Here is a 55,221-nt window from a genome sequence, read left to right on the forward strand (position 1 = left end):
TGGTCATGCGCCGGCGGTTGGCCGACAGCGCGGCGACGTTGCCCTGGGCTTCGTTCCAGCTTTTGAGCTCGGACTGCTTACGCCCGATGTAGTCGGTGAGCAGGCGCACCTTGCTCAGGCGCACTTCTTCGTCGTCATGCAGGAAGCGCACGCCGCTGGCGTCGATGTACAGGCTGCGCTTGATCCGCCGGCCGCCGGACTGCTGCATGCCGCGCCAGTTCTTGAACGATTCGCTCATCAACCGCCAGGTGGGGATGGAGACAATGGTCTTGTCGAAGTTCTGCACCTTGACCGTGTGCAGGGTGATGTCCACCACGTCGCCGTCAGCGCCGACCTGGGGCATTTCGATCCAGTCGCCGACCCGCAGCATGTCGTTGCTGGTCAACTGTACGCTGGCCACGAAGGACAGCAGGGTGTCCTTGTAGACCAACAGGATCACCGCCGACATGGCGCCCAGGCCCGACAGCAGCAACAGCGGCGAGCGGTCGATCAGGGTGGCGACGATAATGATCGCGCCAAACACGTACAACACCATTTTCGCCAACTGCACATAGCCCTTGATCGAGCGGGTGCGGGCGTGTTCGGTGCGCGCGTAAATGTCCAGCAGGGCATTGAGCAGGGCGCTCAGGGCCAGGAGCTGGAACAGGATGGTGAAGGCCATGGCCAGGTTGCCGAGGAACAGCAGGCTGGTCTTGCTCAGCTCCGGTACCAGGTGCAGGCCGAACTGGATCACCAGGGATGGAGTCATCTGTGCCAGGCGGTGGAATACCTTGTTGTGGCGCAGGTCGTTGAGCCAGTGCAGGGCCGGCTGGCGGCCCAGCAGCTTGACCGCGTGCAGCACCAGGTAGCGTGCCACTCGTCCGACCAGCAGGGCGACCACCAGTAACAGGGCCAGGCCGATGCCGGCGTGCAGGAGAGGGTGTTGGTCGAGTGCTCCCCAGAGATCCTGGGTATTGAGCCAGAGCTGTTTGAAATCCATGGGCTAAAACGATTCTTCTATAAGGCACAGGAGGGGGATTAGAGCATTTAACCCTGGGAAAGTTACGGTTAAGGACAAATCGGTTAACAAAAAACCAACTCTTTGCCACCGTTTGCACAAAGAAACTCGGCCTTCGCGCTCGAAACCGGTACCCTATGCAGCTGTTTTTTTGCATATCTTCGAGGTAGCACCCGTGTTTTCCCAATTCGCCCTGCACGAACGCCTGCTCAAAGCCGTGGCCGAGCTTAAATTTGTCGAGCCGACGCCGGTGCAAGCAGCGGCTATTCCGCTCGCGCTGCAAGGGCGTGACCTGCGGGTGACGGCACAAACCGGTAGCGGCAAGACCGCGGCTTTTGTCCTGCCGATCCTCAATCGCCTGATCGGCCCGGCGAAGATCCGCGTCAGCATCAAGACCCTGATCCTGCTGCCGACCCGGGAACTGGCCCAGCAGACCCTCAAGGAAGTCGAGCGTTTCTCCCAGTTCACCTTCATCAAGTCGGGCCTGATCACCGGTGGTGAAGACTTCAAGGTCCAGGCTGCCATGCTGCGCAAGGTGCCGGACATCCTCATCGGCACTCCGGGGCGCATGCTGGAGCAACTCAACGCCGGCAACCTGGACTTGAAGGAAGTCGAAGTGCTGGTGCTCGACGAAGCCGACCGCATGCTCGACATGGGCTTTGCCGAAGACGTACAGCGCCTGGTGGACGAATGCCCGAACCGCCAGCAGACCATGCTGTTCTCCGCCACCACTGGCGGCTCCGGCCTGCGGGAAATGGTCGCCAAGGTCCTCAACAACCCTGAGCACCTGCAACTCAACAGCGTCAGCCAGCTGAACGAAACCACCCGTCAGCAGATCATCACCGCCGACCACAACCAGCACAAAGAACAGATCGTCAACTGGCTGCTGGCCAACGAGACCTACCAGAAGGCCATTGTCTTCACCAACACCCGGGCCATGGCCGACCGCATCTACGGCCGCCTGGTGGCCCAGGACTACAAGGCTTTCGTCTTGCACGGTGAAAAGGACCAGAAGGACCGCAAGCTGGCCATCGACCGCCTGAAGCAGGGCGGGGTGAAGATCCTCGTGGCCACTGACGTCGCTGCCCGCGGCCTGGACGTTGACGGCCTGGACCTGGTGATCAACTTCGACATGCCGCGCAGCGGCGACGAATACGTGCACCGCATCGGCCGCACCGGCCGTGCCGGCAACGATGGCCTGGCCATCTCGCTGATCTGCCACGGCGACTGGAACCTGATGTCGAGCATCGAGCGCTACCTCAAGCAGAGCTTCGAGCGCCGCACCATCAAGGAAGTCAAAGGCACCTACAGCGGGCCGAAGAAGGTCAAGGCCTCCGGCAAGGCGGTGGGCGTGAAGAAGAAAAAGACCGACGCCAAGGGCGACAAGAAAAAGGCTGTGGCCAAGGCCCCGACCAAGCGCAAGACCGCCAACCGGCCCAAGAGCGACAGCCTGGTCAGCCAGGATGGCCTGGCGCCGCTCAAGCGCCGCAAGCCACAGGCCCCCGCCGCTGAATAAGCCTGGCGCCTGATGCAGATGAAAAGCCCGGACCTGGTCCGGGCTTTTTGCTTTGCGGGTGTCAGCTCTCGGCCTTTTTCTCGGCAGTGGCCAGTTCCTTGAGCCGCTGGTCGATCAACTGGCAATTGTCCGGCAGGTCCTTGCTGGAGGTGCTCAGGTCCATCTTCTGCAGCTCGGCGTTGATCTCCTTGGCCTTGGCCGGGTTCTGCTCGGTGATCTTGCTGACTTCCTGGGCCAGCTGTTCGCGCTTGGCGGTGGCTTCGTCCGGGGTGCAGGCCCAGGTGGGCAGGGCGAACAGCAGGCTGCTGGCGAGGGTAAGAATGCTCAGGTTCTTCATGGCGTAGGCCTCGTGATTCGGAACGGGCAGTCATCCGGTTGAGGCAGCGGAGGCAGGGAAAGTTCAGTTGGATTGAGCCGGTGGCCGCGGCTTTGATTGCCGTGCCTGATCAGGAATTCTTACTCGGCAATTCAGATGGATCTGATTTGCCAGCGCCGCCGATAGCTCTAGCATCTGGCCTTGTAGCAGGGCGCGTGCCCCGCAAAACCAGCCATTCATCGACGATGCTAGCGCTTAATTGACGTCAGAATAGTGGCACATTAACATCGCGCCCTTTCTCTACCCTTGCTGCCGTTTCGAAGGACCGAATATGTCTCTCTCCACCCTCGGGATGAGGTTGTGCTGTGCCTTGTCCTGCTTGCTGCTGGTCACTGCGCTGCCCAGCGCCACTGCCGCGCCGTTGCCGGGCCCGGCTTTCAACCCCGGCGACCAGGACCTGATCCGCGACCGCCAGAACCGCCTGCTGGAAGAACAGCAGCGGCGCCTCGAAGAACTCAAGGACCTGCCCGGCAAGAGCGCCGCGCCTGTAGCGCCCACTGCGCCGGCCGACAGCCGCTGCTTCCCGATCAAGGACATCCAGCTCAAGGGTGCCGACTCGCTATCGGCTGCCGAGCGCGAGCGCCTGCTCCAGCCCTATATCGGCCAGTGCCTGGGGGTAGCGCAGCTCAATGAACTGCTCAAGGTCATCACCGACCGCTATATCGAAAAAGGCCTGGTCACCAGCCGTGCCTACCTGCCGCAGCAAGACCTCTCCAGCGGCCACCTGCAAGTGCTGGTGGTGGAAGGCAAGCTCGAAGGGCTCAAGGCCGCGGAAGACAGCAAACTCAGTGCCCGTGAGCTGAACATGGCCTTCCCCGGCAGTAGCGGTGAGCTGCTCAACTTGCGGCAGATCGAACAGATGGTGGACCAGCTCAACCGCCTGCCGTCGAACCAGGCGCAGATGGAACTGGCCCCGGGCCAGGCCGTGGGCGGCAGCGAGGTCTTGGTCAAGAACAACGCGCAAAAGCCCTGGCGCGTTGGTCTATCACGCAGCAACGAGGGCCAGAAGAGCACCGGCGAGCAGCAGTGGGGCAGCTCCTTCGAATGGGACAGCCCCCTGGGGCTGGCCGACCAACTGGTGCTGCGCGGCGGCCACGACGCCATCAGCGACCACCAGAAGACCTCGCGCAACGCCATGCTCTACTACAACCTGCCGTTTGGCTGGTGGAACCTCAGCTACAGCTACAGCCAGAGCGAATACCGTTCCCTGGCCCAGGGCCAGGGCTTCAACTTCAAGCAGACCGGCGACAGCCAGAACCACCAGCTGCGCCTGGAGCGGGTGATCCATCGCGACGCCCTCAGCAAAACCTCGCTCAATACCGGCCTGAGCTACCTGCGCACCAACAACTACATCGAAGACAGCAAACTGAGCAACAGCAGTAACCGCCTCAGCGAGGCGCAGTTCGGCATCAACCATGGCCGGCGCATCGGCAGCGGCTTTCTCAACCTCGACCTGGGGCTGCAGGACGGCATCGGCGCCTTCGATGCCCAGCGTGAAAATCAGCGCGACCGTTTCGGCAACCGCCAGGCCAACGCCCGTTATCGCAAGTACAGCGCCACCGCCAGCTACCTGCAGCCGTTCAAGCTGGGGGAAGAATCCCTGGTGTTCAGCAGCCTGGTCACCGGCCAGCGCAGCGAGGACGTGCTGTTCAGTTCGCAACGCATGAGCCTGGGCAGCCAGTCCTCGATCCGCGGCTACAAGGACCAGAGTCTGAACGGCGACAGCGGCTACTACTGGCGCAACGACCTGCGCTGGACTCGTCCGGTGGGCTGGGACTGGCTGCGCCCGGTGTTCGCCGAATACGGCACGGGGCTGGGCTATGACTTCGGCGCGATCCGCAACGACCGCTACAACGCCGAGCAGCATGGCCGGGTCTCCAGCGACTCCATCGAATTCTTCGCCCGGGGCAAGCACCTTGCCGCCAGCGTGACCTTTGCCCATTCCCTCGAACGCCCCGAAGCCCTGAGTGAACGGGAAGCCCCGATCTATTTCCGCCTGGACCTGTTCCTTTAACTCCGCTCTTTGCCCGAGATATACGACATGGACGCTCGTCAGTTCGCCTTTCTGGCCCGCCAGCCTTCCGCCACCCTGCAAGCGCGGGATACGTTCTGGGGGCTGTCCAAACGCGGTCTGGCGTTCATCCTGGCCAACATGATGTTCTGGCAGCCCGTGGTGGCGATGGCCGACGGCATCGTGGTCAATGGCAGCGGCACCAGCCTCGGCCAGGCGGGCAATGGCGTGCCCATCGTCAACATTGCCACGCCCAATGGCAGCGGCCTGTCGCACAACAAGTTCAGCGACTACAACGTCGGCCAGCAGGGCGTGATCCTTAACAACGCCACTGGCCGTACCCAGGAAACCCAGCTCGGCGGAATCATCCTCGGCAACTCCAACCTGGGCGGCCGCGCGGCCAATGTGATCCTCAACGAGGTCAACGGCGGTAGCCCCAGCCAGCTCAAGGGCTACACCGAAGTGGCCGGGCAAGCGGCCCATGTCATCGTCGCCAACCCCTACGGCCTGAGCTGCAACGGCTGCGGCTTTATCAACACCCCGAAAGCCACCCTGACCACCGGCAAGCCGGTGATCGAGAACGGCCAGGTCCAGCGTTACCAGGTGGACCAGGGCAGCGTCGCCATCGAAGGCGCGGGCCTCAACGCGAGCAATATCGACCAGTTCGAAATCATCACCCGCAGCGCCAAGATCAACGCCGAGATTCAGGCCAGGCACCTGGCGGTGATCGCCGGGGCCAACGACGTCGACGCCAAGACCTTGAACGCCACGGCCCGCACCGCCAACCCGGCGGATGCACCGCAACTGGCCATCGACTCATCAGCCCTGGGCGGCATGTACGCCGGGGCGATCAAATTGGTGGGCACTGAAGCCGGCGTCGGGGTGAAGCTCGACGGCAAACTGATCGCCAGTGGCGGTGATATTCAGCTGGATGCCAATGGCCAGTTGCGCATGGCGGAGGCCACTGCCGAGAAGGGCGCGGTGGCGATCAAGGCGCAAAGCCTGGAGGCCCAGGGCGCGGTCTACGCCGGCACCGAGCTCAAGGTGCAAACCCAAGACGACCTGAACAACCACAGCACCCTGGCGGCGGCCAACAGCATCAACCTGGGCAGCGGCGGGCAACTGAACAACCACGGCATCATCGAAGCCGGGGTCAATGCCGACAACAGCCGTAACGTAAACGGCGATGTCACGCTGACGGCGCAAAACCTGAACAACACTGGCAAGAGCGTGGTGGCCGGCCGTGATCTGACGGTCACGACCAAGCAGACCCTGAACAACCAGAGCGGCACCCTGAGTGGGCAGCGCCAGGTAACGGTCAGCGCTGGGACTCTGGATAACAGCCGTCAGGGCAAGCTGCTGAGCGCCGAGCGCCTGCAACTCGATGCCGAGCAAGTGCGCAACGGCCAGGGCGGCCTGATCAAGAGCCAGCAGTCCCTCAATGCCACCCTGGGCCACCTGGGCAACAGCGGTGGCGAGCTGTCGAGCCAGGGCAGCAGCACCCTGGTACTGGCCGGCATGGACAACCTCACCGGCGTGGTACTGGCGCAACAGACCCTGACCATCACCGGCAGCGCTGAACTGGACAACCAGGGCGGGCTGCTGTCGGGCTGGCAGGGCCTGACCCTCAATGGCACGGGCTTGAACAATAGCAATAAGGGCACCGTCTCCAGTCTCAAGGGCGGTGTCGACATCACCCTCAGCGACGCCTTGAACAACAGCCAGGGCGGTGGCCTGGTCAGCCAGCAGGCCCTGGACGTCAAGGCCGCCAGCCTCAACAACAGCCTCAAGGGCGTGATCTCCAGCGCGGGTGCACAGAGCCTCAAACTCAGCGAGCGGCTGGACAACAGCCAGGGCGGCTCCATCGACAGCGCCGCGACCCTGACCCTGCGGGCCATGACCCTGGGCAACCAGGGCGGCACCGTCAACGCCGCCGGCGACCTGGAGTTCATCGGCAGCGACCTGGACAACAGCCACGGCACCTTCACCGGCAAGCAGGGCGTCACCCTCGAACTGCTGGGACACTTGATCAACAACCAGGGCACCCTGTCCGCCGCGGGCCCTTTGCTGCTCAAGCGCAGCACGGCGGTTGAAAACCAGGGCGGTGAGCTCTCCAGCCAGCAGTGGCTGCGGCTGTTCACCGAACACTTGGACAACCGGCAGAAGGGCCGGGTCGCGGCCAATGATTCAGTGTTGATCAGCGCCAGTGGCGAAGTGCAGAACAGCGATGGCGGCGAGATCCTCAGCCGCGAAGCCGACCTGCAACTCAATGCCGAGCGTCTGGACAGCGCCAAGGGCCTGCTGCAGGCCAAGACCCGCCTGGGCCTTGAAGTTGCCTCCGCTGTCGGCAACCAGGGCGGGCAGATCATTGCCCAGCAGGGCGACCTGACGCTCAAGGCGGGCCACCTCGACAACCGCGCGGGCAAGGTCTCGGCCCTCAGCGGCGGCGCCACCCTGGAAACCGCCGCCGATGGCCGCCTCGACAACCGCGACGGCGCGCTCTTCGCCCAGCAGGCGCTGCATATCAGCGCCAAGGACCTGGACAACAGTGCTGGCCAGATCAGCGCCCGGCAGATCGAGCTGGAACTGGCTGGCGCCCTGGACAACCGTCAGGGCCTGATCGAAAGCCGCAGCACCCTGGCCACCACCGCCGCCAGCCTGGACAACCAGCGCGGGCAACTACGGGCCCTGGGCCTGGCGAGCAAGACCCGCTTCGATATCGGCGGCACTTTCGACAACCGCGACGGCTTCCTGGAAACCGCCAACCACGACCTGGCCTTCGACGCCGGCGGCTTCAACAACCGCGGCGGCAGCCTGCTGCACAGCGGCAGCGGGGTGTTCGGCATCTCCATGGCCAACCTCGAAGACGTCGGCGGCCGCCTGAAGACCGCCGGCCAACTGACCCTGGAGGCCGAGCGCTGGACCAACAGCAGTGCAATCCAGGCCGATCAGTTGCTGGTCAAGGTCGACCACCTGACCCAGACCGCCGATGGCCAGCTCCTGGCGGGCACCGGCCTGACCGGCAGCGGCAGCCACTGGAGCAACGACGGCCTGATTGGCAGTGACGCCACGCTCAACCTCGACCTGAACGGCAACTACAGCGGCAAGGGGCGCCTGAGCAGCATTGGACAACTGGACCTGCATGCCGCCCAACTGGACCTGGCGGACAGCGCCAGCATCGCCGGTGGCGCCAACGGCACCCTGACGATCGACGGTGCGCTGAACAGCGCCGGGCGTATCACGGCCAGCCAGAAGCTGCTGCTCAATGCCGCCAGCATCCACAACCTCGGCACCCTGGGCAGCGGCGAAGACCTGAGCCTCAACGCCGCCACCCTGGTCAACGACCATGGCCTGATCTCCAGTGGCGGCAATATGCAGTTGCTGACCAACAGTTTCACCAACCGCTATGCCCAGGTGTACAGCCTGGGCACCGCGCTGATCGCCAAGGACGACCAGCAAGCCAGGGCCGACCTGCTGGACAACCGCTCCGGGGATATCGAAAGCGTGGGCAAGCTGACCATCGCCGCCAGCACCCTCAACAACGTCATGGACGTGCTGCAGTACACCGAGCACGAAAAGAGTGCCGCCAGCATCACCCGCCTGTCCTGCACCCTGATTCCCGTCGCCGGCTGCGACGACCGCGGCGGTGGCCGCATCAACGGCTTGTGGGAAGTGGCCGAGACCGACCGTCTGCGGGTGACCAACAGCAGCGCCGCCGCCAGCCTCAACAGCGGCGCCGACCTGCAGATCGACACCCAGGTACTGACCAACACCAGCAGCCTGATCACCGCGGCCGGCGACCTCAACATCAAGGCCGAGACCGTCCACAACCAGGGCCTGCAACCCCAGGAAATCACCACCCTGCGGCGCTACTGGAGCTTCGTCAACGAAACCGGCACCGCCGCAGCCCTAGCCGCCGCGTTCAACGCCCGCAACAACCCGACGCCTTCGAGCAGCTTCGCCTCCGACCTCAGCGCCTTTATCGGCTGGACCGGGGTGATGCTGTCCTCCAGCAGCAAGGTGGTGGACGGCGACCAATCCTTCGCCGCCACCATCCAGGCCGGTGGCAAGGTCAACCTCAAGGCTGACCAGACCCTCGACAACAGCGTGATCCGCTCCTTCTACGAGTACGTCGGCGCCGGCAAGACCCTGACCGACACCGGCGTTGGCAACGGCTACTCGACGCCGATCCGGATCAACCCGCAACTGCCCCCGGAACTGGCCCAGCAACAGGTCAACCCCCTGGAGCTGCCGGGCTTCACCCTGCCCACCGGCGGCAACGGCCTGTTCCGCCTCAGCGGCCAGGGCAGCACTTTGGCCCAGGCCCCGACGCCTGCGCAGATCGCCGGCCTGCCGGACGCCGCGAGCCTGTCCCGGCCGCACAAGTACCTGATCGAAACCAACCCGGCGCTGACCAACCTCAAGCAGTTCATGAGCTCGGACTACCTGCTGTCCAACCTCGGCTACAACCCGGACGAAAGCGCCAAACGCCTTGGGGACGGTTTCTACGAACAGAAACTCATCCAGCAAGCCATGGTGGCCCGCACCGGCCAGCGCTTTATCGACGGCCAGGACAGCAACGAAAAGCTTTTCAAGCACCTGATGGACAACGCCCTCCAGAGCAAGCAACAGCTTGACCTGTCGGTGGGCGTGACCCTGACCGGCGAACAAGTCGCCGCCCTGACCCACGACATCGTCTGGCTGGAAAGCCATGAAGTGAACGGCGAACAGGTGCTGGTGCCAGTGCTGTACCTGGCCCAGGCCAACAACCGCCTGGCGCCCAACGGCGCCCTGATCGCCGGCAAGGACGTGAGCCTGATTGCCGGCAAGGACTTGAACAACGTCGGCACCCTGCGCGCGGCCAATGATCTGTCGGCGGTGGCGGGGGAGAACCTGGTCAATAGTGGGTTGGTGGAGGCGGGCAAGGGCCTGAATCTGACGGCGGGCAAGGATCTGCTGAACAAGGCCGGTGGTGTTGTCGCAGGGCGCGATGTGGCCTTGACGGCAACTGATGGGGATGTGGTTAACGAGCGCACTTTGACCTCGCACCAAAGCAATAAGGATTCGTTCGCGCAGCAGCGGGATTTTGTCGACAGTGCTGCACGGGTTGAGGCCGCGAATAATCTCACCATCAATGCGGGACGCGATTTCAATAACAGCGCCGGAGTCCTAAAGAGCGCCGCAGATACCCGCATCACCGCTGGCCGCGATGTCAGCCTGACGGCTGTGGAGCAGGTGGTCGGCAACCAGTTGAACGCCAACTACCGTGACCAGAACGTCACTCAGCATGGTTCGACTCTGGAGGCGGGCCGCGATCTGTCCATCAGTGCTGGTCGCGATATCACGGCGATTGCCAGCCAGATTGAGGCCAAGCGTGATGTATCGATGTCGGCCAAAGAAAACCTGACATTGGCTTCTGCTGCGAATGAGCAGCACTGGTTCAGCCAGACCAAGAGCTTCAAGGGGCAGGAGGATCATGTTCAGCAGGTAGCTACCACCTTGGTGGCGGGCGGCAATGTCGCGCTCAAGGCCGGTGAGGATCTTCAACTGACGGCCAGCCGGGTGACGGCGGGGGATGAGGCGTATCTCTATGCGGGCGGTGACGTGAATCTCAGCGCCGCGCAAAACAGTGACTACAGCTATTACCGCAAGACCAAGACCAGCAGCTCCGGGCTGTCCAGCAGCCAGAAAACACGGATCGACAGCAGCAGCTCCACCACCCAACAGGGCTCCTCCGTCAGTGGCGATACGGTGGTCATACGGGCCGGCCAAGATATTGGCGCAACCGCCAGCGATATTGTCTCCACCCACTCCATCAGCCTGGTCGCGGGACGTAATGTCGAGATCGACAGCGCTACCGAAACCAGCGAAGAAAGCCATTCGACATCGAAGAAAAAGTCCGGCCTGTTGAGCAGTGGCGGGATTGGTTTCACCCTGGGCTCCACCAGTGCGAAGAACACATCTTCCAGCACCACCGAAAACGCCAAGGCCAGCACCATTGGCAGTGTGCTCGGCAACGTCGATATCCAGGCCGGCAAGGACCTGACTCTGAAAGGCTCCGACGTCATTGCCGGCAAGGACATCAGCCTCGTCGGACAGAACGTCAACATCCTCGCGGCGGAAAATCACAACAAGAGCGAGCAAACCTCCAAAACCAAGACCAGCGGCCTGACCTTGGCCTTGTCTGGAACCGTCGGCAGTGCCGTCGACGCCGCGTACCAGACCACCAAGCAGGCCAAGGAGGAGGACGATAGCCGCCTCTCTGCCCTGCAAGGCATCAAGGCCGGCCTGACCGGTGTCCAGGCCTGGCAAGCGGCCCAACAGGGCGGCGGGATGAACGGCGATAACATCGGCCAGTTCGTCGGCATCAGCATTTCCCTGGGCTCGCAACAGTCCAGTTCCAAGCAGACTCAGGAACAGGTGGTCAGTCAGGGCAGTAGCCTGACCAGCGGCAACAACCTCTCCATCGTGGCGGCCGGCAGTGGCACCGCTGCGACGGATGGCGACATCCGCGTGCAAGGCAGCCAACTCAAGGCAGGCAATAACGTACTGCTTGCCGCTGAGCGTGACATCCAGCTTGAGGCCGCAGCCAACCGGCAAAAGCTCGATGGCAAGAACAGCAGCAGCGGTGGTGCCATTGGCGTCAGTTTGGGCGTTGGCCCCAACGGCGCAGGCCTGAGTATCTTCGCCAACGGCAACAAAGGCGTGGGCAAGGAAAAAGGCACAGGCACCACCTGGACCGAGACCACCCTGGACGCCGGTAACCAAGCGAGCCTGATCAGTGGGCGGGACGCCACGCTCAAAGGCGCGCAGGTCAATGCGGACAAGATCACGGCCAAGGTCGGGCGTGATCTCACGCTGCAAAGCCTGCAGGACACCGACGACTACAAGTCCAAGCAGAGCAATGTCAGCGGCGGTGCCAGCTTCACGTTCGGCACGATGACGGGCAGCGCTTCGGTCAGCGTCAGCCAGAGCAAGATCGACTCCAAGTATCAGAGTGTGCAGGAACAAACCGGCTTGTTCGCCGGTAAGGGTGGCTATCAGGTTGAAGTAGGCAAGCACACCCAACTGGATGGCAGCGTCATCGCCAGTACCGCAGAAGCCGACAAAAACCGCCTGAGCACCGGCACCCTGGGCTGGAGCGATCTCAAGAACGAGGCCGAATACAAAAGCCAGATGCAGAGCGCCAGCGTCAGCAGCGGTAACGGCGGTGCTGACGGCTTCACCAGCAACATGCCCAGCGGCATGTTGATCGCCTACAACCACGGCGGCAGCGCCAGCGGCACCACCTCATCGGCAATCTCCAACGGCACCTTGGACATTCGTGATCCAGGCCAGCAAAAGCAGGACGTTGCCACCCTCAGCCGCGACGTCGAACACGCCAACGGCAGCATCAGCCCAATATTCGATAAAGAGAAGGAACAGAAGCGCCTGCGGGAGGTGCAGCTGATTGGCGAGATTGGCACTCAGGTGACGGATATTGTTCGGACCGAGGGGCAGTTGAAGGCCGATCAAGAGGCGAGCAAGGAACTTGAAGAGAAGAAGGGTATTCGTCGGCCTGGAAAAAATGCCAGCAAAGAGGAGGTTGAGAACTATCAGAAGCAGCTGATTGCCACTGACGCCTACAAGCAAGTTATGGGCAAGTACGGTACGGGTGGTGATTACCAGCGAGTAGCCCAGGCCGTCACCGCCGCCCTGCAAGGATTGGCCGGTGGAGATATCGGCTCTGCTCTGGCTGGCGCCTCGGCGCCGTACCTGGCGCAGTTGATCAAGAAAACCACGGGTGACAATGCTGCGCTCAACACCATGGCCCACGCGGTGCTGGGCGCAGCTGTTGCCCAGGCACAAGGTAACTCGGCGATTGCAGGCGCAGCGGGAGCCGCAGGTGGAGAGCTGGCTGCTCGATTGATCACTCAGCAGCTGTATGGCACCAGCGATACAAACACCCTCAGCGAAGAGCAAAAACAGACGGTGTCAGCGCTAGCAACGTTGGCTGCCGGGCTTGCAGGGGGAATTGCGAAAGGTGATAGCGCGGGTGCAATTGCGGGTGCGGGTGCAGGGAAGAATGCTGCGGAAAATAATCATTTAGGAACAGGGGTCAATGTTTTTGGCCATCAATTGGGTAAGGACCAAGTAGCTGAGTTTGGCAATGAACTCAAAGCATCCTGTGGTGATGCCGGTGGTTTGCAAGCTTGTCTGAAAACTTACGAAACTTGGAAAGAAACTTCTTACCGGCAGGGCGGGCTGGAGACAAAAGAGGCTCAGGCGGGCTGGGAAGAGTTCGTACAGGCAGTTTACACAGAGAAAGTGCTGCCTCTATGTAAAGGGAACGCTGCTTGTGAACGCAATGTTGCTACCCATATGGCCGTCACGACGGTGACGTATGCGGGCGACAGCGTAGGTATAGGTCAGGCAATCGGGGAGGCTACCCGGGCAGTCAATTTGGCTAATGGAAACTGGGTCCGCGCTGGGTTGCAAGTTTTAGAGGATGCGAGTTTACTGGCTACGCTTGGCAGCATGGTGGGGGTGCTGGCAAAAGCTGGAAGTGCTGGTGCTGCAAAAGGAACTGGTACTTCTGTAGTTCCCCGAAAAGGAAGTGTTTCCTTCGAGAACGGAAAGACATTTGAGAGTCTGAGTGCTTCGGAGCAACAAGGACTGAAAGCTATTCAAAATCTTGGCTATGACGTCCATGTACCCTTGGAGGCAAGCAAAAAAGGCATATCTGGCTTGCCTACTGCTGAATTCAACGTTCAAGGGTTTGGGAAGGTTGATGTTTATGCGCCAAATAATTTGAACCCTAAGACTATTTCTCGAGAGATTGAGAAGAAAGTTGTTCAGGGACAGGCAAATTCGGTGGTGGTGGTCGTTCCTGAGAGTTTTAGCAAAGTAGATATGTATAAGTCTGCTGCTGCAGCTTTTGGGAAAAATAAAGGGGGGGAACCAATTCCTCTGAAACAAGTGATTTTCTCTCAGGGAGAAAAAACTATTCAGTTAGATAGGCAAGCTATTAATAGCCTTTTAGGGAGGTAAAAGTGTCTAAATTTCTATGTAGATGCTCCCATGTCATTAGCTTAGTTAGCTCTCCTACTTCAGATGAGTTCACTCTTGTTTCAAATAAGCTGCTGTATGACTTGGCGGAGCAGGCTGATAAAGGAAAAATTCCTTTTGATGAGTTTTTTGGTCGTATAGATGCAGCTGGCAAAGATGTTATTACTTGCCCTGTATGCGGTCGGATTTGGATAAAAAAGGATGAAGGACCAGAATATTGGCCTTATCTTGAAGAAAAGGAATGAGAATCTCCCCGGCTAGCCGGGGAGATTTCTATGGTTCACTCCGCTGTAATCACCAACCTATTCTTGCTGACCTCAATTCTAATCTTCTGATTGACCTCAAACCCCGCCTGTTGCAACCAGTGCCCACGCAATCGAAGCCATGGAACAAGTCTGTGCTGGGGATACTCGGAATCACCCAACGGCGGATAAACGTCGGCGGCGATGGTGGCGAAACGTTCAGTTTTGGGCAGGGCTGCCCTATGATCGGCCTTAGCCATGATTCAGCTCTCCATTAGCTGTTTGTGGTTAGCGGGCCGGAGGTGTTGTCGCACCCTCGGCCCGCGCTTTTGTATCCCTTCTGTATTACTCGGTCAGTTGCTGGTTTGCGGCGTATCGCCGCCCATGATCCGCGACGCCTGATACTTGAGAATCATCCCATCGAGCAGGGCCTTGATTACCGACTTCTCTTGTTCGGGCATGTTGCTGACGGCCTCGAAACGTAAGCGCAAATCGTCGGACGGCCCTCGTTCCCCTTCGGCAAACACCAACTCATCCAAGCTGACGCACGGCACCAGAGTCCTTCTGATTAGGCTTCTAGGTGGGCTGTGCTGTCCCTGCCTCGTAGCGGTGAATCAGCGGTCAGCCAGAGCAAGATCGACTCCAAGTACCAGAGCGTGCAGGAACAAACCGGCTTGTTCGCCGGCAAGGGCGGCTATCAGGTTGAAGTGGGCAAGCACACCCAACTGGATGGCAGCGTTATCGCCAGCACCGCAGAAGCTGACAAAAACCGCCTGAGCACCGGCACCCTGGGCTGGTGCGATCTCAAGAACGAGGCCGAATACAAAAGCCAGATGCAGAGCGCCAGCGTCAGCAGTGGCAACGGCGGTGCCGATGGCTTCACCAGCAACATGCCCAGCGGCATGTTGATCGCCTACAACCACGGCGGCAGCGCCAGCGGCACCACCTCATCGGCAATCTCCAACGGCACCTTGGACATTCGTGATCCAGGCCAGCAGAAGCAGGACGTTGCCACCCTCAGCCGCGACGTCGAACACGCCAACGGCAGCATCGGCCCGATCTTCGACAAGGAGAAGGAGCAGAAGCGCCTGCGAGAGGTGCAGCTGATTGGCGAGATTGGCACTCAGGTGACGGACATTGTTCGGACCGAAGGGCAGCTTAAGGCGGATAAAGACGCGAGCGATGAGCTGGAGAAACTAGGAATCCATCGACCTGGGAAAAATGCCAGCAAAGAGGAAGTTGAGAACTACCAGAAGCAGCTAATTGCCACTGACGCCTACAAGCAAGTTATGGGCAAGTACGGTACGGGGGGGGGATTACCAGCGAGTAGCCCAGGCCGTCACCGCCGCCCTGCAAGGCTTGGCCGGTGGGGATATCGGCTCTGCTCTGGCTGGCGCCTCGGCACCGTATCTGGCGCAGTTGATCAAGAAAACCACGGGTGACAACGCTGCGCTCAACACCATGGCCCACGCGGTGCTGGGCGCTGCTGTTGCTCAGGCCCAAGGCAACTCGGCGATTGCAGGCGCAGCGGGAGCAGCCGGAGGTGAGCTGGCTGCTCGATTGATCACCCAGCAGCTGTATGGCACCAGCGATACAAACACCCTCAGCGAAGAGCAAAAACAGACGGTGTCAGCGCTAGCAACGTTGGCTGCCGGGCTTGCAGGGGGAATTGCGAAAGGTGATAGCGCGGGTGCAATTGCGGGTGCTGGGGCTGGCAGGAATGCTGTAGAGAATAACTTGCTGGCCAATAAGTACGGCGTTGAGAGATTGAATAAAGCCAGCTTGGCTCTTTATGAAAAGCTTAAAGCCTCTGGCATCGGAAGTATGGATGAGTTGCAGAAGCAGTTTGTTGCCTGTGGTGGTAATGGCGACTGTGAGCGCAATACTCGTAACGAATATCGAAATCAGGAAAAGGAGGCAGGAGAGAAACTAGTTGCGCTGTATCAAGCAGAAAACTTAACTTCGGATGAGTTTGGTATTCTTGTTAGCGATTATGCACGCGCTATGATGGAAGGAGCTAAAGAAGGGCAATTAAATTCCGATTGGGGCGGATTTATTGGGGATATCTATAGGCTCACGGGGAATGATTGGACTCCTATTGGTACTATCAGTAATCCGTATCTGGCTATAATAAAAAGCAGCGAGCAGATTGCTGAATGGAAAAAGTAAGGGTTAAGCGACGAAAAAATTCGTGAGCTATCGACTAAAGATGGTGTGATTAGCTCGGTTCTCGCGCCAGTAGATATCAATGGTGTCACGAACTTACTTAATAATGGCGCTTCAAAGGAAGAGCTTGTAAGATTTGCTATGATTACCGCTTTTGGTAGAGCAGTAGGCGGAAATAGTAAGCTCCCAAAAAATAATGGTTTTTTTACTCCTGAAACTCCTGTGAGCGTTTCTAAGTCTCATAGTGTGGATACGATAACCGGCTCCACAAGATTTGGTGCTGGAGATAGAAATACTCCCAAAACGGTTGCGATAGGTGGAATTGATTTGAGAGTCGATATTGCGGAGATCAACTCTGGAAAAGCTACTCTTCTGAGTGGTGGGGATATTTTGACTTCTTCAGGAAGGGTCTATGGGACACACCCTGGAAGCTCAACTATTTTTCCGAGGACGGGGCCTGGACTTGTGCAGTTGTCGCAAGCGGAATTTGGAATCTACACAGATATGGTTAAAAATGGTGGCCTTCAAGGTGGAGCGCTAAAAGCATTTGAAGGGATGTTGAAGGGTGGCAACCCTGGATTGAGTGAAGCCTCTCGTCAAAAACTAATAGACTTGTTCAGTAGCAGAAAATGAATATTTCAATGTTTGAAATGTCGATCAGAAAAGAACTCCATTTAAGAGAAGTTTCGGCTGCGGTTACGTTTTTTTTTGAGTTGTCGGATTTGAGTGTTTTAAGTGCCGATGCTTTTTGGGAGTTGTCGGAGGGCGAGCGGGAAGAGTCTATCGGAATTAGGCTGGAATATAATGATGTAGGTTATAGGACGTTGGTTATATTCTATTGCTATTTTGAAGTTGTTGATGAGGTTCTGGCTGGGTTTGCGAAATATCTTGCTGAGAACTTTGGAACAGAAGTTGCCGTCGGTGATTACCTTCATAAGGCTGATGTGGTTAATGATAGGTTTATTGTTTTTCAAGCCGATGGGAGTAGAAAGTTTGGCTTTGAGAAAGGCGATAGTGACGGATTTGATGTTGATGTTGTCGACTAGCCCTTAGGAGGGGCAGCGTGCGCGAGCTAATGAAGAAGAGTGATGTTGTAAGTGGCTTTTTGAAAATGTTGATGTGTGCATGCGGCGGCGATATTGATGCTGAATTAAAGCTGAGATTGTTGGTGATTTGTTAGGGATCTGTGCTGATAAGGAACTTAAGAGAAATCGAGGTAAGGCTGCCACGAATGCGGAAGACCGGAGTTGAAAGTGCGGGCGTCTCTGGCAGAGCGCCCGCAGCGGTTGGCTAAAGGAGGTGGATTAATAATGCCCCTGTCTGCTTATGCGGATAGCTGCCCTTGCATCCGTCGCCCTGCCACATCCATCAAATCACACCCATCACGCAGCAAAATGCTGCACACCAGCGACAGTTCCTGAAGCACCACTGCGCCCTTGGGCGCGTCATCAGAAATCGCGAAGTTCTCCAGCAGTTGAGTCACGGCGCGAATGCGGTAAGCCGCTGCATCGTGCAGGACGTCAATGGGGGCTTGGGTATCGATCAGCAGGGAGGGAGTGTTGCAGTCGTGGCCGGTAATCGGCATGTATCTGTTTATGTGTAGACCTCTGTTTGACTGGCTGAATGCCTACACCCGTTGTCGCCAAACAAGAGGGTGACGGCTGTACGCAGGTTGGCGAACCGACCACAGAGGTAAAGTTGGCAGATCCTGAGATCTCCCGCGCACAGCCGTCATAGAACTGCGTGTGCGGACGCAAAATACCTGCAAGCTGGATCTTTTGCATTCCCTCTGTAAATCAGGTCGCCAAACCCGGTCGTCCTTTCAACGACCCCTCGACTATATCCAGCGCTCTCCCTGTCCTTAAAGCCCCATTCCTACTGGATTGTCTGCTTCTGCCGTAAGGCAATTCCTAATTTGCCGAGAGTATCTTTTCGAGCCGGTCCGCCGCGATTTTCCTGGCTTACAATGCCGACGCTTATCGCCATGCCACACTTGGTTTTCAGGTGGCGGTGCGTTGTTGAAAACCTTCTCAAGGAAGATCCGCCATGCGTCTATTGTCTCTGCTCTTCACCCTCGTTCTGCTCGCCGGTTGTGCTTCAACCCCGGACTATTACATCTCGCCCAAACCGGTGCAGATTCCCGCCACCGCGACTTACTGGATCGACACTTTCAAACTGCAACTGGTCGGCGAGAGTGAGCGCTTTCTGCCCGAGGACAAGTTGCGTCAGCAACTGGGCATGGAGTTGATCCGGCAGTTGGGCAATGCCAATCGCTACGCCGCCACCAAGGACAGTGCCGACTACCTGCTGGATGTAGATGCGGTGTACAAGCGCCGCCTCAGTGATTCCCAGGGCGGGCTGGTGTCGATGGTCGTCGATGACAATACGATCCTTGCCAGTGTCGACTTTGCCTACAAGGTGCAGGTCAAGCGCGACGGCGCCGAGGTGTTGCATTTCGCTCAGGAGCGCAATGGTTTGCAGCCTGCCGGGGCCATGGGCCAGTTGCGCAATATGAAGACCATGTTGGGGGCGATCACCAACAGCGGTAACTCGGATGTGGAGAACTTCTACATTCGTGCTCTGCCGAGGTTCATCGTTCGCGATATCACGGCCATTCCTTCTCGTTGAGTGAGTGTGTGGAGGGATTGTAGGAGCGAGCTTGCTCGCGATGAGCGCCAGGGCGTCGCGTTTTTTCAGTAGCGGCGCGTTATCGTTGGCGTTTTTCGCGAGCGAGCTTGCTCCTACAGGGGGATCAACGTGCTTTTTGGGTTATAGCTTTTTCACCGGAATGCAGATCTCACACTCCAGCTCCCCGGTCTTGACGTCGTAGAAGGCATCCGCCGGGTAGCGTTCGAAGGCCGGGCGCGGGTCGAACTGCATGCCGCTCTTGGGCAGCCAGTCGCGGCACAGTTCGATCCAGGCATCGCCGATGTCCGGGCCAAGGCCGCGGTAGGCCGCTACGGCGTACAGGCCGCCGGGCAAGGTGGTGATCACTGCGGGAGGGCCGGCCTTGAAGTCTTCGGGCACTTCCACGCAGGCGTCGTAGCGGCATTTGTCGGCGGGGGTGAGGTCCGGGTCGTCGTGGCCGATGCCGTAGCGCACGCGGTTGAAAAGTTGATGTTCGAGCATCCATGGCGCGGCGGTTTCGCGCCAGAAAACACCAATGCCCGGGCCGTAGGCGCCGATGTAGCGCAGGTAGGCCACGCGGGTGGCGGGTAGTTGCTGCAGGGTGACCTTCATCGCGGTTTCCTTCAGGTGAATGAAGGCGTCAGGATCGTCGAAGGCGGGGATGTGGGTCTGATCAGGATTGCGCAATTCACGCAGGCGGCGTTCGCGGATGTCGTCCAGGCGGCGGTGCCAGCGTTTGGGCTCGGTATCGCGCCAGGTGCTGGGGGAGACCGAGAAGTGCTGTTTGAAGGCCCGGGAAAATGCCTCGCCGGAGCCGAAGCCGACTTCCAGGGCAATTTCCAGCACTGAGGCCGAGGGGCGGCTGGCCATGAGGTAGGCGCCGCAGGCCAGGCGTCGGCGGCGCAGGTAGGCACCCAGGGGCTCGCCGACCCAGGCGCTGAACAGGCGGTGGAAGTGGTAGGGCGAGAAATGGGCGACCCGCGCCAGGTCCGCCAGCTCCAGGGGTTGGTCCAGGTGTTGGTCGATATGCTCCAGCACCCGGCTCATGCGCAGGGTGTATTCGTGGAGGCTGTGATAGGCGGCGCTCATGTCTACAGCTTAGTTGGCTGGGTGGGTCGTCACAGTCTGCCGCAGATTCGTGCCGTGTGTGAGTGCGATTCGCCGGCAAGCTGGTTCCTGCGGCAGGTTCTGCCGGCGAACAGGTTCTCAATCGTCACAACAGCAACTGCTGCTTTTGCCCTGGGGCGTTGCCTGGTAGCGATCGTGGTGCCGGACCCAGCCCATGATCTGCTCTTCGTTGCGCCCCTTGGGCGTCAGGTCGAGGAAGTTGTAGGCCCCCAGCAACAGGTCCAGCCCGCGGGCATAGGTGGAATAGGTGTGGAATATCTCACCTTGCGGGTTGCGGTAGAACACGCTGAGCCCGGGCAACTCCTGCTCATCGCCACTGGCCTGTTCGTAGTTGTAGCTGGCAGTGCCCTGGGCCAGTTGCTCGACGCTGAGGCTGACGCCGAAGTCCTGGTTGAAGTCGTCGCCGGCGCTGGAATACCAATCGAAATGCCAACCCATGCGCTGGCGAAAGGCCTGGAACTCGGCATAAGGGGCGTGGGAGATGGCCACCAGCGCTACATCGTGGTGGGCCAGGTGCTGGTTGGCGCCATCGAAGTGGTCGGCGACGAACGAGCAGCCCTTGCAGCCTTCCTCCCAACCTTTGGCAAACATGAAGTGGTAGACCAGCAGTTGGCTGTGGTCGCCAAACAGATCGGCCAGGCCCAGCGGGCCATCGGGGCCATGAAACTGATAGGGCTTGTCGATTTTTACCCAGGGCAGCGCCCGGCGTTCGGCGCTGAGCTGGTCGCGCTGGCGGGTAAAGGCCTTTTCGTGGATCAGGTGCTGTTTACGGGCTTGCAGCCATTGTTCCCGGGAGACCACGGGATGCTCGGTAACGGACATGACATCTCTCCTCAAGGCAGTGGGGGCGATGGGTCTTACACACGCTAGTCGTTTGGCGCTGGAGTGGATCGACAAACCGCCCAGCGGTTTTCCGATCAGGGGGCGGCGGCCTGGGGTGGATTTCCTGAACGGCTGAATGGCCTGCCGGTCACAACTTGTGAAGGCATTTCATTCTCTTGTCTGGAGGTTGAATCAGGATGACGACTTATAACTGGGATCTGATCGAACGACTGCTGCACGAAGTGCAGAACGGCGCCGGCCACAGCTTTACCCCTCGCCCCTATGCCGAGCAGCATGCGGCGGCCAAGGCGGCGGAAGGCGAGCCCACCGGCAATCTGGATGACCTGAAAGTCACCGCCACCGAGTACGAAAAGTTACTGCTGGACCGGGGCTTTATCGAAAGCCGGTCGGAAGAGGAGGGCGGCAATGGCGAGAACTTCGTGCTCACGCCCCGTGGTTCCAGCCTGCTGTGCCTGATCGACAGCAGCATCCCCGGCAATGATCACCCGCGCCAGGTGCTGGATGAGCAGGCCGATGCGCTGTATCCGGCGACCTTCGATCAGGTGGCCTCCAAGGCCCAGATCGCATAGGTTGCACCTAGCCCTGGCGGGCGTTCTGCAGGCATTTGAGCTCGGCGAAGTCCTTGCGCACTCCGTCGATTTTCTTCAGCAGGCGCTGGCGCTGGGCCGGGGTGCTTTGTGCCATCAGGTCCACCAGCAGGCTGCGTGCGGCCTGTTCGGTGTGGGCGTAGGCCTGGCGATAGTCCGGCGTCCATAAGCTCTCGCGGTGTACCAGCAATTGCTCGATACGTTGTGGGAAATCGCTGTTTTGCCGTTGCTCCACGGCCGCGCTGAATTGCGCCTGCCAGTGGGCTCGGTTGGCGATCCACTGTTGGTTCTGCTCGCCCAGGCTGCTGGACCATTGTTCCACCCGTTGCTGTTGGCTCGGGCTCAAGGGGCCGAGCCAGGCGTTCAGGCGCTTGCTCATGCGTTGGCCGCGCTGCTCTATCTGTTGCGCCAGCGGCGGCTTGAGGTATTGCTCCTGGTGTTCCTGCAGGTCCTTGGCGAAGGCGGAATTCATCTCTTTGACTTGCTGGTCGTTCAGACCCTGGAGCAGCTCCACGGCGGACGGGGTGATCTGCTGGGCGGTTTCGGCGATGGCTTGCTTGGCTTCCCGGGTGCGCTCTTGCAAGCCCTGGTCGCTGACCTGGTTGTTCTGCACCATCAGTTGCAGGCGGTCGAGCCAGTCCAGGTAACCCGGGAGCTGGGTGGTGCAATGCCAGCTCAGGTGCTGCTGCAGGCGCTGGTTGAACCAGCTCTTCTGCTCGCTGTTCATGTCCAGGTAGTCGTTGAGGTTCCAGGGAATGATCACATCCAGGTTGCGATAGGCCAGGCCGACCCGGCTACAGGCGCCCAGCAGCAGGCTGATGATCAGGAGCGGAATGAGGAGGTGCCAGCGGCGCGCCATGTTCGAGTCCTTGCGAGTGCGGGTTGCTGTATCTGAACCCTGAAGGCGCCTCGCAGTTCAGACGTTCAGTAGAACGCCCGTTCGGCCTTGAAGGTGAGCAGGCCGTCGCATTGCGGGTTATGCCCGGAGTAGGCGCTGCAGTCGTTGCCGCTGAGGCTGGAGTCACTGTAGATCAGGTTCAGGTCGATCCCCAGCCAGGGGCGCGAGAGCTTGATCGACCAGTCATTGAAGCCGGCCACGTAGCCGCCGTCGGCGATCGAGACGCCATTGTTCAGTTGATGGGTGGTGTATTTGACGCTGACGCCAATGCCGAACGGTACGTTGCCGCCCAGGTCAGCGAACAGGGTGCTGTTGCGTTTGTCCGGGTCATTGCTGAAGGCCGCGCCGAAGCGGCTGCCGAGCAGGGTCAGGCCGCCGTAGAATTCCTGGCTGTCCTGGGTCCGCAACTGCGGGTAGTTGTAGTGGATCATTCCCAGTTCGTAGCCCAGGGTCTGGTCGAAGGGCTGCTTGAAGCCTAGGTAGGAATCCACCTCCAGTTTGCTGGAGGGGCTCAGGCCCATGCTGGGGGCCCACTGGCCGGCATACCAGCCACTGTCGTGGCTCAGGTCGAGGCCGCCGTGGAACGAGCCGCTTGAGGACGGCTTGACCAGGCCCTGGGCCATGCTCCGGCTGGGGCTGGTGCCCAGCTTGAGGTCGAAATCCCCCAGCTCGCGCTGGAAGATTTGCCCATGGGCAATGGGGCAGGCCAACAGCAGGCTGCAGGCGAGCAACGAGGATTTGAGCATGCAGCACTCCCTGAACTGCGCGGAGCGACAACCTGAAAGGCGGCTGAAACGATTGATCTAGAGGGGGTAAAGGATACCGGCGAATGCCATTGGCTGAAGGCCGTTCGTCGATTTGCTGGTAGTGGGGAGGAGAGAGGGTGCCAGTCCTAGCGCTTTGAGGGCAAAGCGCTAAGGGACCAGGATAATGCGCGGGGGGGGGTTACTTCTTGCCCAGGCTGATCTGCTTGGACGGGCCGAAAGTCTGGCCGCTGACGCCTTTGGCGATCTGCTGGATTTCGCCGCCCGATTTCAGGAACGCTGCGATCTGTTCGTTGATCGATTCACTGGTTTCAACGGCGGGAGCTGGTTTTGCTTTGCTGTTGGAGGCTTTTACTCGCATGGCGGCCATTTAACCTTTCGGGAAAATTAATTTGGCCAGGCATCTTATCAGAAATACTTGACAATTGCTTGGTAAATATCCCCTGAAACAGAAAGGCGCTTCCTGCTGTTTTTCCTAAGTTTATTTTTCGGATATTTTCCTAAGTCGCTGTTTTAACTAAGGACCCATCGAAAAAATGCCCTCTCGCTGTGCTCCGCACAGGCTCGATGCACGGCTGTTTGCCTGACGAGCGGCCGGTTGAGCGCCGGGAACGCCAGAAAAATCAAGGATTTCGTGGCCGGCGATTCAGGAGCGTCAACGCAGGCCTGGAAAACAGGTAGAATGCCGCCCACGCAATGAGGGTATTGGAAATGGCTTTAGTCGGGCGCTACAACAGTTTGCAAGTGGTTAAACACACTAACTTTGGTTTGTATCTGGACGGTGGGGCGGACGGCGAAATATTGCTGCCCAATCGTTATATCCCCAAGGACATTCCCAGTGAAGATGAAGACTGGCTGAATGTTTTTGTTTACTTGGACAGTGCTGACAAGTTAATCGCAACTACCGAAAAGCCGAAAGTTCAAGTTGGTGAGTTCGCCAGTCTTAAAGTCGTCGAAGTTAACAGCATTGGGGTGTTCCTGGACTGGGGGCTGCCCAAGGATCTGCTGCTGCCGTACTCCGAGGAAAAGCGCCAGATGAACGCCGGCGAATACTGCGTGGTGCATGTCTACTTGGACAAGCACACTCGCCGTATTACCGCCACGGCCCGTCTGGACCGCTACCTGGACAAGACGCCGGCCAACTACAAGGCCGGCCAGGAAGTCGACTTGCTGGTGGCCGAGTCCACTGACATGGGCTTCAAGGCCATCATCAACAACAAGCACTGGGGCCTGATCCACAAGAACGAAGTGTTCAAGTTCCTGCGCTCGGGGATGCAAGAGAAAGGTTTCATCAAGGAAGTGCGCGCCGACGGCAAGATCAGCCTGAGTTTGCAACCTATCGGTGAACAGGCGGCCACCAGCCTGAACTCGAAGATCCTCGCCAAGTTGCGGGAAAACGATGGCTCTCTGGCGGTCAGCGATAAGAGCGACCCGGCCTTGATCAGCAGTTTGTTCGGGGTTAGCAAGGGCAACTTCAAGAAGGCCATCGGTGCCCTCTACAAGCAGGGCCAGATTGTCATTCACGCGGATCGTATCGAGCTAAGCTGAGACTCACTTCACGCTGCGGGCGAGGCTTATGAAAACCACGCTGGTTGCCTGGCTCGCCACCTTGCTGGCGTTCCTGCTACTCGACGCGCTCTGGCTGGGGCTGATGATGGGCGAAACCTACCGGGCCCAGTTGGGGACGCTGCTGCTGGAACAGCCACGGCTGTTGCCGGCAGCGCTGTTCTACCTCCTCTACGTTAGCGGTTGCCTGCTGTTCGCCGTGCGGCCCGCCCTGCAGCAGGGCGGCTGGCGCCGGGCTGCGTGCCTGGGGGCGCTGCTCGGGCTGGTGGCCTACGGCACTTATGACCTGAGCAACTGGGCGACCTTGCAGGGCTGGTCGGCTTCCCTGGCGCTGCTGGACATGGCCTGGGGCATGCTGGCCAGTGCCCTGGCCTGCAGTTTCGGCGTCTTCTGTGCCTGCCGCTGGGCGCCTGGCGCAAACGGCGGGAACTAGGTCTGCTCCAGGGGACCCGTCAGGCGCGGCGGCCGTTCTTTATTTCGGGTAGGGGTCATGTCATTGAATCAATGTGAGGTATGGCGGTGAGCATCGAACGGCGCAACGCCGATGGGTTTGCCCTGCAGGTGATGTTGGGGCTGTGCCTGATCTGGGGCGTGCAGCAAGTGATGATCAAGTGGGCTGCGGCGGACATTGCGCCCATCATGCAGGCGGCCGCCCGTTCGGGGATCTCGGCGCTGCTGGTGGCTCTACTGATGTGCTGGAAAGGCGGCTGGTCCCAGGTTTCCAGCACCTGGCGCGGCGGCTTGCTGGCCGGCGCTCTGTTCGGCCTGGAGTTCCTGTTTATCGCCGAAGGCCTGAAGCTCACCAGTGCCGCGCACATGTCGGTGTTTCTCTACACCGCACCGATCTTCACCGCCCTTGGGGTCAATTGGCTGTTGCCCAGCGAACGCTTGCGGCCCTTGCAATGGTTGGGGATCGTCCTGGCCTTTATCGGCATCAGCATTGCCTTTGCCGGCGGGATCTCCCTGGACAACCTGGACCGGCGCATGCTCCTGGGCGACATTCTGGGATTGCTGGCGGGGCTGGCCTGGGGCGCGACCACAGTGGTGGTGCGGGCTTCGCGGCTGTCCGAGGCGCCGGCGACCTTGACCCTGTTCTATCAGTTGATCGTCGGTTTCGTCGGCCTGTTGCTGATCGCCGTGCTCAGCGGCCAGGTGACCCAGGTCAGCCTGACTCCGGTAGCGGTGGCCAGCGTGTTGTTCCAGGGACTGGTGGTATCGTTCTTCAGCTACCTGACCTGGTTCTGGCTGCTGCGGCGTTATCTGGCGGCGAACCTGGCAGTGTTTTCCTTCATGACCCCGATGTTCGGCGTGACTTTCGGCGTGCTGTTACTGGGCGAGCCCTTGAGCCTCAACTTCGTGCTGGGGGCAATGCTGGTGCTGCTGGGTATTACCTTCGTCAGCGCCGAGCAGTGGCTGCGGCGGCGGATCCAGCGCTTGTTGTAGCCCGCGCTTCAAGAGACGACCGCACGGCGCTGTGCCGTTGGTCGCAGTTGCCAGAGCAGGCTGGCGCCGATCAGCAAGCCGCAGCCCGCCACCACCAGCGCCAGTTGCAGGTCGCCGCTGAAGTGGCTGCTCAGGGCGGCCAGCAACGGGCCGCTCAACTGGCCCACGGCAAAGCAGGCAGTGAGCAGGCCGGCGTTGCGCTGGGCCGACTGTGGCGCCAGTTCCCGTGAGCGCTGCATCACCAGCTGCATGCAGGCCAGGAACGGCGTGCCGCACAGCAACACGCCCAATACCAGCCCCAGGCCACTGCCCAGCAGGCAGGCAAAGACCCCGGCGGCCTGCAGCCACAAGGTCGCCATCAGCCATTGCCGGGTGCTATGTGGGGTGTGCCGACGCAGGCTGGTCAGGGCCACGCCCACGGCTGCGGCCAGGCCGAAACCGGGCCAGAACAGGTCGGCCTGCCACTGGCCCTGGAAGCGCGCATTGGCCATCTGCGAAAGGAAGGTCGCGGGGATGATGTAGCCCACGCCATACAGGGCGTAGACCAGCCCCAGGCGCGCCACGCTGTGCTCAGTGGCGCAGGCGCTCTGCGTTTCGCCACTGGGGCGCGCCGAGGCCGGGGGCAGGATCGGCAGGATCACCAGCAGCATCAACAAGGCGACCGCGGCATACAGTAGCCACAGGTTGGCCGAGCTTTGCCCCAGAAGATTGGAGCCCAGGGCCAGTAGCCCGGTGAGCATGATGCCCAGCCCCGGGCCGGCGAACACCAGGGCCCCGAGGCGTGGCCGGCCCGCCGCCTGGGCCAGGGGTTGGCTCAGGGCCGTGATCATCACCAGCACCCAGGCGCTGGCCACCCCGGTGCCGAAGCGCAGCAGCAGGTGCGGCCAGAAGCCCTGGGCCCAGAACGAGGCCAGGGTCAGCAGCACGCACAGCCACAAGCCGCCCAGCAGGCGCAGGCGCACCTGGGCCGGACGCCGGGCGAACATGGCGTCCAGGGCTCCGAGGAAATAGCCCAGGTAATTGGCGGCGGCAATCAGCCCGGCGGCGGTCAGGTCGACCTGGCCTTCGCTGATCAGGTGCGGCAGTTGCGGGGTCAGGGCGAAGCGGCCAATGCCCATGGCCATCATCAGGGCAATGAAGCTGGCGAGCAGGCGGAGCAGGGGAGACATGGTCGGCTTTCCATCGATGGGGACAATGACCGTCAGGCTAGGGCTGATTGACTTTCTTTAAAAATGAATAATATTGAGTAACTTGTTCAGTTTTGGAGAAAGTCATGGAGTTCAGCCAATTGCGCATCTTCCAGGCCGTGGCCGAGGAAGGCTCCATCACTCGCGCCGCCGAGCGCCTGCACCGAGTGCCGTCGAACCTCTCGACCCGGCTCAAGCAGCTGGAGGAGCAGCTGGGGGTCGAACTGTTCCTGCGCGAGCGTCAGCGCTTGCAGTTGTCGCCGGCGGGCAAGGTGCTGCTGGATTACGCCGCGCGCCTGTTCGCCTTGCACGATGAGGCCCATGCCGCGGTACAGGGCGGTCAGCCGGCCGGGGAGTTTGTCCTGGGCACCATGTACAGCACCGCGGCGATTCACTTGCCTGCGTTGCTGGCGCGTTATCACCGGGCTTATCCGGCGGTGAACCTGCAGGTGCAGTCCGGGCCCAGCGGCGAGTTGCTCGAAGGCTTGCTCACCGGGCGCCTGGATGCGGCCCTGGTGGACGGGCCGCTGGAGCTGGCAGGCCTGGATGGCGTGCCCCTGTGCGACGAGACCCTGGTACTGATCAGCGAAGCCGACCATCCGCCGGTGCGTACGGCCCGGGACGTGGAGGGCCGTGCGGTGTTCACCTTTCGCCAGGGCTGCTCCTATCGCATGCGTCTGGAATCCTGGTTTGCCCACTACCACGCCGCGATGGGGCGGGCCATGGAGATCGAGTCCTATCAGGGCATGCTGGCCTGTGTGATCGCCGGTTCCGGGGTGGCGCTGATGGCTCAGTCGATGCTCGACAGCCTGCCGGGGCGCGAAAGCGTGGCGGTGCATGCCCTGGCCGAGCCTTTTGCCCGTGCCACTACCTGGCTGATGTGGCGCAAGGGCATGGTCGGGGCCAATCTCAATGCCTGGATCGAGCTGCAGCAAGGCGCTGGCGTGCAGCTTGCGCAGCAGGCGCGGGCCCATGCTTGAGCACCCGATGGCCATTGGCTTTAATTCAGTAACAGTTCATTGCCATTGCGCAGCAGCGCGCTGGAAAAGATAGGGCTATTATCTGCTTGAGGCGGCGCAGTATCGCCGCTCGGCACGACCCTGAGGGGGCACTATGAAAGACAAACTGCAAAGCTGGCTGCACGACCTTGGCGTCGCACTGGGCCTGATCGAGCCACCGCTGCAACCGGTGCCGATTCCTACCGACGAAGAGCTGCGGCGCCGTCAACAACGTCGTCGCTGAAGCAGAGGCGAGAGCGGAGTGCAGGCTCCGGCTCTCGCGGATGTTTTCTAGCCGGCAGTCGCTGGGCCACAGGCCTGGGGCAATCGGGTCAATCCTGGTTTTGCCGGGCCTTTTCCAATAACCATTGCACCAGGTCATCCACCCTTTCCAGCTGCCCTAGCGCTCGCTGCTCTTCACGGGGCAAGACACCCAGGTCGAACCTGTCTTCCAGGCGCCAGAGCAGCGCCTCGATATCATCCCTATCCAGCCCCAGTTCAGAGAGACCGTTCTGGTCAGCGAAATCCACGGGCTCATCCAGCCAGTGGCGAATGAGCAGGTGCACCGCCGCGCGCGCTTGGGCCCGATTCATCTGCGTTGCTCCCGATACCACAGCAGGTCAGGCGGGACGGGCAGCGTCGGCGCGGGTCTTTTCCAGGATGAACAGGCTCAGCTCGCTGATGCTGCTGATTCGATACAGGTCGCGGTCGGGATCCAGGCGAATGTTGAACTCTCGCTCCAGGCTGTGCAGCAGGGCCTTGAGGTCCAGGGAATAGGTGTCGTGTGCGCGGGCCTGGCAGGGCGGGATTGGCCACTTCTGGGCCATTTGTGCATCGATGGCATGACGGATGCTTTGCTGGATGGAGAAACGGTCCATAAACACCTCGGGGCAGGGAGAGGCTTTTATTGTTTTATGACCCCATCCAAGGGTGAAGCGATAGCGTGCACTGAGGCGGCCAGCGATCCTTGTACTGTTTTCCTGCGGGAACAGTCGTCGCTGGATCTGAGTACAGCACAGGTTTTTTTCCGGCGGAGTAACCATTCGTCCATTCATGGCCCTGACGAAAATGGCTGCGGGCTTTGCCCGTCGGTGCCGTGAGGCTTTTGCCAGGCGAAAAAAAACGGGTGCGGCCACCGACGCCGCACCCGTCGAAGAAAAGCTTCAGACCTCCGGCTTCACGTCAGATTGCGTTGGCCAGGGGCGCAGGGCGCCGGGAAGCCAGGCTCACCACCACGAAACTCACCAGGCCCACGGCCAGGCTGTAGTAGATCGGTGTGTTGGCATCCAGGCCGTCCTTGAACATGAAGGCCAGAGCCGTGACGAAGCCCAGGCCCATGCTGGCGATAGCGCCGGCAGTGGTGGCGCGTTTCCAGAAAATGGCGCCGATCAGCGGGATCAGCATGCCGCCCACCAACAGGTTGTAGGCCAGGGTCAGGGCGCTGATCACGTCGTTGACCACCAGGGCAATGCCCAGCACCACGATGCCGGTGAGGAAGGTGAACAGGCGGTTGATCCCCAGGCTCGATTGCTTGCCGCCGCGCAGCCTTGGCAGCAGGTCTTCGGTCAGGGTGGTGGAGGCGGCCAGCAGGCCGGCGCTGGCAGTGGACATCATGGCGGCCAGCGCCGCAGCGATCACCAGGCCACGGATGCCGTCCGGCAGCGAGGCTTTGACGATGGCGGCAAAGGCGTTGTTGACGTTGTCCAGGTCCGGCAGCAGAACATGGGCGGCCATGCCGATCAGGGCGCAGGCCAGGCCGTAGAGGATGCAGTAGAAGCCCGCCAGGGTGCCGGCGTATTGCGCGACTTTCTCGGTCTTGGCGGTGAACACCCGTTGCCAGATGTCCTGGCCGATCAGGATGCCGAAGAAGTAGATCATGAAGTAGGTGATGATGGTGTCCCAGCCGATGGCGGTGAAGCTGAAACTGGACGCTGGCAGCTTGGCCACCAATTCATCCCAGCCGCCTACGCGGTACAGGCAGATCGGCAACAGGATGAACATCAGGCCCACGGTCTTGATCACGAACTGGACGATGTCGGTCAGGGTCAGCGACCACATGCCGCCGATCGCCGAGTACACCACCACCACGCCGCCGCCCAGCAAAACCGAAACCCAGAACGGCAGGCCGAACAGCACTTGCAGAACGGTGCCGATGGCGAGGATCGAAGTCACCCCGATCATCAGCGCGTAGGCCAGCATGATCACTGCGCTGGCCTGGCGGGCCATGGGGTTGTAGCGCTTCTCCAGCACCTGGGTGACGGTGAAGATGCGCAGCTTGAGCAGCGGCTTGGCCAGCAGCAGGTTCAGGGCAATGATCCCCGCCCCCAGGGCGGCGCACAGCCAGAAACCGGAAATGCCGTGGACATAGCCCAGGCGCACGGTGCCGACGGTGGAGGCACCGCCCAGGACCGTGGCGGCCATGGTGCCCATGTACAGGGTCGGGCCCAGGTTGCGGCCGGCCACCAGGTAGTCCTCGTGGGTCTTGGCCTTGCGCATGCCGTAGTAGCCGAGTACGAGCATGCCGGCGGCATAGATGAGTACGACAAATAGATCTAAAGCCATGGTGGCGTGTCTCCGATTATCTTTTTTATGTGAAACAAACGGTTCATGCAGGTGCTGGCTGCTCAGCGAAGGCGGGGTCAAGTCGTGTGCAAGACCCAGGGGCTCTATCGCGAGGCCGGCCGCTCCAGGAGGTTATCCGGGCAGTAGCGCGCGGCTTGCCAGCAGCCCGCTGGTACAGCGGCTGGCCATGCTGGAGTGCGCAGTTTCGAGAGTGGCGATGGCGGTGCTGGCCAGGCCGGGGGGCAGGCGAAACAGGTCGCAAGGCCTGGTGTCGCGCTGGTGCTCGAGGATCTGTCCGATCCTGTTGGTTGCGATGTTGCTAGGGTTTTTTTCTTTGTTGTTATTCATGATCTGCTCCGATCACATTGGCTAAGGGGGTGGCAGCCCTTCCGGCACAGCGGACAAATGGTTGTGACAGGCCAGCCAGAGGCCTTGTTGTTTTGTGCGAGACCCAATGGTTTCGCGTTCCTGGCTGAAGTCTTGCTCCCCTTGCATGCGCAGCTTCGTGGCTACGTCATGAGTCAATCCGGCGCCGTCCCCTTGTGGGCGGACGACGGCGTTGTCCGGGATGCGTCACCGCACCTCGGAACCATCCTTGGCCCGTCATCGGCCCGGCTAATGCCTGGCAGGCATTGCGCAACAGCAGCCGAGGACGGGGTAAAGATGAAGCGGGTAGTACCGCTTTGCGCCGCAAACGGTCTGGCGGCGCGCAGCATGTGCTGAGTCTCAGCGATGGGCGACGCCAGGCAGTACGCAGAGCATTTCGTACAGCAGGTTGGCGCCCAGCAGCGAGGTATTGCCGGTGGTGTCATAAGGCGGCGAAACCTCCACCAGGTCGCAGCCCACCAGGTCCAGGCCCTGGCAGCCACGGACAATCTCGATGGCCTGGATGGTGGTCAGGCCACCGATTTCCGGGGTGCCGGTACCTGGGGCCCAGGCCGGGTCGATGCCGTCGATGTCGAAGCTCAGGTACACCGGGCCGTTGCCGACTTTCTCGCGGACTTCGGCCATCAAGGGCTCCAGGGATTTGTGCCAGCATTCTTCGGCCTGGACCACGCGAAAGCCCTGCTTGCGGCTCCAGTTGAAGTCTTCGGCGGTGTAGCCCTGGGCGCGCAGGCCGATCTGCACCACGCGGTCGCAGTCCAGCAGGCCTTCTTCCACGGCGCGGCGGAAGGTGGTGCCGTGGGCGATCTTCTCACCGAACATGTGGTCGTTGACATCGGCGTGGGCATCGATGTGCACCAGCCCGACCTTGCCGTGTTTCTTGTGGATGGCCCGCAGGATCGGCAGGGTGATGGTGTGGTCGCCGCCCAGAGTCAGGGGAATCACGTTGTGTTCGAGGATGCCGTCATAGGCTTCTTCGATGATGCGCACCGCGTCCAGCAGGTTGAAGGTGTTGATCGCTACGTCGCCGATGTCGGCCACCGACAGCGAGTCGAACGGGGCAGCACCGGTGGCCATGTTGTAAGGGCGGATCATGACTGATTCGGCACGGATTTCCCGCGGGCCGAAACGGGTGCCGGCACGCAGCGAGGTGCCGATGTCCAGGGGCACGCCGACGAACGCAGCGTCCAGGCCGGCAGCGGATTGCAGATGGGGAAGACGCATCATGGTGGCGATGCCGCCGAAGCGCGGCATTTCGTTGCCGCCCAGTGGTTGGTGGAGAATCTTGTCCACGGGATAGGCCTCATCGTTGTTTTATATTTATGGGGTCGACGGCGCAGCGAATCCTGCCCGAGCAACCGAGTGGGGCCGATTCTGCGAAATGTAGTGCGGGGAAAGAATCGCTACGAACAAATACTTAGTTCAGATTTTTCTAAACTAATGGCCGATGGCGCGCTAGACTCCCGCGCTGCTCCCCAGGCCCTTGGTGGCGAGGGAGCTTGCTCCCGTCCGGTGGTGCAGCCACCGTTATCCGGGTTGCAGGGTTGGATTGAAAGCGGGCATGGAGGCCATCGGGATTGCTTTGCCGCTCGGCGAGAACCCGCACCCTCGCCGCAGGGACGTTGTCGTTTTGCCTGTTATCGGAGCCTGTCATGGCCAACGCTTTACCTGATCTGAAACTATTGCGCATCTTCGTCAGCGTGGTGCGGCATCAGGGGTTCGCCAACGCCCAGCACGAACTCAATCTTTCCACCTCGGCCATCAGCACCTACATGAGCCAGCTGGAGGCATCCCTGGGCCTGGTGCTCTGCCACCGTGGCCGGGGCGGTTTCAGCCTGACCAGCAAGGGCGAGCTGTTCCACCAGGAAACCCTGCGCCTGCTGGGCGAGCTGGAAGGTTTCGAACAGTACGCCGCAGCCCTCAAGGGCGAGCTTCGCGGGACCTTGAACCTGGGGGTGATCGACTCCACGGTGAGCGATAAGGCCCTGCCGTTCGCCGAGGCCATCGGCGCCTATAGCCAGGAGCATCCGGCGGTGCACCTGCACCTGTCGGTGATGAGCCCCCACGAGTTGCAGCTGGGGGTGCAGGACAATCGCCTGGACCTGGCCATCGGTGCCTTTTCCACGCGCATGAGCGGCCTGGTGTACATGCCGCTGTACCGCGAGCAGCATTGGCTGTATTGCAGCAACCGTCACCCGCTGTACAGCGAGCGGCGCATTCCCGAGCAGGTGATCACCCAGCAACGCATGGTCGGCCGCGGCTACTGGAGCCAGGCCGAACTGGCCCGGCACGGCTTCAAGCACAGTGCGGCGACGGTGGAGAGCATGGAGGCGCAGTTGATCCTGGTGCTGTCCGGCGCCTACATCGGCTACCTGCCGGAACATTACGCCCAGGCCTGGGCGGACAAGGGCGACTTGCGGGTGCTGCTGCCGGCAACCTTTGGCTACCAGGCGCCGTTCTCCATGATCATGCGTCGCGGACGCGGTCGAGAGCCGCTGATCCAGACCTTTCGCGACCTGCTCAAGGCCCAGCTCAACCAGTCATAAGGAGGTCCCATGTCTCGAGCACGCTGCGAGCGTTGCCTGCGCCCTGCGGGCCATTGTCTGTGCCCGCTGATTCCGCAGCTCCCCAGCCGCACCCGAGTGCTGTTGTTACAGCATCCCAGTGAGGTCAATCATGCCTTGAACACCGCACGTCTGGCGGCGCTGGGGCTGAACAACGCCGAACTGGTGGTGGGGGAAGTGTTCGAGGAGCTGCCGGCGTTGCTCGACCAGCCCGGATATCGAGCATGCCTGCTGTTCCCGGCGGATGATGCCCGGCCATTGCAGGCCTATGCCGAGACGGATGCACCGCTGCTGCTGGTGGTGCCCGACGGCACCTGGCGCAAGGCGCGCAAGTTGCTGCACCTCAATCCGTTGCTGGCGGCGCTGCCAAGGGTGACCCTGGCGACTGGGGTGGAGTCTCGCTATCGCCTGCGCAAGGCCCCGGGACCGGGAGCCTTGTCCACTGTGGAAGCGATCGTTCAGGCATTGCAGGTACTTGAAGCTCCTGCTTCGTTCGAGCCGCTGTTGCGGCCTTTCGAGGCCCTGATCGAAGGGCAGATTGCCGCGATGGGCGAAGACACCTACCAGCGCAACCACGCCAAATCCTGACCGCTCCCGAATCTGGCGCCGCTGCCGCAGGCGGCGATGGCGCGCTGTGGCCCCGTTCTTGCCGGCCACCCCACAAACCTTCAGGAGCGCCGCAGGGTCTTCTGCCGCAGGATATAGAGACTCACCAGTACTGCGCTGGTCAGCATGAAGCCCCGGGCCCAGGGCGATGGCACCAGATAGCAGGAGAAACCGATGCTCAACCACATCAGGCCGATGGCGTAGACCTTGCCCTTGAGCGGAATGCCGTTGCCGTCGAGATAGTCGCGGATCCACGGACCCAGGCGCGGGTGTTGCACCAGCCATTGGTAGAAGCGTGGCGAGCTACGGGCAAAGCAGGCGGCTGCCAGCAGCAGGAAAGGCGTGGTAGGCAATACAGGAAGGAAGATACCCACTACCCCCAGCGCTACGCTCGACCAGCCGATGGCCAGCAGAACGTAACGCCATAGCAGGGGGCGTTGGCCTATGGGCTTGGCCATAGGCAACGACTCAGTGGTGGCGCGGCTTGAGCAGCGCAGGTTTTTCGTCGGGGGCGTTGCACAGCAGGTACAGCGCGGTCAGCGCTTCCGGGATCTGCACGATCATGTCGTCCATCAGGTTGGCATCGCTGGCGATGTCGGAGAACTCCGGCTGTTCATCGAACAGGCCGGAACCCACCATGATCGGCAGCAGCATCTCGCTGACTTCTTCCTCGGCGGTTTCGAACCAGGCCGCTTCACGCAGGAACACGCCTTCCATGAAGCCGATGCACCAGCCGCGCAGGTCGGAGTCGTCCGGGTCCTCGCCCAGGTCGAGTTCGCAGGGCAGCTCGAATTCTTCGTCGGAAGCCAGTTGGCGGGCGATATGCGCCTTGAGGGCCAGCAGGGTCGACTCGATGGCTTCGCGTTCGGCGTCGTCACGGTAGTGCGGCTCTTCGGCGAACAGGGCGTCGATCCATTCACGGTCCGGAACGCTTTCCGAGCAGATGGACAGCGCGGTCAGGTAGCCGTGAGCGGCCACGTAGTCCAGCGCCTCGTCGTGCAGATCATCTGCATCGAGGAAGACTTGCAGGCGGGTTAGTTGCTCAGCGAAGGACATTGACGGCTACCTTGGGGAATAAACGATGCTGAATTCTAGGCTTTCTTGCGCGCTCAAGCCAGCCGCGGTGCCGATTTGAGCGGTTCTAAAGGTTACCAGCGGTCCATTGTCGGTGCCCTCTGCCGGGAAGGGGTCGGGTATACTCGCGCGTTTTGTGATGCCCTGCAGGCTGGCCGTCCGTTCCGGACAAGTCCGCTAACGCAAATGTCGGTGAAGCGTGCCGGCTTTTCGTCCAGTCTGCCCCCAGGGATTTCAGCGATTTTTGGAGTTTTTCATGCTCGAACAGGCTCAACGCGTCCTCAAGGACATCTTCGGCTACGACAGTTTCCGTGGTCGCCAAGGTGCTATCATTGAGCGCGTGGCCAGCGGCGGCGATGCCTTGGTACTGATGCCCACCGGTGGTGGCAAGTCGCTGTGTTTCCAGGTCCCAGCGCTACTTCGCGAAGGGCTGGCGGTGGTGGTTTCGCCGCTGATCGCGCTGATGGACGACCAGGTTGCGACCCTGGAGGAACTCGGTGTCGCGGCGGCAGCCTTGAACTCCACCCTCAGCGCAGAGCAGCAGCGTGACCTGGCCGCGCGCATCCGGCGCGGCGAAGTGAAGATGCTCTACCTGGCCCCCGAGCGCCTGGTCCAGCCGCGCATGCTGGCGTTTCTGCAGAGCTTGGAAATCGCCTTGTTCGCGATTGATGAAGCCCACTGTGTGTCCCAGTGGGGCCACGACTTCCGCCCCGAATACCTGCAATTGGGGCAGCTGGCGGAAATGTTCCCCCAGGTGCCGCGCATTGCCCTGACCGCCACGGCTGACAAGCGCACCCGGGAAGAGATCGTCAATCGCCTGCACCTGCAGGATGCCGAGCGTTTTCTCTCCAGCTTCGACCGGCCGAACATCTTCTATCGCATCGTGCCCAAGGAGCAGCCACGCAAGCAGTTGCAGGCCTTCCTCAACGAGCGGCGCAGCGATGCCGGGATCGTCTATTGCCTGTCGCGCAAAAAGGTCGACGAAGTGGCTGCATTTCTCTGCGAGCAGGGTTTCACCGCGCTGCCCTACCATGCCGGGTTGCCCAATGAGCTGCGGGCCTATCACCAGAAGCGCTTCCTCAATGAAGAAGGCCTGATCATGGTGGCCACCATTGCCTTCGGCATGGGCATCGACAAGCCCAACGTGCGCTTCGTGGCCCACATGGACTTGCCCAAGTCGCTGGAAGCCTACTACCAGGAGACCGGTCGCGCCGGCCGTGACGGCCTGCCGGCAGACGCCTGGATGGCTTACGGGCTGCAGGACGTGCTGATGCTCAAGCAGATGCTGCAGAACTCCGAGGGCGACGAGCGCCACAAGCGTCTTGAGCAGCACAAGCTCGATGCGATGCTGGCCCTGTGCGAGGAGACCCGTTGCCGGCGCCAGACCCTGCTGGCCTATTTCGATGAAGACATGCCGCAACCCTGCGGTCACTGCGACAACTGCGTCGATGGGGTACAGACCTGGGACGCCACCGAGCCGGCACGCCAGGCGCTGTCGGCGATCTATCGCACTGGCCAGCGCTACGGCGTCGGTCACCTGGTGGATGTGCTGCTGGGCAAGGACACGGAAAAGGTCCGCAGTTTCGGCCATCAGCACCTGTCGGTATTTGGTGTCGGCAAGGCCCGCAGCGAAGGCGAATGGCGCTCGCTGTTCCGCCAGCTGGTGGCCCGCGGCCTGGCCGACATCGATCTGGAAGGTTATGGCGGCCTGCGCCTGAGCGACAGCTGCCGCCCGCTGCTCAAGGGCGAAGTGACCCTGGAGTTGCGTCGTGATCTCAAGCCGCAAACCACCCCCAAGAGCAGCACCAGCCAGGCCAGCCAGCTGGTACGGGGCGAGGAGCGCGAGCAGTGGGAGGCGCTGCGGGCCCTGCGACGCAAGCTGGCGGAAGAACATGGGGTGCCGCCTTATGTCATTTTCCCCGATTCCACCTTGCTCGAAATGCTCCGCAGCCAGCCCGGCTCCATGGCCGAAATGGCCGAGGTCAGCGGCGTGGGTGCGCGCAAGCTGGAGCGTTATGGCGCAGCCTTCCTCGAAGTCCTCGGCGGCGGTGTCGAGGCGCCGAAAGTGGTTGCCGACCTGCGCCATGAACTGATCACTCTGGCTCGCGCGGGGATGACTCCGGTGCAGATCGCCGGCCAGTTGCAGTGCACGGAAAAGAACGTCTACACCCTGCTCGCCGAAGCCATCGGCAAGCAGCAGCTGTCGCTGGAGCAGGCCCTGGACTTGCCGGAAGACCTGCTGGGAGAGATCCAGGATGCGTTCCTCGACGGCGAGGGCGAGTTGCCGCCAGTGGCCGAGGTTATCCCGGTGTTTGCCGGAAGGGTGCCGGAAGGGGTGCTGTATTGCGTGCGTGCGGCCTTGGAGTCGGAGTTTGAAATGTGAAGGGGTGCGTCAATGTTGTAACGATTCAGTCCTTTACAGGCCTTGCCTCCGGGCAAGGGGCATGCTTAGCTGACTAATAATTAGTTTTTCTTTATTTTCAGTCTGATCATGAGTGTTTTATGCCGTTAACCGATGAACACCGTTTTGGTATGCAGCTGGCGCATATGTCTCGCGGCTGGCGTGCCGAACTGGACCGCCGCCTGGCGGGGCTCGGCCTGTCCCAGGCCCGCTGGCTGGTGCTGTTGCATTTGGCCCGCTTCGAAGAGGCGCCCACTCAGCGCGAGCTGGCGCAAAGCGTCGGCGTAGAAGGGCCGACCCTGGCCCGGCTGCTGGACAGCCTGGAAACCCAGGGCCTGGTTCAGCGCCAGTCGGTGATGGAAGATCGCCGGGCGAAGAAAATCGTTCTCTGTCCGTCCGCCCGGCCCTTGATCGAACAGATCGAAACCATCGCCACCGCCCTGCGTCATGAGCTGTTCGTTGGCGTTGACGAAGAAGACCTGCGGGTCTGCATTCGCGTTCATGAGCGCATCCTGGCCAATCTGGAAAAGTCCTGACGCCTTCAACCGGGGTTGCCTGACCCCGGTTTGTCTTGTTCCTCTGCCATTCCGAATTCAAGCCTGCTGCGCCCAGGGCGTTTTTTGCGTGCCTGTCAAAAGGTCTGGCCCAGATTCAGTGACAGGGCTTTCTGGTTGTCGTCGTTGAAGCCGTAGCTGAAGTTCAGCGGCCCCAGCGGCGTGTCGAAGCCGAGAAAGATGCTCGCCGCGTTGATGTAGCCGCTGTCGAAGGCATTGTCGTTGTTCCACACCCGGCCCCGCTCCAGCGAGCCTCCCAGGTACAGTGGAAAGTCCAGGGGCAGGTAGGAGCGCGGTGTCAGGCGACGGAAGTACACAGCGCGAGCCAGGCTGATGTTCTGCCCGGAGAGGGCGTCCTGACGGAAACCGGACAGTTGTCGAGCTCCACCGAGCAGGAAGCTGGACGTCACCACGTCGGCGTTGTCCAGGGTCCGGCCATAGCGACCGCCCAGGACAAAGGTATTGGGGCCGCTGCTCAGCGCCTTGTCCAGCTTGAACTCCCACTGCCGGTAGCGATTGTCCGAACCCAGGCTCGGTTCGAACTGGCGCAGGCTCAGCTTGATGTCTTCGCCGGAGTGAGGAAAGTAGACGTTGTCCAGCGAGTCGAAGGAGTACTGCAACTGGTAGTAGCCTTCGTTGAAGTTTTCGCTGGGCAGGTTATGGTCGCCGATGCGCACATCGGCCTTGCCCCAGGCCTCGCCGACGCCGAAACGCACTTCGCCGCTGTTGCCGATCTGGCGCCCGAGGTTGAGCCCGAAACCGTAGCGTTCCACGCGATATTCGGCGATCGGGTCGTTGTCCAGCACCGCCTCGACGTTCTGCGCTTCGGCGGCGATGAAGGGCGCAATGAAGTAGCGTGAACCGGCATCCAGTGGCTGGTAGAACTCGCTGTAGAGTTCCTGCTGATCACCGATCTGCACCCGGGTCAGCCATTCTGCACCCAGGCTGTTGATGCCGTTCATGCGGTAGCTGGCGCCGATATTGAACGCGCTGTCGCCACGCATGTCATCGGACAGGTTCAGCCCCAGGCGCAGGTAGTCGGTACCACTGCGCTTGCCCCGGGCGCTGATCACCAGGGTGTTGTCCTGCCCCTTGTGGGCTACGCGATACTGCACCTGTTCGAAGAAATCCAGGCCGTACAGGGTGCCCATGTCGGTTTCCAGGCGGCCCAGGTCCAGCGGCTCGCCGATGCGCTGGCGGATGTAGTAGCGGATCACTTCGTCGCTGACCTTGGAGTCGTTTTCCACCTTGATCGCGCTGATGATCGGCGTGCGCTGGCTGGGCTGGCGCGCAGCGGTCAGTTCGGCATCCAGCGCATGGGCCGGACGCAGACGGGCCAGGCGCGCGTCGAGGATGCGGGTGGCGCGGTAGCCGGCGTCGATCATTTCCTGGGCCCGGCCAAAGTCGGTAACGCCAAAGCTCGACAGCGCTGGCTGGATCAGCACGTCGTCCTTGTGCAGTGCCGCCAGTTGCTCCTCCGAGTTGCGCCGGGTCATCAGGGTGATGGACTGGTTGAGCACGTCGACCACGGTATTGAGTTGCTTGCGCGAACGCAGCGGTGTGCCGATGTCCACCACGATGGCGATGTCGACTCCCATGTCCCGCGCCACGTCCAGGGGAATGTTATCGGTCATGCCGCCGTCCACCAGCAGACGGCCATCCAGTTCCACCGGTGCGAAGACCGCCGGGATCGACATGCTGGCGCGGATCACCTGGGGCAGGTGGCCCTTGCGAAACACCACTTTCTCGCCGCTGGCGATATCGGTGGCCACGGCCCGGAAGGGGATCGGCAGCTTGTCGAAGTCACGGGTATCGCTGGCGTGGGCCAGCTTGCTTTCCAGCAGCAGTGCCAGGTTCTGTCCCTGGATCACCCCCAGCGGCAGGCCCAGGCTGCCATCGTCGCGGAAGCTGAGCTTCTGCTTGACCAGAAAATCCCGGTCGTCCTGCTTGCGCCGGAACGGCACGTCTTCCCGGGGCGGGGCATCGGACAAGGCCTGTCGCCAGTCGATGTTCAGCGCGAGCTTTTCCAGCTCGTCGATCTTGTAGCCCGAGGCATACAGCCCGCCGATCACCGCGCCCATGCTGGTGCCGGCGATGGCGTCGATGCGGATGCCCTGTTCCTCCAGGGCCTTGAGCACCCCGATGTGGGCCAGGCCGCGGGCGGCGCCCCCAGACAGCACCAGGCCGATTTTCGGTCGTGGCGCTTCGGCAGATTGAGCAAGCAAGGGCAGCAGGCAGAGGAACAGGCAGGACAGCAGGCGGCGCATTACGGTTCTCGGGGCGGGCGATAAAGCCGGCTATTATAACGACGCCCTTGAATCCAGGAGTCGGCCGTACCATGACTGAACGTAAACCCGAAGTGATCATCACCTATTGCACCCAATGCCAGTGGCTACTGCGGGCGGCGTGGCTGGCCCAGGAGCTGTTGAGCACCTTCAGCGACGACCTGGGCAAGGTGTCCCTGGAGCCGGCAACCGGCGGGGCCTTTCGCATCACCTGCGATGGCGTGCAGATCTGGGAACGCAAGGCCGATGGTGGCTTTCCCGAGGCCAAGGTGCTGAAGCAGCGGGTTCGCGACCAGATCGACCCCGAGCGCGACCTGGGCCACAACGACCGTACTCAGTGAGGGCCGGCTTCAGCCGTGGCTGCCTTGCTGCCCGAACCCGCCGACAGGCGGCTTGAAACCACGATGGCAACGATGATCAAGGCCCCACCGAACAACATGCGCAGGGTCGGGTTTTCGCCGAACAGCAACCAGGCCACGGTAATTCCGTAGACCGGTTCCAGGGCAAACACCACCGCTGCGGTACGCGCCTTGATCACTGCCAGGCTGGCGACAAACAGGCTGTGGGCCAGACCGGTGCAGAAAATTCCCAGCAGGCTGATCCACAGCCAGTCCATGGCCCGCACCTGGCCAAGCTCGGGAGCCGCCACCGGCAACAGGCACAGGGCGACCACCACGTTTTGACAGAGCGCCGCCTGCACCGCGGGGATCCGCCCGGAGCTGGCACGGTTGTTCAGTGACAGCAGCGCAAACAGCAGGCCCGAGCCCACGGCCCAGAGCAGGCCGGTGGTGGCCTGGCTGGCCAGGTCGAAGTCCGGGGTCACCAGCACCAGGCCGATGCTGACCAGCAGCACCAACAGCATTTCGTTGAAGCGGATCCGCTCGCGGAAGATCAGGCCTTCGAGAATCACGGTGAACGCCGGGAAACTGGCAAAGCCCAGGGTTGCGATAGCCACCCCCGCGACCTTCACCGCCACGAAGAAACTCACCCAGTGCCCGGCCAGCAGCAGGCCGCTGAGCAGCAGGCGCCGCCAATCGGTGGCGGCCAGTTTCTGCCAGGGGGTGTTGCTCGCCAGGCGGGCGAAGACGCCCAGGGCGAGCACGGCAAAGGCTGCACGGCCGAAGACGATGACCGCGGGCGAAGCGGCGGCGAGCTTACCGAATACACCGGTCAGGCCGAACATCAGGGCACCGATATGCAAGGCGCCAAGGGCGGTACGCGGAGTCATTTTTATCCTTAACCACAAGACGGGCAGTAATGGCCTTAGGCGGCAATGGGCTCAGTCTACGGGCGGGGCGGCCTGTTGGTCTGTCGCGATCCTGGCGTTTTTTGTCGAGGGACTAGCGTCTGCCCCTTGGCGCAGTTGGCGCGGCGAGTGGCCGTACTGCCGCAGTATCGCCGCGGCAAAGGCACTCTGGGAGCTGTAACCCACGCGGCTGGCGATTTCGCCCATGGGCAAGGTCGATCCGCGCAACAGTTCCAGGGCCATGTGCAAGCGCCGGCGTCGCACGTATTCCATGGGGCTGGCCCCGCACTCGGCGATGAACCGTGCATGCAGGCGGGCAGCGGACAGCCCGGCGATACGGGCCAGGTCGGCCACCTGCAAGGGGTGGGCGGCGTGATGATCGATATGGGCATTCAGGGCGGCATAGGGCAGGCGGCGCTCGCGGGGCTGGCTGTCGGCGCGATGATTGAGGCTGGCCAGCAGCAAGACCGCGCCTTGCTGGGCAATCAAGGGGTCGTCCACCGGGCTGTCCGCCAGCCAGTTGATCAGGCGGCTCTGGCTCGGCCCCAGGACCTGGTGTCGGGGCGCATCGAGCAAACGCCGACTGGCCTCGGCATGTTCCCCCAACGATTGCTGCACCCAGTGTTCGCCGGGTATGTCCAGCACCAGGCAATGGCTGCCGCTGGGGCTGCCGCAGACATGCCGGGCGCCGGCCGGCACCACCACGAAGCTCTGCTGCTGCACCCGGCTGCCCTGGCCTTCGACTTCGAAATCGAGCTGGCCACGCAGGCCGAACACCAGTTGCGCATGTTCATGGCTGTGGGCGATCAGGTCATGGGTGTAGTGGCGCAGGGTGAGGATAGATCCCATCACGGTCTCCTTGGCAGGCGGCCAGTCTACACCGGCGGTCGGGCGTTTCGCGCTGTCATCGCACTGCCGCATTTGTGTCATGGGCTATTAATCGCTGGGGCGCAAGCTCGCAAAAAATCCAGGAGAGCGTCCATGACCCATGCCGAACTCGCCAAGCCCAGCCGCAAGCAACGGGTGCGGACCCTGTGGATTTCAGATGTGCACCTGGGCACCCGGGATTGTCAGGCCGAACACTTGGCACGCTTTCTCAAGGCCTACCACGCCGATCGCATCTATCTGGTGGGCGACATCATCGATGGTTGGAAGCTGCGCGGCGGCATGTACTGGCCCCAGGCCCATACCAACGTGATCCGGCGCCTGCTGACCATGAGCAAGCGTGGTACCGAGGTGATCTACGTCACCGGCAACCACGACGAATTCCTGCGGCGCTACTCCAGGCTGATTCTTGGCAATATCCAACTGGTGGACGAGGCGGTACATGTCACTGCGGACGGGCGTCATCTGCTGGTGATCCACGGCGATCAGTTCGATGTGATTACTCGCTATCACCGCTGGCTGGCCTTTCTCGGCGACTCGGCCTACGAATTCACCCTGACCCTCAACCGCTGGCTCAACCACTGGCGGGCGCGTTATGGCTATGGGTACTGGTCGCTGTCGGCCTACCTCAAGCACAAGGTCAAGACGGCGGTGAGCTTCATCAGCGATTTCGAGGAAGCCATTGCCCACGAATGCGTCAAGCGCGAGTTGCACGGGGTGGTCTGTGGCCATATTCACCATGCCGAGATCCGCAAGGTGGGCGAGGTGGATTACCTCAATTGCGGTGACTGGGTGGAGTCCTGCACGGCCCTGATCGAGCACTGGGACGGCAGCATCGAACTCTATCGCCTGGCCGAGGCCCAGGCCCGTGAGGCCCAGCTCAAGGCTGAGCGGATGAAAGTCGCGGAGCCGGCCTGAGCCCGGGGCCGAACACGGTTTTTCAGGCCGGGCTGGCCTGCTCCATGGCCGCCTTGTACAGCGACTGCCGGGGCTGGGCGAACAGCCGTTGCAGCATGGGCTCGAAGAAACTCAGGGGCAGGCTCTCGTAGGCCGGATCGAAGGCGGCGGCGTCGTACTTGGCGCAGAACTCGGCGGTGTACTGGTACAGCGGGTGGTCACTGAACTGCTCGCGCAGGTGGCGATCCATGCCCAGGTGATGGAAGAAGTAGTAACCCTGGAAGATCCCGTGCTTCTCCACCATCCACAGGTTTTCCGGGCTGACAAAGGGCTTGAGAATGGCGGCGGCGATATCCGGGTGGTTATAGGAACCCAGGGTATCGCCAATGTCGTGGAGCAGGGCGCAGACCACGTATTCCTCGTCGCGCCCGTCGTGCCAGGCACGGCTGGCGGTCTGCAGTGAATGGGTCAGGCGGTCCACCGGGAAGCCGCCGAAGTCGCCTTCCAGCAATTGCAGGTGGGCCAGGATGCGTGTCGGCAACTGCTTGGCGTAGGCACTGAAATCCGCGGCGATGATCGCCCAGTCCTCCTGGGTGCCGTCCTGCATATGGGTAAAGCGCGCATGGGTGTTCATCGGCCATCCTCTTGTTGTCATGGGGCGGGTCTGCAAGGCCTGGCCCTGTGGGGAGCCGCTGGCGGCCCTGGGGTCTAGAAGGGCACCTTGCCGAGGATCATGTCGCGGTACATGACGAAGTCCCCCAGCAGGCTGTACAGCGGATGCTGGAAGGTGGCCGGGCGGTTTTTCTCGAAGAAGAAATGCCCGACCCAGGCGAAGCCATAGCCGGCTATCGGCAACACCAGCAGCAGCCACCAGGCGCCTTTGCCGATGGCCAGGGCGAGGATGAAGATCACCAGGCTGGTGCCGATGAAGTGCAGACGTCGGCAGGTGCTGTCGCTGTGCTCGCTCAGGTAGTAGGGGTAGAACTCGGCGAAGCTGTTGAACTGTCGGATGTTTTCCATGGCCGCGATCTCTGTGTCTGTTGTTCTGTCGGCGGATGTTCGGCGGGGAGCTTATTTGAGTCTAGAGTCCTTGGCGGCGCAGGCCAGTGACAATAGGCGCCACTTTAGTATCCTTGGGAAATTGGCCGTAGCATGCGGCTCATCATGTAAGAACCCCTCATGAGCGAACGAACGACTTCTGCAAGCTGGACCCTGGGAATCGTCAAGGCCCTGGAGATGGACGGCCTGGATTGCCGGGCCTTGTTCAAGCAGTTGGGGCTCGACTACGGTGCCCTGGAAGATCCCGACGCGCGCTTCACCCAGGACTCCATGACCCGGCTCTGGCAGCGCGCCGTCGAGCTTTCCGGCAACCCGGCGATCGGCCTGAACATGGGCAAGGTGGTGCGTCCGGCGTCTTTTCACGTGGCCGGGTATGCATTGATGTCGAGTCGTACCCTGGCGGAGGGGTTTCAGCGGCTGGTGCGTTATCAGCGGATCATTGCCGAAAGCGCTGACTTGAGTTTCCGCCTTCTTCCCGAGGGCTATGCACTGATCCTGACGGTGCATGGCGACCATCTGCCGCCCACCCGGCAAAGTGCCGAGGCTTCGCTGGCCTGTGCCCTGGCCTTGTGCGGCTGGCTGACGGGGCGCGCGTTGCAGCCGCGCAAGGTGTTGCTGCAGGGCGAGCGGCCCGGTGACCTGCAACCCTACAAGGACATGTTCCACGCGCCCCTGGTGTTTGCCGCGCCCTTTGATGCGCTGATCTTCGAGCGTGCCGACATGGAGGCCACGCTGCCCACCGCCAACGAGGCCATGGCCCTGCTGCACGATCGTTTCGCCGGCGAATACCTGGCGCGCTTCTCCGAAAGCCGGGTGACCCACAAGGCGCGGCAGGTCTTGTGTCGCCTGCTGCCCCAGGGGGAGCCCAAGCGCGAGATGGTGGCGCAGACGCTGCACCTGTCCCAGCGCACCTTGCAGCGCCGCCTGCAGGAAGAGGGCACCAGCTTCCAGGCGCTGCTGGATGACACCCGCCGGGAACTGGCAGAGCAGTACCTGGCGCAGCCGCGCATGACCTTGCTGGAAATTGCCTACTTGCTGGGGTTTGCCGACCCGAGCAACTTCTTCCGTGCATTTCGCCGCTGGTTCGATGCCACGCCCGGTGAGTACCGAGCGCGGTTACAGGCCGCGCCGGCCCCGGTCAATGACGCCAGAATGCCGGAATACACAACACGAACACCGTGATGATTTCCAGCCGGCCCAGGAGCATGCCCAGGGACAGGATCCACTTGGCGGCGTCCGGCAGGGTCGAGAAGTTGCCGGCCGGGCCGATGGTTTCACCCAGGCCCGGGCCCACGCCCGACACGGTGCTGGCGGCACCGGTGAGGGCGGTCATCCAGTCCAGGCCCAGCAGCGACAGGGCCAGGGCGATCATGCAGATGGTGATGGCGAAGAAGAACGAGAAGGTCAGGATCGAGCGGACGATTTCTTCGTCCAGGCGATGGCCGTTGTACTTCTGCTTGATCACCGCCCGCGGGTGGATCAGCTGATTGAGGTTGGCCTTGAGCAGGATGTAGGCGACCTGGAAGCGGAAGATCTTGATCCCGCCGGCAGTGGAGCCGGAACAGCCGCCGACGAACCCCAGGTAAAAGAACAGCATCAGTGAGAAATTGCCCCACAGGCTGTAGTCGCCCAGGGCGAAGCCGGTGGTGGTGACCACCGACGTCACGTTCAGCGCCACGTGGCGCAGGGCATCGAGCCAGTGCAGGTTGGTGGTCCACCAGTACCAGGTGCCGAGTACCAGCCAGGTCACCAGCAGCAGCCCGAGCAGGCCCTGGACCTGCTGATCCTTGATCAGCGCCCGGCGGTTGCCACGCAAAGTGGCCACATAGAGGGTGAAGGGCAGGCTGCCGAGGATCATCACCACCACCGCCACCCAGTGCACCGCCGGTTGCTTCCAGTGGGCCAGGGAATCGTCCGAGGTGGAGAAACCGCCGGTGGAGATCGCCGACATGGCGTGGTTGATGGCATCAAACAGGTTCATCCCGGCCCACCAGAACGCCAGGCTGCCGAAGATGGTAATGCCCACGTAGGTGGCGACGATCAACCGGGCGACCATGTGCGAGCGCGGCATGACCTTTTCCGAGCGGTCCGAGGATTCGGTCTGGAACAGGCGCATACCACCGATACGCAGCAACGGCAGGATCGCCACCGCCATGCCGATGAAGCCGATGCCCCCCAGCCAGTGCAGCATCGAACGCCAGATCAGGATCCCCGGGGACATGCTGTCCAGGCCGCTGAGCACCGTGGCGCCGGTGGCGGTGATGCCGGACATGCTTTCAAAGAACGAGTCGGTGTAGCTGATGTGCTGGGTCAGCAGGAATGGCAGGGCGGCAAAGATGCACACCACCAACCAACTGGAGACGGTCAGCAGGTACATGTCGCGGGGGCGCAGATGAACGTGCTCGGGGCGCCCGGGGATCACCAGGGCCAGGCCGGCGATAAAGGTGATCATGCTGGCCCAGAGGAAGGACGGCAGGTCGCCGGTACGTTCGAAGACCACCAGGGTCGCCATCGGCACCACCATGGCGATCGCCAGGGTGATGAGGAAGATGCCGATGATGAAACCAATGATCCTTAAGGTCGGCAACGCCATGTATTCCGCTCGGGCTGGTAGATGAAGGGCGCCCATTCTACCTGCGGGGCAAAGCATGTAAACCGGCACCCGGCCGGCAGATCCCGCTAGAATGGCCGGACATTTTTTTCAGGAGGTGGCCGATGGAGGCTCTCGACGCTTTGCTCAACCGTGTTTCCGTGCCGCGCCTGGTGGAGCCCGCGCCTAGCGCCGCGCAGCGCGAAGCCTTGTTCGCCGCCGCCCTGCGCGCGCCAGATCATGGTCAGTTGCGCCCCTGGCGGTTTCTCACCGTCGAAGGTGCGGCACGCGAGCAGTTGGGCGAGTTGCTGGTGGAGGCGGTACAGCTGCAGGGCGGCGAAGTGACCCAGGCAGCCCTGGACAAGGCCCGGGCCATGCCCCTGCGCGCACCGCTGGTGGTTGTGGTGGTTGCTCGTTTGCAGGAGCACTTCAAGGTGCCCAGGAGCGAGCAATTGCTGGCAGCGGGCTGCGCGGCCCACGGTATTCTGCTGGCGGCCTACGCCCAGGGGATCGGCGCGGTGTGGCGTACTGGCGAGTTGTCCTACTCGCCCCATGTAGCCAAGGGCCTGGGCCTGGAGGACGGCGAAGAGATCATTGCCTTCCTGTATCTTGGCACGCCGCTGAATGAGCCGCGGATCGCCCCCAAGGTCGATACCGCCGAGTTCGTCAGCGCCTGGACTGCCAGGGCCTGATTTTCCTCTTCTAACGCTGTTTACCTCGCGGGCAAGCCCGCTGTTGCCGGAGCCGGCGGCAGCGGCTTGCCCGCGGTGCGTTCAGGCCTGCACCACGGCGCCGGGGACCAGGGGCAGTTCCAGGGTGGCGATGAAACCGCCCTGAGGGTGGTTGGCCAGCAGCAGGCTGCCACCGTGACGTTCTGCGGCGCGGCGGGCGATGGCCAGCCCCAGGCCATGGCCCGGAGCGCTTTGCCCCGGGGCGCGGAAGAAGGGCTCTCCCAGCTGGCTCAAGTGCTCGGCTTCTACGCCGGGTCCATGATCGCGCACGCTGATCTGGATCTTCTCGCCCTGGCGTTGGGCCGTGACTTTGATCGCTTGCCCGGTAGGGTTGAAGCGCTGAGCGTTGCGCAGCAGGTTGTCCACTGCCCGCTCCAGCATGGTCGGCCAACCGCGCAGGTGCAGTTGTGGCGGGGCAGTTATCAGCACCGGCTGTTCCGGGCAGGCCAGTTGCGCGTCTTTCTGCACGGCGACCAGAAGGGCGTTGAGGTCCACTTCTTCGGCGCTGGCGTTGTCCGCATCGACCCGGGCCAACACCAGAATCTCGCTGATCAGCGCTTCCAGGCGGTCACATTCGCGGGTCAGCCGCGGCCAGAGCTTTTCCCGTTCTTCGGGGGCGGCCCGTTCCGCCAATGCCAGGGCGATGCGCAGGCGGGCCAGGGGCGAGCGCAGTTCGTGGGACACGTCCCGCAGCAGTTGGCGCTGGCTGCCGATCAGGCTCTGCAGGCGCGAGCCCATGCGGTTGAAGTCCCGGGCCAGTACACCGAATTCGTCGCGGCGGTTGGACAGGCGCGCCAGGCTGTTCTGCTGGTAGGTGGCCTGGCCCAGGTCGTGTACCGCGCCGCGCAGGCGGCTCAGGGGGCGGGTGATGGACAGGGTGACCAGGAGGCTGAACAGGGTCAGCACCACCAGGGCGATGGCCAGGGCGCTGAGGGGCCAGGTCAGGCTGTCGCGGTGCCAGGCGTCCAGTTCCGGATGGGGGATGCGATAGATGAACAGGTAGGTGTCGCCGGTTTTCGGGCTGGTGTATTCCGCCGTCAGGCGGCGCCAGGGCAGGTGTCGGTCGTCATTGTTCTGTCGGGCTTCGAAGGCCGCGGCGCGGCGCGGGAAGGTGCCGCGAACCACCGGGTCGCCGCTCTCGTTGAGCACCTGGACATCGATGTGGTACTGGCGCTTGCGCTGCTGGAGGATGTCCTGGGCGGCGTCCTCGCCCTGGTTCTCGTAGGTCTGTGTCCATTCCTCGGTCAGGCTGTTGAGGCCGGGGTGACGGCTGAGGATCCAGGCATCCTGGTTGAGCATGTGCCCGAGCAGGATCGACAGCCCTGCAACCAGGGTGATGGCCAGCCAGAAGCTGGCCAGGATGCGCCAGAACAATGAACGCACAGGAACTCCTCGAACGCGAAAGCCCAGTGGGGGGAGGCCACTGGGCTGGGGGTGGACGCTAGCGCATTATTGCGCTTTTTGCGGTTGCTGCGCTTTCCAGGCCTTGAACTCGGCCCATTCGGCGCGACGCTCCTCTTGTTTCTTGACGATGGCGTCAAACTCTTTCTGCTGCTCTGGCTTGAGCAGGGCGCGGATATCGGCCTGGGTCTTCTGGTGCTTGGCGGTCAGCTCATCCTTCATGGCTTTCTGGTCGGCCGGCGAGAGTTTCTCCAGGTACTTGTCCACCACGGCCTTGCGGTCGTGCATTTGCTCGCCCATCAGCTTGCCGATCTGCTGGCGCTGTTCGCGGCTCAGGTCCAGTTGGCTGAAAGGGCCTTTGCCGCGCATGTGCTCGCTGTGCCGAGGGCCGTCCATGGGGCCCATCGGGCCGTGACCTTCCGGCATGGCCATGGCCACGGTTGGCAGGGCGGCGGCGAACATCAGAGCGATCAGGGTCTTGCGCATGGTGTATCTCCTTGTCTCATTCCCGGTAAGTTCCGGATGAGTTCAGGTTACCCAGATCAAGGTCAGCGGCAGTCAGCGGAGGGTAAAGCTTGGGTAAAGAAGGTATTTCACGGCCCTGACAAATCTGCCAGGGCACATCGGGATCAGAGGCTGTAGTAGTAGCCGCGGCTGCGCAGGGCGACGATCCGTGGACGGCCGTCGGGGTGCGGGCCGATCTTCTTGCGCAGGTTGCTGACATGCATGTCCAGGCTGCGGTCATACAGGGTCAGCTTGCGGCCCAGGGCGATCTGCGCCAGCTCCTGCTTGTCCAGGGGCTCGCCCGGTTGCTTGAGCAGGGCTTCGAGCAGGCGGCTTTCGGAAACGGTCAGGGTAATGTCCTGCTCGTCGATGTTGACCACACCGCGCAGCGGGCTGAAGCACAGGTCGCCCAGTTCCATCTGGCTGGAGGCCGCCACCGGATGGCTGCGGCGCAGTACGGCACGCAGGCGGGCGGTGAGTTCACGGGGGTCGCAGGGCTTGGCCAGGTAATCGTCGGCACCCAGTTCCAGGCCGAGGATGCGGTCCAGGGGTTCGCCACGGGCCGAGAGCATCAGCACCGGCAGGTCGGGGTGCTCATTGCGCAGTTGCTTGAGCAGCTCCAGGCCGCTGCCGTCGGGCAGCATCACGTCCAGTACCACCGCTGACGGCGCCGTTTCGGCCAGGGCGCGACGGGCGCTCAGGCCATCGTGGCAGGCCCGCACCAGAAAACCTTCCTGGCTCAGCCAACTGCTCAGGAGCTCGCACAGCTCCTGGTCATCATCAATCAGTAACAGGTCGCTCATGAATCTCTCAATTTAGCCATTGTCGACGCTTGCGATGCCCGCCACTGGCGAAGATCCCGCAGAGCAGGGCCAGCAGGGCCACGCCGCCGCCGGTGACGAACCACTGCTGTTGATCGGTCAACAGGCGGGGTGCCGGGTTGGCCTGGGCCTCTTTGAGTTGCAGCTTGAGGCGCTGGTTCTCCTGGCGCAAGCGGGTCAGTTGGGGGCTTTCCCGTTCGGCATCGGTATTTTGCAATTGTTTGCTCAGTTCATCGCGCAGGCGCTCGCTTTCTTTCAAGCGTTGCTGCAACTCGGTGATCTGACTGCCGGCGCTCAGGGACAGCGGCGTGGAATGGCCGGTGTCCTGGGTTTCCTCGGCAAGGGCTGGAGCCCCGATCGACAACATGACCAACAGCAGGCACAGCGGACCTTGGCGCATCGAAACTCCTGATTCCAATCGAGTGTTGGGCAGGTTGTCGGCAGTCAAACGAGAATAATGAGCGATTGAGAGCGCGATGAACCGCGAAGGTTCATCGCACCCGGGAGGATTTACGGCATCGATTGCTTGAACGGCTTGACCAGTACATGGGCGTAGACGCCGCAGGTCACGAACGGGTCGGCGTCGGCCCAGGCCTGGGCGGCGCTCAGGGAGTCGAACTCGGCGACGATCAGGCTGCCGCTGAAACCGGCCGCGCCCGGGTCATTGCTGTCGATCGCCGGGTGCGGGCCGGCGAGTACCACGCGCCCCTGATCCTTGAGCACTTGCAGCCGCTCCAGGTGCGCCGGCCGGTTGGCCAGGCGTTTTTCCAGGGAGTTGGCGACGTCTGTGGCAATGATTGCGTAAAGCATGTCAGTCCTCGGTTTTCGGGGTGGTGGGATCGGCGTCATGCAGGTGGCGCGAGAGGTAGATACCCTGGCCCACCAGGAACAATACGGTCATGCCCAGGCTGCCGAAGACTTTGAAGTCGACCCAGATGCTCTGGAAGGTGAAGGCGACAAACAGGTTGGCGGCGCCGCAGAACAGGAAGAAGGCGATCCAGGCGATGTTCAAGCGGGTCCATACCGGGTCTGGCAACGTCAGGGCGTGGCCCATGATGCGCTTGATCAGCAGGCGGTCGCCGACGAAGTGGCTGCCGATGAAGGCCAGGGCGAACAGCCAGTTGACCACCGGAGCTTTCCATTTAAGGAAGGTTTCGCTGTGGAAGGCCAGGGTCAGGCTGCCGAAGACCAGGCAGGCGATCAGGGTCAGCCACTGGCTTTTTTCCAGCTTGCGCTGGGAGATGAACAGGGCGCCATACACCACCAGGGAACTGATGATCAGCACCGCTGTGGCGCTGTAGATGCCGCCCAGGGTGACTTCGTGACCGGCAAGGTCGACGACGCGGGGATCAATTTTATAGACGATGAAAAACAGGAACAGCGGGATGAAGTCGATGAATTGTTTCACAGTGGCAGCCAGAAGCAGGATGTCCCGGCATAATAACAAACATCCTTGGTAGCGAAAGCGCCAGCTGACTTGAGGTTTTATCGTCCTGTGAATGTTGATTTGCACTGCCATAGCACGGCCTCCGACGGCGCCCTGGCGCCCGCGGTTCTGGTTGCGCGTGCGTACGAGAGAGGCGTGCGAATCCTGTCCCTGACCGACCACGACACCCTCGAGGGGCTGGACGAAGCGCGCCAGGCGGCGCAGCAACTGGGTATGCAGCTGGTCAATGGCGTCGAGCTTTCCTGCACCTGGGGCGGCGCCACTATCCATGTGCTGGGCTACGGCTTCGATACCCAGGCCCCGGCTTTGGTGCAAGCCATCGAAAAACTCCACGAAGGCCGCTGGCTGCGTTCGGAGGAGATCAGCCGCAAGCTGGCCCTCAAGGGCATGCCGGGAGCGCTGGAAGGCGCCCGGGCGATCCAGCAGGAACTGGGGGACAGCGGCAATGCACCGGCGCGGCCGCACTTTGCCGACTACCTGGTGCGTGCCGGTTTCGTGAAGGATCGCGCCGAGGCGTTTCGCAAATGGCTGGGGGCCGGCAAGCTGGGGGACGTCAAGCAGCACTGGCCGACCCTGGAAGAAACCGTCGGCACACTGCGGGCCGCGGGGGCCTGGGTCAGCCTGGCCCATCCCTGGCATTACGATTTCACCCGCAGCAAGCGTCGCCGCTTGATTGCCGACTATATTCAAGCCGGTGGTCATGCTATCGAAGTGGTCAATGGCCACCAACCTGCAGAGCAAGTGGGCAGTTTGGCTATCCTTGCTCGTGAATTCGGACTGCTGGTCAGCGCTGGCAGTGACTTTCATGGCCCTGGAGGCTGGTCCGAGATTGGTGAGTATCGCCCGGTCCCGGAAGACCTGCCGCCCCTTTGGTGTCGGTTCAAACATGAGCCAATTATTGCCGCCTGAACAGGTAGAGACAGTGAGTCAATTTTTCCAGATCCACCCGGAAAACCCCCAGCCACGCCTGATCAAACAGGCCGTCGAGATCATTCGCAGCGGCGGTGTGGTGATCTATCCCACGGATTCGTCCTACGCCGTCGCCTGCCAGATGGGCGACAAGGGCGCAATCGAACGGGTTCGACGCCTGCGCCAGCTGGACGACAAGCACAACTTCGCGCTGATCTGCAGCGACCTTTCGCAGTTGGGCCTGTTCGCCAAGATCGACACGGGCACTTTCCGTCTGCTCAAGGCCCATGTGCCGGGGCCCTACACCTTCATTCTCAACGCCACCCGGGAAGTGCCGCGCCTGCTGCTGCACCCCAAGCGCCGGACCATCGGCCTGCGGGTGCCGAGCAACCCGATCGCCCTGGCGCTGCTGGCCGAGCTGGGCGAGCCGCTGATGAGCGTCAGCCTGATCATGCCCGGTGATACCGAGGCCCTGAGCGACCCCTACGAGATGCGCCAGTTGCTGGAGCACCAGGTGGACCTGATCATCGACGGCGGGTTCGGCAGCACCGAGTCGTCCACGGTGATCAACCTCGCCGACGGCGAGCCGGAAGTGATCCGCGTCGGTTGCGGTGACCCCGCGCCGTTCATGGCCGAGGCCTAGATGTCCGCAGTGGAAACCGTCGACGACCAGGCCGGCGCCCAGCAGGAGCTGCCCTTCGCCATGGTCTACGGCCAGGCGGTCATGGAAATGCCCCTGGACCTGTACATCCCCCCGGATGCCCTGGAAGTCTTTCTCGAAGCCTTCGAAGGCCCGCTGGACCTGCTGCTGTACCTGATCCGCAAGCAGAACATCAACATCCTCGACATCCCGGTGGCGGAGATCACCCGCCAGTACATGGGTTATGTGGAGCTGATGCAGTCGGTGCGCCTGGAACTGGCCGCCGAGTACCTGGTGATGGCGGCAATGCTTGCCGAGATCAAGTCGCGCATGCTCCTGCCGCGCTCAGCCGAGGTCGAGGAAGAAGAGGACGATCCGCGGGCCGAACTGATCCGCCGCCTGCAGGAATACGAGCGCTTCAAGGCGGCCGCCGAGGGCATCGACGGCCTGAGCCGGGTCGGTCGCGATGTGCTGGTGCCCAAGCTCGACGCCCCGGAGGCCCGGGCGCGCAAGCTGCTGCCGGATGTGGCCCTGGAAGAGTTGCTGATGTCCATGGCCGAGGTGCTGCGCCGTGGCGACATGTTCGAAAGCCATCAGGTGAGCCGCGAGGCGCTGTCCACCCGCGAGCGCATGAGCGATGTGCTGGAGCGGCTCAAGGGCGGCGGTTTCGTGCCCTTTGTCGAGCTGTTCACCGCCGAGGAAGGGCGCCTGGGGGTGGTGGTGACCTTCATGGCGATCCTCGAACTGGTCAAGGAATCCCTGGTCGAGCTGGTGCAGAATGAGCCCTTTGCGGCCATCCACGTACGGGCGCGAGCCGAATAACGAGCTTAAATCATGAACCTGAATGAACCCCGCGAGCTGGCGCCCCTGCTCGAAGCCTTTCTGTTGGCCTCGGGAAAACCCCAGTCCCTGGAACGCCTGTTCGAGCTCTTCGAAGAAGCCGAGCGGCCGGACCCGGCGGTCTTCAAGAAAGCCCTGGCCCTGCTCGGCAAGTCCTGCGAAGGGCGGGCCTTCGAGCTCAAGGAAGTGGCCTCCGGCTATCGCCTGCAGATCCGCGAGAAGTTCGCGCCCTGGGTCGGCCGCCTGTGGGAAGAGCGCCCACAGCGTTACTCGCGTGCCATGCTGGAGACCATGGCCCTGATCGCCTATCGCCAACCCATCACCCGGGGCGAGATCGAGGACGTGCGTGGCGTGGCGGTCAACAGCCATATCGTCAAGACCTTGCTGGAACGTGAATGGATCCGCGTGGTGGGGTATCGCGAC

General features: G+C 61.9%; 57 protein-coding genes and 1 pseudogene (2 of these 58 only partly in view). 27 read left to right on the forward strand and 31 right to left on the reverse strand.

Annotated elements, in window-relative coordinates; genetic code table 11:
• On the reverse strand, positions 1–979 hold the 5' portion of the coding sequence (locus tag ABCR88_RS08375) for a mechanosensitive ion channel family protein (protein ID WP_350404404.1). The gene continues 320 nt to the left of window position 1, outside the view; 979 of the gene's 1,299 nt are visible here — the first part of the coding sequence; its start codon is at positions 977–979; the stop codon falls past the left edge of the window.
• Positions 980–1,172: 193 nt separating this feature from the next.
• Between ABCR88_RS08375 and ABCR88_RS08380 the strand changes: the two genes are divergently transcribed.
• Positions 1,173–2,513 carry a DEAD/DEAH box helicase gene (locus ABCR88_RS08380; RefSeq protein ID WP_011059887.1) on the forward strand — a complete coding sequence of 447 codons (1,341 nt, stop codon included), beginning with the start codon at positions 1,173–1,175 and terminating at the stop codon, positions 2,511–2,513.
• Between the two features lie 61 nt (positions 2,514–2,574).
• On the opposite strand, the gene ABCR88_RS08385 is transcribed toward ABCR88_RS08380, so the two are convergent.
• The gene (locus ABCR88_RS08385; RefSeq protein ID WP_011059888.1) at positions 2,575–2,850 is read right to left on the reverse strand and encodes a hypothetical protein; all 276 of its coding nucleotides are present in this window, start codon (positions 2,848–2,850) and stop codon (positions 2,575–2,577) included.
• 310 nt (positions 2,851–3,160) lie between these two features.
• Between ABCR88_RS08385 and ABCR88_RS08390 the strand changes: the two genes are divergently transcribed.
• Genes ABCR88_RS08390 through ABCR88_RS08400 form a run of 3 tightly spaced genes read left to right on the forward strand, consistent with a single transcriptional unit; the run spans position 3,161 to position 14,193 of the window.
• A complete protein-coding gene (locus ABCR88_RS08390; RefSeq protein WP_350404405.1) occupies positions 3,161–4,903 on the forward strand; it encodes a ShlB/FhaC/HecB family hemolysin secretion/activation protein in 1,743 nt (580 codons plus the stop codon).
• A gap of 27 nt (positions 4,904–4,930) precedes the next feature.
• Positions 4,931–13,930 (forward strand): hemagglutinin repeat-containing protein, encoded by a 9,000-nt coding sequence (locus ABCR88_RS08395; protein WP_350404406.1) that lies wholly within the window; start codon positions 4,931–4,933, stop codon positions 13,928–13,930.
• 2 nt (positions 13,931–13,932) lie between these two features.
• Complete coding sequence (locus ABCR88_RS08400; protein WP_350404407.1) at positions 13,933–14,193, forward strand: hypothetical protein; 261 nt, start codon at positions 13,933–13,935, stop codon at positions 14,191–14,193.
• A gap of 35 nt (positions 14,194–14,228) precedes the next feature.
• Here ABCR88_RS08400 and ABCR88_RS08405 read toward each other — a convergent pair whose 3' ends face one another.
• Together ABCR88_RS08405 and ABCR88_RS08410 are read right to left on the reverse strand one after the other, a co-directional pair.
• Positions 14,229–14,450, reverse strand: a complete 222-nt coding sequence (locus ABCR88_RS08405) for a SymE family type I addiction module toxin (RefSeq protein ID WP_350404408.1) — start codon at positions 14,448–14,450, stop codon at positions 14,229–14,231.
• A 93-nt stretch (positions 14,451–14,543) separates the two neighbouring features.
• Complete coding sequence (locus ABCR88_RS08410; RefSeq protein ID WP_350404409.1) at positions 14,544–14,729, reverse strand: hypothetical protein; 186 nt, start codon at positions 14,727–14,729, stop codon at positions 14,544–14,546.
• A 48-nt stretch (positions 14,730–14,777) separates the two neighbouring features.
• On the opposite strand from ABCR88_RS08410, the gene ABCR88_RS08415 reads away from it, so the two are divergent.
• From ABCR88_RS08415 to ABCR88_RS08430, 4 genes are read left to right on the forward strand one after another with little or no spacing between them, the layout of a single operon-like run.
• A complete protein-coding gene (locus tag ABCR88_RS08415) occupies positions 14,778–15,632 on the forward strand; it encodes a hypothetical protein (protein ID WP_350404410.1) in 855 nt (284 codons plus the stop codon).
• A complete protein-coding gene (locus ABCR88_RS08420; protein WP_350404412.1) occupies positions 15,610–16,359 on the forward strand; it encodes a VENN motif pre-toxin domain-containing protein in 750 nt (249 codons plus the stop codon). Before ABCR88_RS08415 ends, ABCR88_RS08420 begins: the two co-directional genes overlap by 23 nt.
• A gap of 45 nt (positions 16,360–16,404) precedes the next feature.
• Positions 16,405–16,989: a hypothetical protein gene (locus ABCR88_RS08425; RefSeq protein ID WP_350404413.1), complete on the forward strand. Its 585-nt coding sequence runs from the start codon at positions 16,405–16,407 to the stop codon at positions 16,987–16,989.
• Positions 16,986–17,402 (forward strand): hypothetical protein, encoded by a 417-nt coding sequence (locus ABCR88_RS08430; protein ID WP_350404414.1) that lies wholly within the window; start codon positions 16,986–16,988, stop codon positions 17,400–17,402. Before ABCR88_RS08425 ends, ABCR88_RS08430 begins: the two co-directional genes overlap by 4 nt.
• 278 nt (positions 17,403–17,680) lie before the next feature.
• On the opposite strand, the gene ABCR88_RS08435 is transcribed toward ABCR88_RS08430, so the two are convergent.
• A complete protein-coding gene (locus ABCR88_RS08435; protein WP_171820742.1) occupies positions 17,681–17,953 on the reverse strand; it encodes a hypothetical protein in 273 nt (90 codons plus the stop codon).
• Positions 17,954–18,402: 449 nt separating this feature from the next.
• Between ABCR88_RS08435 and ABCR88_RS08440 the strand changes: the two genes are divergently transcribed.
• Positions 18,403–18,984 carry a hypothetical protein gene (locus ABCR88_RS08440; RefSeq protein WP_350404415.1) on the forward strand — a complete coding sequence of 194 codons (582 nt, stop codon included), beginning with the start codon at positions 18,403–18,405 and terminating at the stop codon, positions 18,982–18,984.
• 141 nt (positions 18,985–19,125) lie between these two features.
• Here ABCR88_RS08440 and ABCR88_RS08445 read toward each other — a convergent pair whose 3' ends face one another.
• Together ABCR88_RS08445 and ABCR88_RS08450 are read right to left on the reverse strand one after the other, a co-directional pair.
• Positions 19,126–20,073: an AraC family transcriptional regulator gene (locus ABCR88_RS08445; protein WP_325985676.1), complete on the reverse strand. Its 948-nt coding sequence runs from the start codon at positions 20,071–20,073 to the stop codon at positions 19,126–19,128.
• A 117-nt stretch (positions 20,074–20,190) separates the two neighbouring features.
• Entirely contained in the window at positions 20,191–20,934 is a 744-nt protein-coding gene (locus tag ABCR88_RS08450) for a thioredoxin family protein (RefSeq protein WP_041116596.1), read from the reverse strand.
• Positions 20,935–21,131: 197 nt separating this feature from the next.
• On the opposite strand from ABCR88_RS08450, the gene ABCR88_RS08455 reads away from it, so the two are divergent.
• A complete protein-coding gene (locus tag ABCR88_RS08455; protein ID WP_350404416.1) occupies positions 21,132–21,524 on the forward strand; it encodes a transcriptional regulator in 393 nt (130 codons plus the stop codon).
• 7 nt (positions 21,525–21,531) lie between these two features.
• Here ABCR88_RS08455 and ABCR88_RS08460 read toward each other — a convergent pair whose 3' ends face one another.
• From ABCR88_RS08460 to ABCR88_RS08470, 3 genes are all read right to left on the reverse strand, one after another.
• Positions 21,532–22,401 carry a DUF6279 family lipoprotein gene (locus ABCR88_RS08460; RefSeq protein WP_350404417.1) on the reverse strand — a complete coding sequence of 290 codons (870 nt, stop codon included), beginning with the start codon at positions 22,399–22,401 and terminating at the stop codon, positions 21,532–21,534.
• Positions 22,402–22,466: 65 nt separating this feature from the next.
• On the reverse strand, positions 22,467–23,186 hold the full coding sequence (locus ABCR88_RS08465) for a TorF family putative porin (protein WP_011059901.1): 720 nt from the start codon (positions 23,184–23,186) through the stop codon (positions 22,467–22,469).
• Positions 23,187–23,385: 199 nt separating this feature from the next.
• The gene (locus ABCR88_RS08470) at positions 23,386–23,574 is read right to left on the reverse strand and encodes a hypothetical protein (protein WP_016962619.1); all 189 of its coding nucleotides are present in this window, start codon (positions 23,572–23,574) and stop codon (positions 23,386–23,388) included.
• 341 nt (positions 23,575–23,915) lie between these two features.
• Between ABCR88_RS08470 and ABCR88_RS08475 the strand changes: the two genes are divergently transcribed.
• The 3 genes from ABCR88_RS08475 to ABCR88_RS08485 all read left to right on the forward strand — a co-directional run bounded on the left by ABCR88_RS08475 (position 23,916) and on the right by ABCR88_RS08485 (position 26,213).
• Entirely contained in the window at positions 23,916–24,752 is an 837-nt protein-coding gene (locus ABCR88_RS08475) for a S1-like domain-containing RNA-binding protein (protein ID WP_015634586.1), read from the forward strand.
• 28 nt (positions 24,753–24,780) lie between these two features.
• Entirely contained in the window at positions 24,781–25,203 is a 423-nt protein-coding gene (locus tag ABCR88_RS08480; protein ID WP_041116602.1) for a DUF2177 family protein, read from the forward strand.
• An 86-nt stretch (positions 25,204–25,289) separates the two neighbouring features.
• Positions 25,290–26,213 carry a DMT family transporter gene (locus ABCR88_RS08485; RefSeq protein WP_183000597.1) on the forward strand — a complete coding sequence of 308 codons (924 nt, stop codon included), beginning with the start codon at positions 25,290–25,292 and terminating at the stop codon, positions 26,211–26,213.
• Positions 26,214–26,221: 8 nt separating this feature from the next.
• Here the strand turns inward: ABCR88_RS08485 and ABCR88_RS08490 are convergent, their stop codons facing one another.
• Positions 26,222–27,382, reverse strand: coding sequence for a YbfB/YjiJ family MFS transporter (locus ABCR88_RS08490; RefSeq protein ID WP_350404419.1), 1,161 nt, complete (start codon positions 27,380–27,382; stop codon positions 26,222–26,224).
• 104 nt (positions 27,383–27,486) lie between these two features.
• On the opposite strand from ABCR88_RS08490, the gene ABCR88_RS08495 reads away from it, so the two are divergent.
• On the forward strand, positions 27,487–28,380 hold the full coding sequence (locus tag ABCR88_RS08495) for a LysR family transcriptional regulator (RefSeq protein ID WP_011059907.1): 894 nt from the start codon (positions 27,487–27,489) through the stop codon (positions 28,378–28,380).
• Between the two features lie 133 nt (positions 28,381–28,513).
• Positions 28,514–28,642 carry a PA1414 family protein gene (locus ABCR88_RS08500; RefSeq protein WP_011059908.1) on the forward strand — a complete coding sequence of 43 codons (129 nt, stop codon included), beginning with the start codon at positions 28,514–28,516 and terminating at the stop codon, positions 28,640–28,642.
• Between the two features lie 88 nt (positions 28,643–28,730).
• On the opposite strand, the gene ABCR88_RS08505 is transcribed toward ABCR88_RS08500, so the two are convergent.
• From ABCR88_RS08505 to speB, 6 genes and pseudogenes are all read right to left on the reverse strand, one after another.
• Positions 28,731–28,991 carry a hypothetical protein gene (locus ABCR88_RS08505; protein WP_041116606.1) on the reverse strand — a complete coding sequence of 87 codons (261 nt, stop codon included), beginning with the start codon at positions 28,989–28,991 and terminating at the stop codon, positions 28,731–28,733.
• Positions 28,992–29,018: 27 nt separating this feature from the next.
• Positions 29,019–29,276: a phosphopantetheine-binding protein gene (locus ABCR88_RS08510; RefSeq protein ID WP_041752014.1), complete on the reverse strand. Its 258-nt coding sequence runs from the start codon at positions 29,274–29,276 to the stop codon at positions 29,019–29,021.
• A gap of 304 nt (positions 29,277–29,580) precedes the next feature.
• Positions 29,581–30,960, reverse strand: a complete 1,380-nt coding sequence (locus ABCR88_RS08515) for a sodium:solute symporter (protein WP_011059911.1) — start codon at positions 30,958–30,960, stop codon at positions 29,581–29,583.
• A gap of 132 nt (positions 30,961–31,092) precedes the next feature.
• Positions 31,093–31,308: a hypothetical protein gene (locus ABCR88_RS08520; protein ID WP_019093738.1), complete on the reverse strand. Its 216-nt coding sequence runs from the start codon at positions 31,306–31,308 to the stop codon at positions 31,093–31,095.
• A 21-nt stretch (positions 31,309–31,329) separates the two neighbouring features.
• A pseudogene (locus ABCR88_RS08525) lies at positions 31,330–31,624 on the reverse strand (DUF4440 domain-containing protein); the annotation flags it as partial.
• 62 nt (positions 31,625–31,686) lie between these two features.
• Entirely contained in the window at positions 31,687–32,637 is a 951-nt protein-coding gene (gene speB / locus ABCR88_RS08530; RefSeq protein ID WP_011059912.1) for an agmatinase, read from the reverse strand.
• A gap of 359 nt (positions 32,638–32,996) precedes the next feature.
• On the opposite strand from speB, the gene ABCR88_RS08535 reads away from it, so the two are divergent.
• Entirely contained in the window at positions 32,997–33,890 is an 894-nt protein-coding gene (locus ABCR88_RS08535; RefSeq protein ID WP_011059913.1) for a LysR family transcriptional regulator, read from the forward strand.
• A 9-nt stretch (positions 33,891–33,899) separates the two neighbouring features.
• Positions 33,900–34,496 (forward strand): DTW domain-containing protein, encoded by a 597-nt coding sequence (locus ABCR88_RS08540; protein WP_015634594.1) that lies wholly within the window; start codon positions 33,900–33,902, stop codon positions 34,494–34,496.
• Positions 34,497–34,576: 80 nt separating this feature from the next.
• Here the strand turns inward: ABCR88_RS08540 and ABCR88_RS08545 are convergent, their stop codons facing one another.
• Positions 34,577–34,972: a YbaN family protein gene (locus ABCR88_RS08545; RefSeq protein WP_011059915.1), complete on the reverse strand. Its 396-nt coding sequence runs from the start codon at positions 34,970–34,972 to the stop codon at positions 34,577–34,579.
• A 10-nt stretch (positions 34,973–34,982) separates the two neighbouring features.
• Positions 34,983–35,570 carry a YecA family protein gene (locus ABCR88_RS08550; RefSeq protein ID WP_011059916.1) on the reverse strand — a complete coding sequence of 196 codons (588 nt, stop codon included), beginning with the start codon at positions 35,568–35,570 and terminating at the stop codon, positions 34,983–34,985.
• A gap of 274 nt (positions 35,571–35,844) precedes the next feature.
• Here ABCR88_RS08550 and recQ point away from each other — a divergent pair, with 274 nt between their 5' ends.
• Positions 35,845–37,971 carry a DNA helicase RecQ gene (gene recQ / locus ABCR88_RS08555; protein WP_011059917.1) on the forward strand — a complete coding sequence of 709 codons (2,127 nt, stop codon included), beginning with the start codon at positions 35,845–35,847 and terminating at the stop codon, positions 37,969–37,971.
• Positions 37,972–38,090: 119 nt separating this feature from the next.
• On the forward strand, positions 38,091–38,525 hold the full coding sequence (locus ABCR88_RS08560) for a MarR family transcriptional regulator (protein WP_041116616.1): 435 nt from the start codon (positions 38,091–38,093) through the stop codon (positions 38,523–38,525).
• A gap of 95 nt (positions 38,526–38,620) precedes the next feature.
• Here the strand turns inward: ABCR88_RS08560 and ABCR88_RS08565 are convergent, their stop codons facing one another.
• A complete protein-coding gene (locus ABCR88_RS08565) occupies positions 38,621–40,810 on the reverse strand; it encodes a patatin-like phospholipase family protein (RefSeq protein WP_123473789.1) in 2,190 nt (729 codons plus the stop codon).
• Positions 40,811–40,881: 71 nt separating this feature from the next.
• On the opposite strand from ABCR88_RS08565, the gene ABCR88_RS08570 reads away from it, so the two are divergent.
• Positions 40,882–41,169, forward strand: a complete 288-nt coding sequence (locus ABCR88_RS08570) for a SelT/SelW/SelH family protein (RefSeq protein ID WP_011059920.1) — start codon at positions 40,882–40,884, stop codon at positions 41,167–41,169.
• Here the strand turns inward: ABCR88_RS08570 and ABCR88_RS08575 are convergent.
• On the reverse strand, positions 41,163–42,056 hold the full coding sequence (locus ABCR88_RS08575) for a DMT family transporter (RefSeq protein ID WP_103289627.1): 894 nt from the start codon (positions 42,054–42,056) through the stop codon (positions 41,163–41,165). The two genes, ABCR88_RS08570 and ABCR88_RS08575, sit on opposite strands and share 7 nt — an antisense overlap.
• A gap of 51 nt (positions 42,057–42,107) precedes the next feature.
• Positions 42,108–42,923 carry an AraC family transcriptional regulator gene (locus ABCR88_RS08580; protein WP_350404422.1) on the reverse strand — a complete coding sequence of 272 codons (816 nt, stop codon included), beginning with the start codon at positions 42,921–42,923 and terminating at the stop codon, positions 42,108–42,110.
• A 132-nt stretch (positions 42,924–43,055) separates the two neighbouring features.
• On the opposite strand from ABCR88_RS08580, the gene ABCR88_RS08585 reads away from it, so the two are divergent.
• A complete protein-coding gene (locus ABCR88_RS08585) occupies positions 43,056–43,877 on the forward strand; it encodes a UDP-2,3-diacylglucosamine diphosphatase (RefSeq protein ID WP_011059923.1) in 822 nt (273 codons plus the stop codon).
• 22 nt (positions 43,878–43,899) lie between these two features.
• Here ABCR88_RS08585 and ABCR88_RS08590 read toward each other — a convergent pair whose 3' ends face one another.
• Positions 43,900–44,490 (reverse strand): hypothetical protein, encoded by a 591-nt coding sequence (locus ABCR88_RS08590; protein WP_015634600.1) that lies wholly within the window; start codon positions 44,488–44,490, stop codon positions 43,900–43,902.
• 74 nt (positions 44,491–44,564) lie between these two features.
• Positions 44,565–44,876 carry a DUF962 domain-containing protein gene (locus ABCR88_RS08595; RefSeq protein WP_011059925.1) on the reverse strand — a complete coding sequence of 104 codons (312 nt, stop codon included), beginning with the start codon at positions 44,874–44,876 and terminating at the stop codon, positions 44,565–44,567.
• Between the two features lie 159 nt (positions 44,877–45,035).
• Here ABCR88_RS08595 and ABCR88_RS08600 point away from each other — a divergent pair, with 159 nt between their 5' ends.
• Positions 45,036–46,097 carry an AraC family transcriptional regulator gene (locus ABCR88_RS08600; RefSeq protein ID WP_041116621.1) on the forward strand — a complete coding sequence of 354 codons (1,062 nt, stop codon included), beginning with the start codon at positions 45,036–45,038 and terminating at the stop codon, positions 46,095–46,097.
• Here ABCR88_RS08600 and ABCR88_RS08605 read toward each other — a convergent pair.
• Positions 46,054–47,508, reverse strand: a complete 1,455-nt coding sequence (locus ABCR88_RS08605; protein ID WP_041116623.1) for a TrkH family potassium uptake protein — start codon at positions 47,506–47,508, stop codon at positions 46,054–46,056. The genes ABCR88_RS08600 and ABCR88_RS08605 overlap by 44 nt on opposite strands.
• Before the next feature lie 122 nt (positions 47,509–47,630).
• On the opposite strand from ABCR88_RS08605, the gene ABCR88_RS08610 reads away from it, so the two are divergent.
• The gene (locus ABCR88_RS08610) at positions 47,631–48,197 is read left to right on the forward strand and encodes a nitroreductase family protein (protein WP_041116625.1); all 567 of its coding nucleotides are present in this window, start codon (positions 47,631–47,633) and stop codon (positions 48,195–48,197) included.
• Positions 48,198–48,278: 81 nt separating this feature from the next.
• On the opposite strand, the gene ABCR88_RS08615 is transcribed toward ABCR88_RS08610, so the two are convergent.
• The 6 genes from ABCR88_RS08615 to ABCR88_RS08640 form a co-directional block, all read right to left on the reverse strand.
• Positions 48,279–49,619 carry a HAMP domain-containing sensor histidine kinase gene (locus ABCR88_RS08615; RefSeq protein ID WP_350404424.1) on the reverse strand — a complete coding sequence of 447 codons (1,341 nt, stop codon included), beginning with the start codon at positions 49,617–49,619 and terminating at the stop codon, positions 48,279–48,281.
• 66 nt (positions 49,620–49,685) lie between these two features.
• Entirely contained in the window at positions 49,686–50,123 is a 438-nt protein-coding gene (locus tag ABCR88_RS08620; protein WP_041116628.1) for an LTXXQ domain protein, read from the reverse strand.
• A 143-nt stretch (positions 50,124–50,266) separates the two neighbouring features.
• On the reverse strand, positions 50,267–50,944 hold the full coding sequence (locus ABCR88_RS08625) for a response regulator transcription factor (protein WP_011059931.1): 678 nt from the start codon (positions 50,942–50,944) through the stop codon (positions 50,267–50,269).
• Between the two features lie 7 nt (positions 50,945–50,951).
• Positions 50,952–51,362, reverse strand: coding sequence for a translation initiation factor 2 (locus ABCR88_RS08630; protein ID WP_019093743.1), 411 nt, complete (start codon positions 51,360–51,362; stop codon positions 50,952–50,954).
• Positions 51,363–51,472: 110 nt separating this feature from the next.
• On the reverse strand, positions 51,473–51,772 hold the full coding sequence (locus tag ABCR88_RS08635) for a YciI family protein (protein WP_011059932.1): 300 nt from the start codon (positions 51,770–51,772) through the stop codon (positions 51,473–51,475).
• A gap of 1 nt (position 51,773) precedes the next feature.
• Complete coding sequence (locus tag ABCR88_RS08640) at positions 51,774–52,370, reverse strand: septation protein A (RefSeq protein ID WP_011059933.1); 597 nt, start codon at positions 52,368–52,370, stop codon at positions 51,774–51,776.
• Between the two features lie 87 nt (positions 52,371–52,457).
• Between ABCR88_RS08640 and ABCR88_RS08645 the strand changes: the two genes are divergently transcribed.
• From ABCR88_RS08645 to scpB, 4 genes are all read left to right on the forward strand, one after another.
• Complete coding sequence (locus ABCR88_RS08645) at positions 52,458–53,318, forward strand: PHP domain-containing protein (protein ID WP_011059934.1); 861 nt, start codon at positions 52,458–52,460, stop codon at positions 53,316–53,318.
• 13 nt (positions 53,319–53,331) lie between these two features.
• Positions 53,332–53,961, forward strand: a complete 630-nt coding sequence (locus ABCR88_RS08650; protein WP_041120586.1) for an L-threonylcarbamoyladenylate synthase — start codon at positions 53,332–53,334, stop codon at positions 53,959–53,961.
• Between the two features lie 120 nt (positions 53,962–54,081).
• Positions 54,082–54,780, forward strand: a complete 699-nt coding sequence (locus tag ABCR88_RS08655) for a ScpA family protein (RefSeq protein WP_169893818.1) — start codon at positions 54,082–54,084, stop codon at positions 54,778–54,780.
• 12 nt (positions 54,781–54,792) lie between these two features.
• Positions 54,793–55,221 carry the 5' end (the start) of an SMC-Scp complex subunit ScpB gene (gene scpB, locus ABCR88_RS08660; protein ID WP_350404426.1) on the forward strand. It continues 585 nt past the right edge of the window, so the window shows 429 of its 1,014 coding nt (coding positions 1–429); it begins with the start codon at positions 54,793–54,795; the stop codon falls past the right edge of the window.

It is taken from the genome of Pseudomonas sp. W17, from assembly GCF_040268305.1.
In the GTDB taxonomy this organism is placed as follows: Bacteria; Pseudomonadota; Gammaproteobacteria; order Pseudomonadales; family Pseudomonadaceae; genus Aquipseudomonas; species Aquipseudomonas protegens.

Bases quoted from the DNA above. Each gene is read 5' to 3' on its own strand.
- ABCR88_RS08575 (WP_103289627.1), bottom strand. From the start codon at position 42,056: ATGACTCCGCGTACCGCCCTTGGCGCCTTGCATATCGGTGCCCTGATG.
- ABCR88_RS08545 (WP_011059915.1), bottom strand. From the start codon at position 34,972: ATGGCCAAGCCCATAGGCCAACGCCCCCTGCTATGGCGTTACGTTCTG.
- ABCR88_RS08445 (WP_325985676.1), bottom strand. From the start codon at position 20,073: ATGAGCGCCGCCTATCACAGCCTCCACGAATACACCCTGCGCATGAGC.
- ABCR88_RS08570 (WP_011059920.1), top strand. From the start codon at position 40,882: ATGACTGAACGTAAACCCGAAGTGATCATCACCTATTGCACCCAATGC.
- ABCR88_RS08500 (WP_011059908.1), top strand. From the start codon at position 28,514: ATGAAAGACAAACTGCAAAGCTGGCTGCACGACCTTGGCGTCGCACTG.
- recQ (WP_011059917.1), top strand. From the start codon at position 35,845: ATGCTCGAACAGGCTCAACGCGTCCTCAAGGACATCTTCGGCTACGAC.
- ABCR88_RS08595 (WP_011059925.1), bottom strand. From the start codon at position 44,876: ATGGAAAACATCCGACAGTTCAACAGCTTCGCCGAGTTCTACCCCTAC.
- ABCR88_RS08505 (WP_041116606.1), bottom strand. From the start codon at position 28,991: ATGAATCGGGCCCAAGCGCGCGCGGCGGTGCACCTGCTCATTCGCCAC.
- ABCR88_RS08440 (WP_350404415.1), top strand. From the start codon at position 18,403: ATGCGTCTATTGTCTCTGCTCTTCACCCTCGTTCTGCTCGCCGGTTGT.
- ABCR88_RS08490 (WP_350404419.1), bottom strand. From the start codon at position 27,382: ATGTCTCCCCTGCTCCGCCTGCTCGCCAGCTTCATTGCCCTGATGATG.
- ABCR88_RS08585 (WP_011059923.1), top strand. From the start codon at position 43,056: ATGACCCATGCCGAACTCGCCAAGCCCAGCCGCAAGCAACGGGTGCGG.
- ABCR88_RS08385 (WP_011059888.1), bottom strand. From the start codon at position 2,850: ATGAAGAACCTGAGCATTCTTACCCTCGCCAGCAGCCTGCTGTTCGCC.
- ABCR88_RS08510 (WP_041752014.1), bottom strand. From the start codon at position 29,276: ATGGACCGTTTCTCCATCCAGCAAAGCATCCGTCATGCCATCGATGCA.
- ABCR88_RS08470 (WP_016962619.1), bottom strand. From the start codon at position 23,574: ATGGCCGCCATGCGAGTAAAAGCCTCCAACAGCAAAGCAAAACCAGCT.
- ABCR88_RS08620 (WP_041116628.1), bottom strand. From the start codon at position 50,123: ATGCGCAAGACCCTGATCGCTCTGATGTTCGCCGCCGCCCTGCCAACC.
- ABCR88_RS08475 (WP_015634586.1), top strand. From the start codon at position 23,916: ATGGCTTTAGTCGGGCGCTACAACAGTTTGCAAGTGGTTAAACACACT.
- ABCR88_RS08580 (WP_350404422.1), bottom strand. From the start codon at position 42,923: ATGGGATCTATCCTCACCCTGCGCCACTACACCCATGACCTGATCGCC.
- ABCR88_RS08495 (WP_011059907.1), top strand. From the start codon at position 27,487: ATGGAGTTCAGCCAATTGCGCATCTTCCAGGCCGTGGCCGAGGAAGGC.
- ABCR88_RS08430 (WP_350404414.1), top strand. From the start codon at position 16,986: ATGAATATTTCAATGTTTGAAATGTCGATCAGAAAAGAACTCCATTTA.
- ABCR88_RS08605 (WP_041116623.1), bottom strand. From the start codon at position 47,508: ATGGCGTTGCCGACCTTAAGGATCATTGGTTTCATCATCGGCATCTTC.
- ABCR88_RS08535 (WP_011059913.1), top strand. From the start codon at position 32,997: ATGGCCAACGCTTTACCTGATCTGAAACTATTGCGCATCTTCGTCAGC.
- ABCR88_RS08515 (WP_011059911.1), bottom strand. From the start codon at position 30,960: ATGGCTTTAGATCTATTTGTCGTACTCATCTATGCCGCCGGCATGCTC.
- ABCR88_RS08450 (WP_041116596.1), bottom strand. From the start codon at position 20,934: ATGTCCGTTACCGAGCATCCCGTGGTCTCCCGGGAACAATGGCTGCAA.
- ABCR88_RS08565 (WP_123473789.1), bottom strand. From the start codon at position 40,810: ATGCGCCGCCTGCTGTCCTGCCTGTTCCTCTGCCTGCTGCCCTTGCTT.
- ABCR88_RS08480 (WP_041116602.1), top strand. From the start codon at position 24,781: ATGAAAACCACGCTGGTTGCCTGGCTCGCCACCTTGCTGGCGTTCCTG.
- ABCR88_RS08390 (WP_350404405.1), top strand. From the start codon at position 3,161: ATGTCTCTCTCCACCCTCGGGATGAGGTTGTGCTGTGCCTTGTCCTGC.
- ABCR88_RS08560 (WP_041116616.1), top strand. From the start codon at position 38,091: ATGCCGTTAACCGATGAACACCGTTTTGGTATGCAGCTGGCGCATATG.
- ABCR88_RS08455 (WP_350404416.1), top strand. From the start codon at position 21,132: ATGACGACTTATAACTGGGATCTGATCGAACGACTGCTGCACGAAGTG.
- ABCR88_RS08460 (WP_350404417.1), bottom strand. From the start codon at position 22,401: ATGGCGCGCCGCTGGCACCTCCTCATTCCGCTCCTGATCATCAGCCTG.
- ABCR88_RS08630 (WP_019093743.1), bottom strand. From the start codon at position 51,362: ATGCGCCAAGGTCCGCTGTGCCTGCTGTTGGTCATGTTGTCGATCGGG.
- ABCR88_RS08610 (WP_041116625.1), top strand. From the start codon at position 47,631: ATGGAGGCTCTCGACGCTTTGCTCAACCGTGTTTCCGTGCCGCGCCTG.
- ABCR88_RS08590 (WP_015634600.1), bottom strand. From the start codon at position 44,490: ATGAACACCCATGCGCGCTTTACCCATATGCAGGACGGCACCCAGGAG.
- ABCR88_RS08625 (WP_011059931.1), bottom strand. From the start codon at position 50,944: ATGAGCGACCTGTTACTGATTGATGATGACCAGGAGCTGTGCGAGCTC.
- ABCR88_RS08600 (WP_041116621.1), top strand. From the start codon at position 45,036: ATGAGCGAACGAACGACTTCTGCAAGCTGGACCCTGGGAATCGTCAAG.
- ABCR88_RS08540 (WP_015634594.1), top strand. From the start codon at position 33,900: ATGTCTCGAGCACGCTGCGAGCGTTGCCTGCGCCCTGCGGGCCATTGT.
- ABCR88_RS08520 (WP_019093738.1), bottom strand. From the start codon at position 31,308: ATGAATAACAACAAAGAAAAAAACCCTAGCAACATCGCAACCAACAGG.
- ABCR88_RS08405 (WP_350404408.1), bottom strand. From the start codon at position 14,450: ATGGCTAAGGCCGATCATAGGGCAGCCCTGCCCAAAACTGAACGTTTC.
- ABCR88_RS08635 (WP_011059932.1), bottom strand. From the start codon at position 51,772: ATGCTTTACGCAATCATTGCCACAGACGTCGCCAACTCCCTGGAAAAA.
- ABCR88_RS08395 (WP_350404406.1), top strand. From the start codon at position 4,931: ATGGACGCTCGTCAGTTCGCCTTTCTGGCCCGCCAGCCTTCCGCCACC.
- ABCR88_RS08550 (WP_011059916.1), bottom strand. From the start codon at position 35,570: ATGTCCTTCGCTGAGCAACTAACCCGCCTGCAAGTCTTCCTCGATGCA.
- ABCR88_RS08465 (WP_011059901.1), bottom strand. From the start codon at position 23,186: ATGCTCAAATCCTCGTTGCTCGCCTGCAGCCTGCTGTTGGCCTGCCCC.